Origin of the sequence: Achromobacter xylosoxidans, from assembly GCF_002192695.1 — a bacterium.
GTDB classification, from domain to species: domain Bacteria; phylum Pseudomonadota; class Gammaproteobacteria; order Burkholderiales; family Burkholderiaceae_B; genus Achromobacter; species Achromobacter xylosoxidans_C.
This window is the reverse complement of record NZ_MTLG01000001.1, coordinates 1-57,671: the sequence shown is the minus strand read 5'-3', so window position 1 is coordinate 57,671 and position 57,671 is coordinate 1. Positions and strand designations below refer to the sequence as shown.

At 63.2% G+C, this 57,671-nt stretch carries 51 protein-coding genes (1 of these 51 running past the window's edge); 17 read left to right on the top strand and 34 right to left on the bottom strand.

Annotated elements, in window-relative coordinates; translation table 11 throughout:
- The 4 genes from atpB to BRO63_RS00240 all read right to left on the bottom strand — a co-directional run.
- Window positions 1–268 carry the start of a F0F1 ATP synthase subunit A gene (atpB, locus tag BRO63_RS00255; protein WP_013391128.1) on the bottom strand. It extends 614 nt beyond the left edge of the window, so the window shows 268 of its 882 coding nt (coding positions 1–268); it begins with the start codon at window positions 266–268; the stop codon falls past the left edge of the window.
- An 82-nt stretch (window positions 269–350) separates the two neighbouring features.
- On the bottom strand, window positions 351–767 hold the full coding sequence (locus BRO63_RS00250; RefSeq protein ID WP_088138040.1) for an ATP synthase subunit I: 417 nt from the start codon (window positions 765–767) through the stop codon (window positions 351–353).
- Window positions 768–1,200: 433 nt separating this feature from the next.
- Window positions 1,201–2,751 carry a DUF1254 domain-containing protein gene (locus tag BRO63_RS00245; protein ID WP_088137990.1) on the bottom strand — a complete coding sequence of 517 codons (1,551 nt, stop codon included), beginning with the start codon at window positions 2,749–2,751 and terminating at the stop codon, window positions 1,201–1,203.
- Window positions 2,752–3,007: 256 nt separating this feature from the next.
- Window positions 3,008–3,784: an enoyl-CoA hydratase gene (locus tag BRO63_RS00240; protein ID WP_088137989.1), complete on the bottom strand. Its 777-nt coding sequence runs from the start codon at window positions 3,782–3,784 to the stop codon at window positions 3,008–3,010.
- Window positions 3,785–3,815: 31 nt separating this feature from the next.
- Here BRO63_RS00240 and BRO63_RS00235 point away from each other — a divergent pair, with 31 nt between their 5' ends.
- Window positions 3,816–5,594, top strand: a complete 1,779-nt coding sequence (locus BRO63_RS00235; protein WP_373557755.1) for a M61 family metallopeptidase — start codon at window positions 3,816–3,818, stop codon at window positions 5,592–5,594.
- Window positions 5,595–6,070: 476 nt separating this feature from the next.
- Here BRO63_RS00235 and BRO63_RS00230 read toward each other — a convergent pair whose 3' ends face one another.
- Window positions 6,071–6,952 (bottom strand): LysR substrate-binding domain-containing protein, encoded by an 882-nt coding sequence (locus tag BRO63_RS00230; RefSeq protein WP_088137988.1) that lies wholly within the window; start codon window positions 6,950–6,952, stop codon window positions 6,071–6,073.
- A 237-nt stretch (window positions 6,953–7,189) separates the two neighbouring features.
- Between BRO63_RS00230 and BRO63_RS00225 the strand changes: the two genes are divergently transcribed.
- Window positions 7,190–7,951, top strand: coding sequence for a maleate cis-trans isomerase family protein (locus BRO63_RS00225; RefSeq protein ID WP_088137987.1), 762 nt, complete (start codon window positions 7,190–7,192; stop codon window positions 7,949–7,951).
- 73 nt (window positions 7,952–8,024) lie between these two features.
- On the opposite strand, the gene BRO63_RS00220 is transcribed toward BRO63_RS00225, so the two are convergent.
- The gene (locus BRO63_RS00220) at window positions 8,025–8,648 is read right to left on the bottom strand and encodes a TetR/AcrR family transcriptional regulator (RefSeq protein ID WP_256943210.1); all 624 of its coding nucleotides are present in this window, start codon (window positions 8,646–8,648) and stop codon (window positions 8,025–8,027) included.
- Between the two features lie 37 nt (window positions 8,649–8,685).
- Between BRO63_RS00220 and BRO63_RS00215 the strand changes: the two genes are divergently transcribed.
- Window positions 8,686–9,762, top strand: coding sequence for a DMT family transporter (locus tag BRO63_RS00215; protein WP_256943209.1), 1,077 nt, complete (start codon window positions 8,686–8,688; stop codon window positions 9,760–9,762).
- Between the two features lie 20 nt (window positions 9,763–9,782).
- Here BRO63_RS00215 and BRO63_RS00210 read toward each other — a convergent pair whose 3' ends face one another.
- On the bottom strand, window positions 9,783–10,712 hold the full coding sequence (locus tag BRO63_RS00210; RefSeq protein ID WP_088137986.1) for a LysR family transcriptional regulator: 930 nt from the start codon (window positions 10,710–10,712) through the stop codon (window positions 9,783–9,785).
- 101 nt (window positions 10,713–10,813) lie between these two features.
- Here BRO63_RS00210 and pcaD point away from each other — a divergent pair, with 101 nt between their 5' ends.
- Entirely contained in the window at window positions 10,814–11,611 is a 798-nt protein-coding gene (gene pcaD / locus BRO63_RS00205; protein WP_088137985.1) for a 3-oxoadipate enol-lactonase, read from the top strand.
- A 5-nt stretch (window positions 11,612–11,616) separates the two neighbouring features.
- On the opposite strand, the gene BRO63_RS00200 is transcribed toward pcaD, so the two are convergent.
- A complete protein-coding gene (locus BRO63_RS00200) occupies window positions 11,617–12,519 on the bottom strand; it encodes an NAD(P)/FAD-dependent oxidoreductase (protein WP_088137984.1) in 903 nt (300 codons plus the stop codon).
- Window positions 12,520–12,643: 124 nt separating this feature from the next.
- On the opposite strand from BRO63_RS00200, the gene folB reads away from it, so the two are divergent.
- The gene (gene folB / locus BRO63_RS00195; RefSeq protein WP_008164827.1) at window positions 12,644–13,003 is read left to right on the top strand and encodes a dihydroneopterin aldolase; all 360 of its coding nucleotides are present in this window, start codon (window positions 12,644–12,646) and stop codon (window positions 13,001–13,003) included.
- A gap of 2 nt (window positions 13,004–13,005) precedes the next feature.
- Window positions 13,006–13,974 (top strand): tRNA 2-thiocytidine(32) synthetase TtcA, encoded by a 969-nt coding sequence (gene ttcA / locus BRO63_RS00190; protein ID WP_088137983.1) that lies wholly within the window; start codon window positions 13,006–13,008, stop codon window positions 13,972–13,974.
- A 62-nt stretch (window positions 13,975–14,036) separates the two neighbouring features.
- Here ttcA and BRO63_RS00185 read toward each other — a convergent pair whose 3' ends face one another.
- From BRO63_RS00185 to apaG, 5 genes are all read right to left on the bottom strand, one after another.
- On the bottom strand, window positions 14,037–14,993 hold the full coding sequence (locus tag BRO63_RS00185) for a D-2-hydroxyacid dehydrogenase family protein (protein ID WP_088137982.1): 957 nt from the start codon (window positions 14,991–14,993) through the stop codon (window positions 14,037–14,039).
- A gap of 61 nt (window positions 14,994–15,054) precedes the next feature.
- Entirely contained in the window at window positions 15,055–15,852 is a 798-nt protein-coding gene (locus BRO63_RS00180; RefSeq protein ID WP_088137981.1) for a DsbC family protein, read from the bottom strand.
- Between the two features lie 145 nt (window positions 15,853–15,997).
- Window positions 15,998–17,167: a UbiH/UbiF family hydroxylase gene (locus tag BRO63_RS00175; protein WP_088137980.1), complete on the bottom strand. Its 1,170-nt coding sequence runs from the start codon at window positions 17,165–17,167 to the stop codon at window positions 15,998–16,000.
- On the bottom strand, window positions 17,164–18,465 hold the full coding sequence (mltA, locus tag BRO63_RS00170; RefSeq protein ID WP_088137979.1) for a murein transglycosylase A: 1,302 nt from the start codon (window positions 18,463–18,465) through the stop codon (window positions 17,164–17,166). The genes BRO63_RS00175 and mltA overlap by 4 nt, the downstream gene beginning before the upstream one ends.
- A 38-nt stretch (window positions 18,466–18,503) precedes the next feature.
- The gene (apaG, locus tag BRO63_RS00165) at window positions 18,504–18,878 is read right to left on the bottom strand and encodes a Co2+/Mg2+ efflux protein ApaG (RefSeq protein WP_039882644.1); all 375 of its coding nucleotides are present in this window, start codon (window positions 18,876–18,878) and stop codon (window positions 18,504–18,506) included.
- A gap of 129 nt (window positions 18,879–19,007) precedes the next feature.
- Here apaG and rpe point away from each other — a divergent pair, with 129 nt between their 5' ends.
- The 4 genes from rpe to BRO63_RS00145 all read left to right on the top strand — a co-directional run bounded on the left by rpe (window position 19,008) and on the right by BRO63_RS00145 (window position 23,760).
- A complete protein-coding gene (gene rpe / locus BRO63_RS00160) occupies window positions 19,008–19,736 on the top strand; it encodes a ribulose-phosphate 3-epimerase (RefSeq protein ID WP_088137978.1) in 729 nt (242 codons plus the stop codon).
- 15 nt (window positions 19,737–19,751) lie between these two features.
- A complete protein-coding gene (locus tag BRO63_RS00155; RefSeq protein WP_088137977.1) occupies window positions 19,752–20,459 on the top strand; it encodes a phosphoglycolate phosphatase in 708 nt (235 codons plus the stop codon).
- Window positions 20,460–20,718: 259 nt separating this feature from the next.
- The gene (gene trpE, locus BRO63_RS00150) at window positions 20,719–22,239 is read left to right on the top strand and encodes an anthranilate synthase component I (RefSeq protein ID WP_088137976.1); all 1,521 of its coding nucleotides are present in this window, start codon (window positions 20,719–20,721) and stop codon (window positions 22,237–22,239) included.
- Between the two features lie 240 nt (window positions 22,240–22,479).
- Window positions 22,480–23,760: a tyrosine-type recombinase/integrase gene (locus tag BRO63_RS00145; RefSeq protein ID WP_003060765.1), complete on the top strand. Its 1,281-nt coding sequence runs from the start codon at window positions 22,480–22,482 to the stop codon at window positions 23,758–23,760.
- A gap of 83 nt (window positions 23,761–23,843) precedes the next feature.
- On the opposite strand, the gene BRO63_RS00140 is transcribed toward BRO63_RS00145, so the two are convergent.
- Window positions 23,844–24,491 (bottom strand): substrate-binding domain-containing protein, encoded by a 648-nt coding sequence (locus tag BRO63_RS00140; RefSeq protein WP_020307796.1) that lies wholly within the window; start codon window positions 24,489–24,491, stop codon window positions 23,844–23,846.
- A gap of 106 nt (window positions 24,492–24,597) precedes the next feature.
- On the opposite strand from BRO63_RS00140, the gene BRO63_RS00135 reads away from it, so the two are divergent.
- A complete protein-coding gene (locus BRO63_RS00135; protein WP_003050003.1) occupies window positions 24,598–24,891 on the top strand; it encodes a helix-turn-helix domain-containing protein in 294 nt (97 codons plus the stop codon).
- Window positions 24,892–24,909: 18 nt separating this feature from the next.
- On the opposite strand, the gene BRO63_RS00130 is transcribed toward BRO63_RS00135, so the two are convergent.
- The 19 genes from BRO63_RS00130 to BRO63_RS00040 all read right to left on the bottom strand — a co-directional run bounded on the left by BRO63_RS00130 (window position 24,910) and on the right by BRO63_RS00040 (window position 51,038).
- Entirely contained in the window at window positions 24,910–25,800 is an 891-nt protein-coding gene (locus BRO63_RS00130; RefSeq protein WP_003050005.1) for a LysR family transcriptional regulator, read from the bottom strand.
- Between the two features lie 187 nt (window positions 25,801–25,987).
- Complete coding sequence (locus tag BRO63_RS00125) at window positions 25,988–27,505, bottom strand: thymidine phosphorylase family protein (protein ID WP_020307800.1); 1,518 nt, start codon at window positions 27,503–27,505, stop codon at window positions 25,988–25,990.
- On the bottom strand, window positions 27,502–28,860 hold the full coding sequence (locus tag BRO63_RS00120) for an MBL fold metallo-hydrolase RNA specificity domain-containing protein (protein WP_003296538.1): 1,359 nt from the start codon (window positions 28,858–28,860) through the stop codon (window positions 27,502–27,504). The genes BRO63_RS00125 and BRO63_RS00120 overlap by 4 nt, the downstream gene beginning before the upstream one ends.
- Before the next feature lie 35 nt (window positions 28,861–28,895).
- Entirely contained in the window at window positions 28,896–31,274 is a 2,379-nt protein-coding gene (locus BRO63_RS00115) for a D-xylulose 5-phosphate/D-fructose 6-phosphate phosphoketolase (protein WP_003296537.1), read from the bottom strand.
- 38 nt (window positions 31,275–31,312) lie between these two features.
- Window positions 31,313–32,209, bottom strand: a complete 897-nt coding sequence (locus BRO63_RS00110) for a ribose-phosphate pyrophosphokinase (protein WP_003050021.1) — start codon at window positions 32,207–32,209, stop codon at window positions 31,313–31,315.
- Window positions 32,210–32,412: 203 nt separating this feature from the next.
- Window positions 32,413–33,429 (bottom strand): lipid A deacylase LpxR family protein, encoded by a 1,017-nt coding sequence (locus BRO63_RS00105; RefSeq protein ID WP_003296535.1) that lies wholly within the window; start codon window positions 33,427–33,429, stop codon window positions 32,413–32,415.
- Window positions 33,430–33,482: 53 nt separating this feature from the next.
- The gene (locus BRO63_RS00100) at window positions 33,483–33,977 is read right to left on the bottom strand and encodes a universal stress protein (protein WP_015879524.1); all 495 of its coding nucleotides are present in this window, start codon (window positions 33,975–33,977) and stop codon (window positions 33,483–33,485) included.
- Between the two features lie 86 nt (window positions 33,978–34,063).
- A complete protein-coding gene (locus BRO63_RS00095; protein ID WP_256943208.1) occupies window positions 34,064–35,815 on the bottom strand; it encodes a PHA/PHB synthase family protein in 1,752 nt (583 codons plus the stop codon).
- A 180-nt stretch (window positions 35,816–35,995) separates the two neighbouring features.
- On the bottom strand, window positions 35,996–37,201 hold the full coding sequence (gene gltS, locus BRO63_RS00090; RefSeq protein WP_088137974.1) for a sodium/glutamate symporter: 1,206 nt from the start codon (window positions 37,199–37,201) through the stop codon (window positions 35,996–35,998).
- Window positions 37,198–38,439, bottom strand: a complete 1,242-nt coding sequence (locus BRO63_RS00085) for an acetate/propionate family kinase (RefSeq protein ID WP_046482862.1) — start codon at window positions 38,437–38,439, stop codon at window positions 37,198–37,200. The genes gltS and BRO63_RS00085 overlap by 4 nt, the downstream gene beginning before the upstream one ends.
- A gap of 76 nt (window positions 38,440–38,515) precedes the next feature.
- Window positions 38,516–39,268, bottom strand: coding sequence for an SDR family NAD(P)-dependent oxidoreductase (locus BRO63_RS00080; RefSeq protein ID WP_088137973.1), 753 nt, complete (start codon window positions 39,266–39,268; stop codon window positions 38,516–38,518).
- Between the two features lie 43 nt (window positions 39,269–39,311).
- Window positions 39,312–40,736 (bottom strand): bifunctional enoyl-CoA hydratase/phosphate acetyltransferase, encoded by a 1,425-nt coding sequence (locus BRO63_RS00075; protein WP_088137972.1) that lies wholly within the window; start codon window positions 40,734–40,736, stop codon window positions 39,312–39,314.
- Window positions 40,733–43,222: a DUF3141 domain-containing protein gene (locus BRO63_RS00070; protein ID WP_088138036.1), complete on the bottom strand. Its 2,490-nt coding sequence runs from the start codon at window positions 43,220–43,222 to the stop codon at window positions 40,733–40,735. Before BRO63_RS00070 ends, BRO63_RS00075 begins: the two co-directional genes overlap by 4 nt.
- An 85-nt stretch (window positions 43,223–43,307) precedes the next feature.
- Window positions 43,308–44,054 carry an acetoacetyl-CoA reductase gene (gene phbB / locus BRO63_RS00065; protein WP_088137971.1) on the bottom strand — a complete coding sequence of 249 codons (747 nt, stop codon included), beginning with the start codon at window positions 44,052–44,054 and terminating at the stop codon, window positions 43,308–43,310.
- Entirely contained in the window at window positions 44,044–44,505 is a 462-nt protein-coding gene (locus BRO63_RS00060) for a phasin family protein (protein ID WP_088137970.1), read from the bottom strand. Before BRO63_RS00060 ends, phbB begins: the two co-directional genes overlap by 11 nt.
- A 47-nt stretch (window positions 44,506–44,552) precedes the next feature.
- Complete coding sequence (locus BRO63_RS00055) at window positions 44,553–45,683, bottom strand: ABC transporter permease (RefSeq protein ID WP_088137969.1); 1,131 nt, start codon at window positions 45,681–45,683, stop codon at window positions 44,553–44,555.
- 1 nt (window position 45,684) lies between these two features.
- Window positions 45,685–48,453, bottom strand: a complete 2,769-nt coding sequence (rbbA, locus tag BRO63_RS00050; RefSeq protein ID WP_088137968.1) for a ribosome-associated ATPase/putative transporter RbbA — start codon at window positions 48,451–48,453, stop codon at window positions 45,685–45,687.
- Between the two features lie 3 nt (window positions 48,454–48,456).
- Window positions 48,457–49,536, bottom strand: coding sequence for an HlyD family secretion protein (locus BRO63_RS00045; RefSeq protein WP_088137967.1), 1,080 nt, complete (start codon window positions 49,534–49,536; stop codon window positions 48,457–48,459).
- 14 nt (window positions 49,537–49,550) lie between these two features.
- Window positions 49,551–51,038, bottom strand: a complete 1,488-nt coding sequence (locus tag BRO63_RS00040; protein WP_088137966.1) for an efflux transporter outer membrane subunit — start codon at window positions 51,036–51,038, stop codon at window positions 49,551–49,553.
- 451 nt (window positions 51,039–51,489) lie between these two features.
- Between BRO63_RS00040 and BRO63_RS00035 the strand changes: the two genes are divergently transcribed.
- From BRO63_RS00035 to BRO63_RS00010, 6 genes are read left to right on the top strand one after another with little or no spacing between them, the layout of a single operon-like run.
- Window positions 51,490–52,128 (top strand): TetR/AcrR family transcriptional regulator, encoded by a 639-nt coding sequence (locus tag BRO63_RS00035; RefSeq protein WP_018715739.1) that lies wholly within the window; start codon window positions 51,490–51,492, stop codon window positions 52,126–52,128.
- An 8-nt stretch (window positions 52,129–52,136) separates the two neighbouring features.
- Entirely contained in the window at window positions 52,137–53,171 is a 1,035-nt protein-coding gene (locus tag BRO63_RS00030; RefSeq protein WP_018715740.1) for an Lnb N-terminal periplasmic domain-containing protein, read from the top strand.
- Window positions 53,168–55,108 (top strand): esterase/lipase family protein, encoded by a 1,941-nt coding sequence (locus BRO63_RS00025; protein WP_088137965.1) that lies wholly within the window; start codon window positions 53,168–53,170, stop codon window positions 55,106–55,108. Before BRO63_RS00030 ends, BRO63_RS00025 begins: the two co-directional genes overlap by 4 nt.
- Window positions 55,109–55,163: 55 nt before the next feature.
- A complete protein-coding gene (locus BRO63_RS00020; RefSeq protein WP_199917100.1) occupies window positions 55,164–55,370 on the top strand; it encodes an IS66 family transposase in 207 nt (68 codons plus the stop codon).
- Between the two features lie 26 nt (window positions 55,371–55,396).
- Window positions 55,397–55,636: a hypothetical protein gene (locus BRO63_RS00015; protein WP_202626418.1), complete on the top strand. Its 240-nt coding sequence runs from the start codon at window positions 55,397–55,399 to the stop codon at window positions 55,634–55,636.
- Window positions 55,637–55,683: 47 nt separating this feature from the next.
- A complete protein-coding gene (locus tag BRO63_RS00010; RefSeq protein ID WP_051084430.1) occupies window positions 55,684–56,166 on the top strand; it encodes an AAA family ATPase in 483 nt (160 codons plus the stop codon).
- 50 nt (window positions 56,167–56,216) lie between these two features.
- Here BRO63_RS00010 and mobH read toward each other — a convergent pair.
- A partial coding sequence (gene mobH / locus BRO63_RS00005) for a MobH family relaxase (protein WP_088137964.1) occupies window positions 56,217–57,671 on the bottom strand: 1,455 nt, incomplete at its 5' end.

Below are 57,671 nucleotides of genomic sequence, written 5' to 3'. Positions count from 1 at the left end.
CGATGCCCTTGGCCTGATCGTCGACCATGTCGACGATCATTTCCACGAAGGCCTGGAAGCGGCCCGGCACGCCGTTGGTGGCGCGGCGCGCAGCGCGCCACAGGAAGAAAATGACGATCAGACCCATCAGGCCGGACCAGAACAACGAGTCGTAATTGATGATGTCGAACTGAGCAATAGCGCTCTGTTTCTCACCGGTATTGTTCAGATGCACCAGGTGGTGCTGAATATACGCGGACTGAGGCGACACGTCGCTGGCAGCAGCCATTTGAATCCTACCCTATTTGCTGTGCCCGGCCCTTGCGAGCCGGACGATTCCACGATTTCGTTTGCCGCAAACCTGCTCGGCGCTATGACAACTTGCGGAACATCAAGAGCAGGAGATAGCCCTTCAATGTGAGTATCAGACCGAACAGCGCGGCAGGCCATACGAGGCTGTCCTGCGCCACACGCGAAAGCAGCCACAACAGCAGCGCCGTTGCGAACAACTTGATCAACTCACCAGAGAGAAAGGTAAAGGGACTGGCTTTACCGGCCCGTACGCTGACAGCAAGGCGCAATGCGAACAACGCATTGGGAATGAAATACGCTCCCGCCCCCGCCAACGCCGACCAACCTGCCGTCGCCCCTCCGACAACCCCCGCAATTACTGCTGCTGCGAGCCCCATGGCACCTTGCGCAGCCAATGCCAACAGGAGCCCGCGGCTAGCTTGAGCATTCAGCGCCGCGCGATCCGCGTCACTGAGAACCAGAACTTTATCCGTCATGTCGTGGTCAAACACTGCTTGCTGCTGACCATGACCTTCAACCGGACCCTGCCGCACTTCCTGCTGCATGGAGTTCTGTTGCATCAAACTTCCTCGCTTTGCTTCTTTGCCCCTATCAGAACCGGCGCGTCCCGCTGCCCGTAGCTGCCCCCATAGCCAGCGCTAGTTCGTTGATTTCAAAAGCTTCATCAACGATCCGCCCGCTACTTGTCAGCCGCTACGTGTTCTTATCCCGCAAGCGTCAAACCCGCAGAGTATAGCGTGATTCTTTTTACCCTAGCAAATGAACTTTCGGCAGTTTGTAAGGCGCAAACAACGCTTCGATCGGACAAAATTAGGGACGCGAATCGACCTCGCAGCATGATGCGCAAACCCTGCCCAATGAAGCGCGGCCTCCACCATGGAGGCCGCGCTTTATACCATCAAAGCAGGATCAGTCTTCCTTGACCGGCGGCGGCGCCCACAGTCCGTCCAGCGCCGTATCCTGCGGCGAATACAGCCGCATGCTGAGCAGGAACGGCGCATCGGCCGCCGGCGAGGCGATCCAGTTCGAGCGCTTGCGTTCACCCGGGTCGCGGCGCTGGATGTAGATGTCCAGCGAACCGTCGGCGTTGTACTTCAGGCCGTCGGTACTGCGCAGCACGTAGCGGTTGGCCGGATTGTCGGCGAAGCCGTGCTTCTCGTCATACACGTGCAACGACCAGAAGGCGTTGACCGGAGGCAGCTGCCCCTTGTCGAAGTGCAGCACGTAGTCTTCGTTGGAATTCAGCGCGCGCCCCTTGGAGTCGGACACCGTGACCGGGTACAGCACGTCTTCCGGCGTCGGCGCGCCCAGGCCGGCATAGGCGATGGCAGCGCGGCGCGTGTAGTCGGTGCCATAGGTGCCGATGCCGGACAGCACGGTGCTCCAGCCGTTCATGGGCGTACCCAGGCGCGACACGCCATCAGCGATGCGCCGGCCCGCCAACGGCTGGGCCTGCGCCAGCGCCTGCTGCACGGCGGGACTCAGGCGGCCATACGAGAACGGCTGGCGACTGTCCAGGCCGATGCGGCGCATGCGGTCCAGAATGGGCGTGTCGTTGGCGTGCGGCGGGTTGTTGCGCATCACGTCGAAGAACAGCGTGAAGAACGACGCCGCGTCCATGCCGGCGGCTTGCTCGGCCGGCGTGCCGTCGGGCACCGTCACGGGCATGGGCGGCGGCAGGTCGCTGCCGATCGGCGCCGAGCCCACGCCGGGTCCGGTCTGCGGATAGGCACTGCGGGAGTTGCGGCTGGCGGCGGGGCGAACCATGGCCGGCGCGGCCATCGGGCTAGCGGTCATGCCGGCCTGGATCTGATTGACGGCGGCGTAGTCCTGCGGGCCGCCCGCCTGGGTCCAGCCGATCAGCCAGCCGGTGGCGGTGGGGCTGTGGATCACGTCCATGCCAGGCGGCACACTGCCCTGCCAGCCGGGGCCGACGATGGCGAAGGACTGGGCGCCGTTGCCGTTGGTGCGCGTGCCGCGCGAGGCGAACACGTCGCTCCACATGTCCAGGGCCGACAGCACCATATAGCGGTCGCCGGTCGCGGGCAGGTTCACGATCAGCGGCGTCCGCGACACGTCGAACCACAGGCTGGAGTACAGCGCATCGGCGCTGGGCCATGGCACGTCGCCCGCGCGCGGATCCGGGAAGGCGGCCTTGTGGCCGAACTGGTTCACCGGCGCCTTGCCGTCCAGCGGCGTCTGCACGGCCGTGGCCTTGCGGCGGGCCAACTCCATCAGGACCATCGGATACGCATAGACATAGGCGTCGATGGCGACGTCGCGCAGCTCTTGTTCGCTCATCTGCGACGCCGGCGCGGAGGCGGCGGGATACGGCGTTTCGGACACCAGGCGCAAAGTGGGACGCGGCGATTGCGCCTGAGTCGCGGTGAAGAAGCAGGCGCTGAGCGCGCCGGCAAGAACCGCGGCGGACCAGCGGCGGGTAGCGATGGATGTACGCATGCAAGGCTCCTTATTGGTTTTGTCTGCAAGCGAGCCGCCGCGCCGGGCTTGCCAGTTCGGGCAAGCCTCTCTGGCGCGGCACCTCACGGTGACGCCTTTTCAGGATAGGACCGAACTCTGCAACAAGGTGCTGCCGAACCGTTTCAAGGCGCAACGCCTCATGGCGTCCGGGCGCACGCGAAAAAAAGCGCGCCCTGGGAGGGCGCGCGGGGCAAATCTCAACGGGCCCGGGCTTGCCGCCCGGCCGTAACAAGGATTAACGGTGTTTGAAGTCCGGTTTGCGCTTCTCGGTGAACGCGGCCATGCCTTCCTTCTGGTCTTCGGTCGCGAACAGCGAATGGAATACGCGGCGCTCGAACAGCAGACCTTCGTTGAGCGAGCCTTCGAAGGCGCGGTTGACGCATTCCTTGGCCATCATGACCGACGGCAGGGACATGGAGGCGATCACGGTGGCCGCGTCCATGGCTTCTTCCATGAGCTTGTCGGCCGGCACCACGCGCGACACCAGGCCGGCGCGTTCCGCTTCCTCGGCGCCCATCATGCGGGCGGTCAGCGCCAGGTCCATGGCCTTGGCCTTGCCCACCGCGCGCGGCAGGCGCTGGGTGCCGCCGGCGCCCGGGATCACGCCCAGCTTGATTTCGGGCTGGCCGAACTTGGCGGTGTCGGCGGCGATGATGATGTCGCACATCATGGCCAGTTCGCAGCCGCCGCCCAGGGCGTAGCCGGCCACGGCGGCGATCACGGGCTTCTTGATGCGCTTGAGCGTTTCCCAGTTGCGCGTGATGTACTCGCCGCCATACACGTCCATGTAGGACCAGTCTTTCATGGCGCCGATGTCGGCGCCGGCGGCAAAGGCCTTTTCGCTGCCGGTGATGACCACGGCGCCGATATCGGCATCCGCTTCGAACGCAAGCAGGGCCGCGCCGAGCTCATCCATCAGTTGATCGTTCAAGGCGTTCAGGGCCTTGGGACGGTTCAACGTCAGCAGGCCGACGCGGCCCCGGGTTTCGACCAGCACAAACGACTCGCTCATTGATGTCTCCGAATAAGTATGAAAGTAAGATATGGCCATGGAAAAAGACAACGCTCTGCCGCTACTTTACCGCCTCGCGCCCCACGATCCGGCCGGACACCGCTACCGGATAACCCTAAGCATCGCAGCGCCCTCCCCCGACGGCCAGCGCCTGTCGCTGCCGGCCTGGATTCCGGGCAGCTATCTGATCCGCGATTTCTCGCGCCAGATCGAATCGCTGGCGGCCTATTCAGGCACGCGGCGCGTGCCTGTCGAGAAGATCGACAACCATACCTGGCAGGCCGCGCCCTGCGAGGGTCCGCTGCGGGTGGAGTATGAGGTCTATGCCTGGGACCTGTCGGTGCGCGGCGCGCATCTGGACGAGACCCACGGTTTTTTCAACGGCACCAGCGTGTTCCTCCGGGTGCATGGCCAGGACCACCTGCCCTGCCTGGTGGACCTGGCGCCGCCCCGCGCCATGCCGGACTGGAAGGTCTACACCAGCCTGCCGGAAGCGCGCGGCCACAAGGGCGCCGCGCGCCGCCACGGTTTCGGGCTGTATTTGGCGCCGGACTATGACGCGCTGATCGATCATCCGGTGGAAATGGGCACGCCGCAGGTGTCGAGCTTTGTGGCGCATGGCGCCGAACACGAGCTGGTGTTCACCGGCGTTGCGCCCAACCTGGACTTGGCGCGGATCACGGAAGACGTGCGCAAGATCTGCGAAACACAGATTGCGTTCTTCGAGCCGCGCAGCAAGCGCGCGCCTTTCCTGGACAGCTCCGACCGCTATGTGTTCATGACCATGGTCACGGGCGACGGCTATGGCGGGCTGGAGCATCGCGCCAGCACGGCGCTGATGACGGCGCGCAAGGATCTGCCGGTGATGGGCCAGCAAGGCCAGGGCGAAGGCTATCGCGGCTTTCTGGGCCTGGTGAGCCACGAGTATTTCCATACCTGGAACGTCAAGCGGATCAAGCCTGACGCCTTTGTTCCCTACGATCTTTCGCAGCCCGACCTGACGCGCCTGCTATGGGTGTTCGAAGGCTTCACGTCCTATTACGACGATCTGCTGCTGTTGCGTTCGGGCGCGATCACGCAGCCCGACTATCTGCGCCTGCTGGCCAAGACCATCACCAGCGTGGCGCGCACGCCGGGTCGGACGAAGCAGTCCGTGGCGGAGAGTTCTTTCGATGCCTGGACGCGCTATTACAAGCAGGATGAGAATTCGCCGAACGCGCTGGTCAGCTATTACACCAAGGGTGCGCTGGTGGCGCTGGGACTGGATCTGCTGATCCGCCGGGAAACGGGTGGCGCGCACTCGCTGGACGATGTGATGCGTCTGCTGTGGAGCCGCTATGGGCGCGACTTCTATCAAGGCAAGCCGCAAGGGTTGCCGGAGGACGGACTGCCGGCGCTGATTCGTGAAGCCACCGGTGTGGATACGCGGCGCTTCATCGCGCGCCATGCCTACGGGACGGCGGATGTGCCGCTGGCGGAGCTGCTGGAGCCGCAGGGCATCACGCTGCAATGGAAGACGGCGGCCAATATTCCTTCGCTGGATGCGCGTACGCGCAAGCAAGAGGAATCGCTGGTGCTGGCGACGGTGCTGGAGGGCGGCGCGGGGCATAAGGGCGGGTTGTCGGCGGGGGATGTGCTGGTTGCGGTGGACGGCTTGCGGGTGGATGCGCCGGCGGGGCTGGAACTGCTATTGGCGCAGTACCGGGCGGGGGATCGCGTGACTGTGCATGTGTTTCGGCGGGATGAGTTGAGGGCGTTCCGGGTGCGGCTGGGTGCGCCGGAGGCTTTGGATTGCGTGTTGACGGGCTGAGTTGTTTTGCTTTGCTTGGTTTTCTTGGGACCGTCTTTTTGTGAGACGGTCCCCTTGTTTTTGGGGCCGGTCTTTGTGTTCTTAAGACGCCTGGCGCGGCGGCCCGGCCGGTGGCGCGGGGCAACGATTGCGGTCCGGAGCGTTCGCTCCGGACTGCCCCTGCGTCATCCTCGTCCGCCTTCGGCTCCCTACGGATTCCCTTGGGCTTATCGACGCCCCGCGCCACCGGCCGGGCCGCCGCGCCAGGCTGTGCTGTTTGAATCTTCTCGGGCGCTGGGGCGAGTTGTTTGCTTGGGGTTCTCGCCTCGGTCTGGGCAAATGACGAAGATCTTGCGGGGTTCGCCCCAGGGCGGCCGCGCGGGCGGCCTTCTGGGGCTTATTCGGTGTCTTGCGATTGGTGATGGCGCTGCGCGTTGGTTGAGGCTGCTTCTGAATTTGGCGGGTCTCTCGGCGCGTCGAATGAACGCTTGCGGTTGTCACTCTTCCTTCATTTGCGCCGCTGTCTGCAAGAACGTATCCAGCGCGCGTCGCCTGCCTTGCCGGCGGCTAACGGCGTAGACCATGGCGCGCGCGATGTTGGCGGGCAACGTGCAGACGGCAATGCGGTCGGTTGCGTGGCGGCAGGTGGAACGCGGCACCAGGGCCACGCCCAGGCCTGCGGCAACCAGCGCCAGCTGGGCCGGGACTTCGGCGACGGTTTGCGCCGCGGACAGGGGCAGGCCGGCGCGGGCGCAGGTTTCGGCCAGGGTGCGGGCGAAGGCGGAGGTATCCTGGCGCAGCATGACGAACGCTTCGCCCGCGAGGTCGCTCAGTTCCAGCCGCTTGCGGGCCGACAAGGGGTGGCCCTTGGGAAGCACGGCCACGACGGGATCGGGCCATAGCGGCATGGACTGCAGTTCCTCGTCATCGACGGCGGTGCGGGAGATGCTGACGTCGATGCGGTGTCCGCGCAGCGCATCCAGTTGCGCGGCCGGGTTCATCTCGTTGAGCAGGACAGAGACCTGAGGATGGGACGCCTTGTAGCGGGCGATCAAGGCCGGCACCGGACCCATGAAGTGCGAACCGGACAGCCCTACCTCGATGCGGCCCGCCAGGCCCTGGTCCACGGCGCGGACGCGCACGGTGGCGTCCTTGAGGCTGGCGAGCAAGGCGCGGACGTCGTTCAGGAAGGCTTCGCCTGCCTCGGTCAGGGTGACGCGGCGGTTGTTGCGGTCGAACAGCTTGACCTCGAGTTCGCGCTCCAGCTGGGCGATCTGCAGGCTGAGCGGCGGCTGCGAGATATGCAGGCGCGCCGCGGCCCGGGTGAAGTTCAATTCTTCGGCCAGCACGGCGAAATAACGGAGTTGGCGGATTTCCATGGCGGCCAGTTATTTGGGAAAGATATCAAACCAGATAAAAACTATATTGGAAAATATCGTTCCCGGCGACCAGAATAAGTCCTGCCATAGAGCACACGACAACATCCGGGGACTCGCCAAGAGACCAGCGCCTGCCGCCGCAGGCAGCGCCACCGGCTGATATCCGCATTTCGCATTGCCGGCTTCGCGCGCTCCGCTGCGCGGCCGGCCCTCTTACGCCTTTCGAGGAGCATCGCCATGACCGCATCCCCCCGCGCCCTGCGCATCGGCCAGATCGTCCCCAGTTCCAACACCACCATGGAAACGGAGATCCCGGCCATGCTGCGCTTGCGCGAGACCATCGCGCCGGAGCGCTTCACTTTCCATTCCAGCCGCATGCGCATGAAGCAGGTGACGGCGGCGGAACTGGCGTCGATGGACCGGGAGTCGGACCGTTGCGCGCAGGAACTGTCCGATGCGCGCGTGGACGTGCTGGGCTATGCCTGCCTGGTGGCGATCATGAGCCAAGGACTGGGCTATCACCGCGTCTCGCAGGAACGCCTGCACCAGGCCACGGTGGACAACGGCGCGCCGGCGCCGGTGATCTCCAGCGCGGGCGCGCTGGTGGAAGGCCTGCACGCCATCGGCGCGCGCAAGGTCGCGATCCTGACGCCCTACATGAAGCCGCTGACCAAGCTGGTGGTGGACTACATCGAGAACGAAGGCATCGAGGTACAGGACAGCCTGTCGCTGGAGATCCCCGACAACCTGAAGGTCGGGGCTCAGGATCCGATGGCGCCGGCCAGCCATGTGGATCGCCTGAACACGCGCGGCGTGGACGCGGTGGTGCTGTCCGCCTGCGTGCAGATGCCGTCCCTGGCGTCGATCCAGCCGGTACAGGATCGCCTGGGGCTGCCGGTGGTGACGGCCGCCGCGGCCACCGTCTACCGCATGCTGAAGGTGCTGGACCTGGAAGCGCGCGTGCCCAACGCGGGCGAGCTGCTGACGGGCAAGTACTAGTCACGGCGGCCGCTAGCCCATGGGCTCACCCGCTGACATCACACCGGGTGAGCCAGGTTGCGGCGCTTGTCACTTACGACGCTTGATCCCGGCGGACGACAATGTCCGCCAAGTTGCGGCTCAATGCGCGCAATTGCTTGGGGTCATGATAGACCCGCTCCATCACCGCGAGCCCTCTGGTGAATGCGATGACGATTTGCGCCGCCTTGTCAGGATGCGTGGTCAACGATTCACGGATCCCCGGGCGTGACAGCGCGGCGGCGACCGCTGCCTGAAGCTGCTCCAGCAGCGACCTCACCTTCTCGCGCACCTCTGCTCCAAGCAACCCGACCTCGATCGCGGTCTTCGTCGTGAAGCAGCCCTTGGGCGGATCGTCTGCCGTCATGCTCGCAATGGAGACATCGAAAAAGCGCTGCAGCGCCTTTTTTGCAGAAGGCGCATCCAAGGCCGCGCGCGACTCGGCCAGGACGCGCTCCACATGCCGGTCAAGGGCCAGAAGAAACAACTGTTCCTTGTCTCCGTAGGCATGGTAGAGCGAACCCCGCTGGACGTTCGCGGCGCCAGCCAGATCCGCCATGGACGCGCCCTGCCAGCCCTTGGCCCAAAAAACCTCCAGCACCTTTTCAAGCACGGCGTCTTCATCGAACTGCCTGACCATGACCATATAACCAAAGTCCTCTGAAAACATCGTTGACATTGATGTCAACAATGACTAGCCTGTCAACATTGACACATTGATCAATTATAACGGCGGCAAACCCGGCAGTTTCGTCTCATCACGCCGTAGACGAAGCACCGCATCCGCCTTTTCTGCGGTGACGATGATCGAGCCCGCCGCCAAGAGTTTGTCCCTTCAGGGGGTGACGACAATGGAAGCACAGAGCTTGGTTGAGCGCCGCCCCCCCGACGGCGCCAGCGCTTCTGCCAGGGCGGGATGGGCGGCAGTGCTCGCCGCCGCCTCCCTGTGGGGAACGACCGGCCTGGTGTTCCAGGCCTTGGGCACGGGCGGTGGAGCCGACGCGGTGTCGATCGGTTTCTTGCGGCTCGCCCTCTCGGTTCCTTTCCTTATGCTGATGGCGCGCGCCCATGCGGGAGCCTGGCTGCCCTCCCTTGCGCCGAAGGGGCTATTTGCCCTAGTCGCACTCGGCATCAGCATGGCCTTCTATCAATTGACATACGTGCTTGCGATTGAACGGGTGGGCGTGGCTATCTCGGTGCTCATCAGCATTTGCGGAGCACCGATATTTGTGGCGTTGATCTCGGTGCTGTGGTTCCGAGAACCGTTTCATGTCAGAACGCTGGTGGCGCTGGCGGCCGCTCTCGTCGGCACGGCACTGCTGGTAGGCCTGCCGTCGGACCTGAATCCCGATGCCTACCGGTTTTGGACTGGCGTCGCGATCGCGGTCGCGTGCGCCCTTTTCCAAGCGTTTTACGTCCTTGCGGCGCGAGCGGCCGGGCAAGTGTGCAGCCCGATGCATGCCGGCGGAATTGGCTTTGCAATAGGAGCATTGGCACTGATCCCATTCTGGCCCGCGGAGGGGTTGCACCTTGCCTACCCAGTGAACGGCTGGCTGTTGCTGCTGTATGTCTCGGCCGTGCCCACGGCGCTCGCGCAAACGCTGTTCCTGCAAGGCATAAAAGGCACCGGAGCGATAGGCGGCGCAATCGCGAGCTTGATGGAACCCCTAGTGGCAACCATATTGGCCGTCGTTGTCTTGCATGAGCCTTTGACCGGATACAGCGTGCTGGGCGCGTTGATCCTGTTGAGCGGGATCGTCATCATCCAATGGACGCCGAGGAAGCCGCGATGAACATGCAGACCGGGCGCCAGTCAGCCGCTCCTGGTCTTTGAGGCGGCCAGGGCGCGGCGCAAGGCCGGTGCCGCATCCTGCAAGTATCGCCACAAGCGGTTGGAGACCGGGCCCTGCGCTCGATCCGTGCGCCGCGCGGCGACCAATTCTTCGACACTGCCCGGCAGATGGCGGTTGGCGATGGAAAGCAGGCTGCCGTCATGCAACTCGTCTTCGATGAGAAAGCGCGGCATGTGGCCCCAGCCCATGCCTTGCAGGATGATTTCCTTCTTCATCAGCTGGTCCGCCACCGTGCACTGGCGCGCGCCTGCTACCGTGAAGTAGTCCTGCGCTGGCGAGTGCCTGGCGGTATCCCGCATGACGCATTGGGTGTAGTCGCGCAGTTGCATGGGCTTGAGCGCGCGCGGCACGGGTTCGCGCAGAAAGCCTGGCGCCACCACGGGCACGAACGGCACCTTCGCCAGATCCACCCATTCGAGGCGGTCGTCGTTCTTGTCGACGCGATGCAGGATCAGGTCGGCATCGCCGTCGTAGAGGCGTTCCAGCGGCCCGGACACGGCCTCGAAATGCAGGTCCAGGCGCGTGGCCGGGCAATCCGAGAAAAAGCGGCTCAGGAGGCCCAGCACGTAGGGGCGCGGACAGAAATCGCCGATCACGATGCGCAGCTCGGTTTCCTCGCCCATGGCCAGTTGCTCGGCGTGCGCGCGCAAGGCGGTCAGCTCGCGCAGCAGCGATTGCGCGCGGGCGTGGAAGGACTGTCCCGCGGCCGTCAGGCTCACGCGGTAGCCGCCACGGTCCAGCAAGGCCAGGCCCAGTTGCCGCTCCAGCTTGGCCACGGCGGCGAATACGGCCGGATGCGAACGGTGCAGCGTCGCCGCGGCCGCCTGGAAGCCGCCGGCGCGCGCCACCGCATCGAAGCACTGGAGATCGTGTAGCGTGAATTCGCTCATGTCTGTTTTTCCGACAATGATTGTGCGAACTTTGTAATTTTTTCTTGAACGGCGCGCAACTACGATTTGCCTCACACCCGACCATCAAGAGGCAAACCATCATGCAAGACATTTCCTGGTTCACCGCCGGCGACGGCGCCCGCATCGCCTACCGTTTTGACGGCGCAGCCAACCTGCCCACGCTGGTGCTGGCAAACTCCATCGGCACCACGCTGCATATGTGGGATGCGCAGATTCCCGCGCTGATCCGCCACTTCCGCGTGCTGCGCTACGACTACCGCGGCCATGGCGCTTCCAGCGTGCCGCAAGGCCCGTATTCGCTGGACCGCCTGGGCCGGGACGTGCTGGAGCTGATGGACGGGCTGGGCATCGAGCGTGCGCATTTCCTGGGCTTGTCGCTGGGCGGCATCGTCGGCCAGTGGCTGGGCGTGCATGCGCCGCAGCGCGTCGGCCGGCTGATCCTGAGCAACACCTCGGCCTATCTGGGACCCACACCGCAATGGGACGAGCGCATCGCCGCCACGCTGCGGGCAGACGATATGTCGGAAACCGCTGAGACCTTCCTGAAGAACTGGTTTCCCGCGTCCTGGCTGCAGGATGGCAACTCCGCCATCGAGCCGTTCCGCGCCGTGCTGCTAAACACCGACAAGCATGGCCTGGCGAGCGCGTTCGCCGCCGTGCGGGACTTCGACCTGCGCCGGACCATCGTCCTGATTCCCAATCCGACTCTGGTCATCGCCGGTCAGCACGACACGGTCACGGCGGCCAGCCATGGCGAGCAGATCGCCGCCGCCATTCCGGGCTCCAAACTGTTGACGCTGCCCGCCGTGCATCTGACGAACGTCGAACTGCCGGACGCGTTCGAGGAGGCTGTCCTGTCGTTCCTGCTGGAAGCCTGAGCGCCCTACTCCGCGCCGCGCTCCCAGCGGCGCTGGATGGCCTTGGCCGCCACCACGCCGTCGGCCATGGAGGTGACCACGCAAGGATGCATGCGGTGCGCCACCTCGCCCACGGCGTAGATGTCGGGCACGCTGGTCTCGGCGGTGGCGAAGTCCGTGCGGATGTAGCCGCGTTCGTCGCGGGCCAGATGCAGGCTGTCGGCAAAGCCGGCCTGGGGCTCCCAGCCGTAGAAGACCAGGATCAGGTCGTACTGCTTGCCGTCCACGCTGCGGGTGGCGGGGTCCACCTTGTACGGTCCGATGTGCACGCCTTCGCGGCCGGCGCGCGTCACCCATTGCTGCTGGGCGCGGACGCTGCGGGCATGGAGATGCACGCTGCGGGCGCCGCGGTTGCGCACGTAGACGTAGTTTTCGAAGGCGTTGTCGCCGCCGCCCAGCACCGCCACCGACAGGCCCGAATAGTCCTGCGCCACGATGGGCGAGCCCGGGCCGATCAGCACGCCAGGCCAGGAGGCGCCGGGCGGATGGTCGGGCAGCCCCTTGGCGCGCACGCCGGAGGCGATTACCAGGGTGCGCCCGCGCACCAGGGATTCGGCGCCGTCGGCGCCCGCCAGCGTGGCCTCGATGCCGCCCTTGCAGGGACGCACCCCGGTTACGCGGGTTTCCAGCCGCAGCGGCACGCCGGCGGCGCGCACGCTGGCGTCGATGTTGGCGGCCACCTGCTGGCCGGTCACGCCGGGCAGCACGGCGATCCAGTCGTCGGCGAAGGGATTGTCATTGCCCAGCCCGCCCAGCCGGGGGCCAGCCTCGACCAATAGCGGGGACAGGCCCAGGCGCGCCAACCACAGGGCGCAGGAGGCGCCGGCCGGGCCGCCGCCTACAATGACCGAATCGTGCATCTGTTGCATTTCACCCCTTATTGACTGCGCCGGCGCCTCGCGGACGCCCGGACATGGCCGGATTGTAGCCAGCGCGCCGCCCCCGTTCCGCTGTCGCCTTACAATTCCGGGCTACCCCACCCAGGTTTTCATCATGCCTACACGCCGCATCATTCTTTCCGGGCTCGCGCTCGACGCCCGCATCGGCATCCTCGAGCACGAGCGCCGCGCCACCCAGCCCCTGCATGTCGACGCCGACTTCGACGTGGACATCCAGCGCTCGGTCGACGACCACGACATCCACAGCGTGCTCGACTACCGCCGCCTGCGCGAGGCCATCGTGGAAGAATGCACCCAGGCTCACGTGAACCTGATCGAAACCCTGTCGGAACAGGTCGCGGCGCGCCTGTTGGCCGACTTCCAGGAAATCCGCGCGCTGCGCCTGCGCATCAGCAAGCCCATGGCCTTTTCCGACTGCGCGGCGGTAGGCGTGGAAATCCAGATCACGCGTTGACCATGAACGATATCGCTACCCCCGAGGTGCGCTTTCGCACCGAGGCCGAAGAAAAGGCCCGCCACGAAGGCAACAAGCTGACCAAGCGCCTGGCCCGCGAGACCACGCGCGCCCTGTCCGACTACAACATGATTGGAGAAGGCGACCGCGTCATGGTCTGCCTGTCGGGCGGCAAGGACTCCTACGCGCTCCTGGACATCCTGCTGCAGTTGCAGAAGCGCGCGCCCTTCAAGTTCGAGCTGATCGCGGTCAACCTGGACCAGAAGCAGCCGGGATTTCCCGACCACATCCTGCCGCAGTACCTGACAGAGCTGGGCGTACCCTTCCACATCGAGACGCAGGACACGTATTCCATCGTCACGCGCGTGCTGGAAGAGGGCAAGACCATGTGCTCGCTCTGTTCGCGCTTGCGCCGCGGCATCCTGTACCGCGTCGCCTCCGAACTGGGCGCGACCAAGATCGCGCTGGGCCATCACCGCGACGACATCCTGGGCACGTTCTTCCTGAACCTGTTCTACGGCGGCAAGGCCAAGGGCATGCCGCCCAAGCTGGTGTCCGACGACGGCCGCCACACGGTGATCCGCCCGCTGGCCTATGTGCCGGAAACCGACCTGATCGCCTATGCGGAGCTCAAGCAGTTCCCCATCATTCCCTGCAATCTCTGCGGCTCGCAGGAGAACCTGAAGCGCAAGGAAGTGGGCCGCATGATCAAGGAATGGGACAAGCAGCATCCGGGCCGCTCGTGGAACGTGTTCAACGCGCTGTCGCGCGTGGTGCCTTCGCATCTGATGGACCGCGACCTGTTCGACTTCGTGGGCTTGAAGCCCACCGGCGTGGCGGACCCCAACGGCGACACGGCATTCGACGCCGAAGACCCGCAGGAGGATGCAGGCGAAGCCTGTGGCGATACGCCGCAAGCGCTTGAGCCCGGCGCCATCGTCGAGAAGAAAGTGACGTTCACGCGCAGCTGAAAACTGCGCGGAAACAAAAAAGGCTGCCCTGGGCAGCCTTTTTTCTTTTACAGCCGCTACGCCTACGCGTTCAGCACGCGGATGGGCTTGCCGGCCTTCCACGCCTTCACCGCTTCCAGCGCGTTCTGGTAGAAGGCCTCGAAGTTCTCGCGGCTGACGTAGCCCAGGTGCGGCGTCAGGATCACGTTGTCCAGGTCGCGCACGGAATCCGTGGGCGACAGCGGTTCCTCGGGATAGACGTCCAGGCCCGCGCCCGCGATGCGGAACTTGATCAGCGCATCCATCAGGGCTTCCTGGTCCACCAGGCCGGCGCGCGAGGTGTTGACCAGGTACGCGGTCGGCTTCATCGCGGCCAGGGTTGCCGCGTCGACCACATGGCGGCTGCGTTCGGACAGGATCAGGTGCAGGCTGACGACGTCGGACGTAGCGAAGAGTTCGTGCTTGTCCACCCGCTTCACGCCCGCCGCCTCGGCGCGCTCGTCGGTCAGGTTGGGGCTCCAGGCCACCACGTCCATGCCGAATGCCAGGCCCACCTTGGCCACCGCCGCCCCCAGTTTGCCCAGGCCCAGCACGCCCAGGCGCTTGCCCGCCAAAGGTTCGGGCATGGCCGTCTGCCACATGCCGCGGCGCATCGCCGCGTCTTCGGCTGGCAGGTGCTTGAACAGGCCCAGGATATGCGCCCAGGCCAGTTCGGCCGTGGCGGTGTTGGCGTCGGCGCTGCCGGGCGCGCCGCAAACGATGATGCCCTGCTCGGCGCAGGCCTGCATGTCGATGGCGTTGTTGCGCATGCCGGTGGTGACCAGCAGGCGCAGGTTCGGCAGGGCGCGGATCCGCTGCGCGGGGAACGGCGTGCGCTCGCGCATGGCGACGATCACGTCGTAGGGTTCGAGCGTGGGCTCGACCTGCTCTTCGGGGATGAAGTTGTTGAAGATCTGCACCTCGGCGTCACCGCCCAGCGAGGTCCAATCCGCATAGCGCTTGGCTACGTCGTGGTAATCGTCGAGTATTGCGATTTTCAAAAGCGGTCTCCGGGGGCTTGGCGCCTGTGGCGCCAGCCTCCCGGCCGGCGCCGCGCGCCGGTCAGTTCAAGCGGGCTTTGAATTGCTCCAGCGGCAAGGCGCCGCTGACGCGCGAGCCGTCTTCAAAGAACGTGGTCGGCGTGCCGCGGACCATCAGCTTCTGGCCCAAGGCCAGCAGCTTGTCCTCGGGCACGTCGCAATTCGCGGTGGCCGGCTTCTTGCCGCGCAGCATCCAGTCGTCCCAGGTCGCGCCCGGGTCCTTCGAGCACCACACGTCGCGCACCTTGTCCTTGGAATCGGGCGACAGGATGGGATAGAGGAAGGTGTAGACGGTGATGTTGTCGACGCTTTCCAGCGTCTTGCGCAATTGCTTGCAGTAGCCGCAGTTGGGATCTTCGAAGATCGCGACCTTGCGCGAGCCGTCGCCCTTGACCTGCTTGATGGCCAGGTCCAGCGGCAGCTGGTCGAAGGACACGGCGCTCAGGCGCTCCTGCGTTTCGCGGGTGACATCGCGGCGCGTCATGGCGTCGATCAACGGACCTTCCATGACCCAGGTCACCTTTTCATCCGTGTAGATCAGGTCCATGCCCAGCTGCACTTCGAACAGGCCATAGGGCGTGCGGCGCACGGCCGTGACGTCCATGCCGTCGAAACGCTGGCGGAAACGGTCCTTGACCGCGTCCGCCACGGGATCGGCCGGCGCCACCTGGGTGGTGGAGTAGCTCTTGTCGCCCTTGGCGGGCTGCCCCACGGACTGGGTGGAGACAGACTTGTCGCCCTGGGCCGCCGCGCCGGCGGACATGCCCAGGCCCGCGGCCAGGAAACAAGCCGCCAAGGTGGCGGATATGCGGAAATTCATCGGTACTCCTGTACTTGTCTATCGTGTTCTTGTGCGGAAAGGGTAACCGATCCGCGCCTGGGCGAATCCGGCCTGCGTGGGCAGGCGCCCCCCTTACGGTCAGACAATCCGCCCGCGGGCGAGGTTCCGCAAGGCGGATCCGGCCCTAGTTGGCCGAGGCCCCGGTAATCAGGCGGCGCTTGATCAAAGGCGCCCGTTCCACCCAGTGCATGCCGGCATTGCGCAGCCAGACCAGCGGCGTGGCCCGCGAGGCGAACAGCTTGTGCAGGCCGTCGGTGGCCAGGCGCATGGCCAGCACCGGCTCGGCGCGCGCGCGCTGGTAGCGGTGCAGCACGCGCAGGTCACCCGCCGCGCGGAAGGCTTCGCGGCCGGCGACGACGCGGGCCAGGGCTTCGACGTCGCCCAGGCCCAGGTTCAGTCCCTGGCCCGCCAGCGGATGCAGGCGGTGCGCCGCGTCGCCCGCCAGCGCGATGCCGGGCGCGACCATCTGGGCGCGCTCCAGCGTCAAGGGAAAGCCATGCAGCTTGCTGCGGACCTTCAGCGCGCCCAGCCGGCCTTCGGCGGCATCGGCCAGCAGGGCCTCGAGCCGCGCGGCCTGCTCCTCGGGCGGCAAGGCCAGCAGCGCCTGGGCCAGTTCGGTGCGCATGGACCAGACCATGGAAACCTGCGGACCGGCGGAGGTATCGGGCAGCGGCAGCAGGGCCAGCACGCCGTCGTCGCGGAACCACTGGAAGGCGGCGCCCTGATGCGGACGCTCCGCGTCCAGGTGCACCACCAGGCCCGTGTCCTCGTAGGACACGGATTCATGCTTCAGGCCGGCGGCCTCGCGCAGCGGCGACGCCGCGCCATCGGCGCCCACAAACAGCTCGGCCTCGATGCGCGCGCCGCTTTCGGTGTCGATGGCGCCATCGCGGTAACCCGTGCAGCGGTCCTCCAGCCAGGGAATGCCGAACATGCGGACCGCCTGGATCAGCACGCGCTCGATTTCGCCGGACTCGACGATCCAAGCCAGCTGCGGCAGCGCCGCCTGCCAGGCGCTCAGGTTCACCTGGCCGTCGGCGTCGCCGTGGATTTCCATGGCGTTGACCGGCGTCAGCCGGGACGCGGGCATGGCGTCCCACACGCCGAGTTCGGCCAGAAAACGCTGGCTGGCAGGCGAAATGGCGTAGACGCGCGGGTGGTAGCGGTCGGGATCGGCCGGCGGCACGCTGGCGCGCGGTGCCAGCACGGCCACGCGCTGGCCGCGGCGGGCCAGCGCCAGGGCGGTGGACAGGCCGACGATGCCGGCCCCGCAAACGACGATTTGATGGCTCATCTTGCGCTCGGCTCCCCGGCCTGTTTCGGCCACAGCACCCACATCTGGCCGCGCTGCTTCATGCGGCCGGCCTGCTGGCCGGCGTCGTCGCCGTAGCCCCAGTAGAAGTCGGCGCGCGCCGCGCCGCGAATAGCCGTGCCCGTGTCCTGGGCCAGCACCAGGCGTTGCAGCGGCCGGTCGGAGGCCGGATAGGTGGTGGCCAGGAACACCGGCGTGCCCAGCGGCACAAAGCCCGCGTCGACCGCGATCGAGCGCATGGGAGCCAGCGGCACGGCGTAGGCGCCCTTGGGCCCTTGTTCCGGATCGACCACCGCCTCTTCGCGGAAGAACACCACCGCCGGATTGGCGTTGAGCATTTCCGGCACGCGCTTGGGATTGCGCTGGGCCCAGGCGCGGATGTTCTGCATCGAGGCCTGGTCGGCCGACAGCTCGCCCCGGTCGATCAGCCAGCGGCCGATGGAGGCATAGGGTTGGCCGTTATGGTCGGCATAGGCCACGCGGATGGTCTTGCCGGAATCGGGGCCGTCGGTCAGCTGCACGCGGCCCGAGCCCTGCACCTGCAGGAAGAAGTTGTCGACGGGGTCGTCCACCCACACCAGCACGGGCGGGCGGCGGCCGGAGGACTCGATGGCGGCGCGCGAGTCATAGGGCACCACCCGCTTGCCGTCCAGCTTGCCGCGCACGCGCTTGCCTGCCAGTTCCGGATAGATCGAGCCCAGGTCGATGGTCAACAGGTCCGCGGGCACGGTGTACAGCGGCCATTGGTGGCTGCCGCCCTGGCGGCGCGAACCGCGCACCAGGGGTTCGTAATAGCCCGTCACGGTATTGGCGGCCGGCTTGCCGTCGGCCGCATTCAGGCGCCAGGGCTGCAGATAGGTCTGGAGGAAGCGACGCACGCCCTCGCCGTCGCCGGCGGCGGGCGCGCGGGCCGGATCCACGGCGGCGGCGCAGACCGGCTGCCAGGCCCGCGGCGTGGCGCGCGCGGGCGCGGCCAGGTTGCCGCTGGTCGGCCGCATCAGGCCGCGGCAATTGCGCAGGAACAGGGGCCAGAAGCGCGACAGGTCATCGTTGGTCCAGCCCGGCATTTCCGCCCAGTTGGCCGCCTTGAACTTGCCCGCCAGCGCGCGCGGCGGGGTGTCGGGCAGGGACGCCAGCGACGGCACCACCAGGGGACCGTCAGCCGCCGGCGTGGACGGGCCGGGGATGCCGGTCGAGCCGGAGTCGGGAGGGATATCGGAGGGAGTGGAACATGCCGCCAGCAAGACGGACAGCACGGACAGGCTGAGAATGCGCTTCATGAGCAAATGAAAAAACGTGCGACGGATGGCCGGGCCATTCAATGCAGGGTACGCGGCATGGCCAGGACGAATTCGGAGATCGGCACTTCGAACGGAATGCCGTTCTCGCCGACGCAGTGGTAGGTGCCGCGCATCGTGCCCACCGGCGTCGGCAGGGGACAGCCGCTGGTGTACTCGAAGGTTTCGCCGGGCGCGAGCAAGGGCTGCTGGCCCACGATGCCCAGCCCGCGCACTTCCTGCACGCGCTGGTTGCCATCGGTGATGATCCAGTGGCGGCTGATCACCTGGGCGGGATGCTCGCCGGTATTGGTGATGCGGACGGTATAGGCGAACACGAACTGCTGTTCGCCAGGATCGGACTGTTCGGGCACGAAGCGCGGAGAGACAGAGACGCTCAGGTCGTAAGGTTTCACAGTCCTTCCCTGTGTGATGCTGGCGGGCCGCCGTGGTACGGCGCCGGGCGCTTGAAAAGACGCGGTTCTCGGGCCAGCTGGACCGGGCCATTCCCGGTACAGGCCCTCAAACTGCAATAATGGCACATTATGCCCTCCCCGATCCCGAACATCATGTCTACCCAACAGGCTTCCACCCGCATCACCCCCAGCATCCTGTCGGCCGACTTCGCCCGCCTGGGCGAGGAAGTCCGCAACGTCGCCGCCGCCGGCGCCGACTGGATCCACGTGGACGTGATGGACAACCACTATGTCCCCAATCTGACCATCGGCCCGATGGTGTGCGCGGCCATCCGCCCCCACGTCCAGGTGCCGATCGACGTGCATTTGATGGTGGAACCGGTGGACGACCTGGTGCCGATGTTCGCCAAGGCCGGCGCCGACTACATCAGCTTCCACCCGGACGCCAGCCGCCACGTGGACCGCACGCTGTCGCTGATCCGCGAAAACGGCTGTAAGGCCGGCCTGGTGTTCAACCCCGCCACCCCGCTGTCCTACCTGGACTACGTGATGGACAAGATCGACCTGATCCTGATCATGTCGGTGAATCCGGGCTTCGGCGGCCAGAGCTTCATCCCCGGCGCGCTGACCAAGCTGCGCGAGGCGCGCGCCCGCATCGACGCCTGGACGCAGGCCGGCGGCCAGGAAATCGTGCTGCAGGTCGACGGCGGCGTGAAGATCGACAACATCGCTGAAATCCGCCGCGCCGGCGCCGACACTTTCGTGGCCGGCTCCGCCATCTTCGGCAAGCCGGACTATGCCGGCATCATCAAGTCCATGCGCGAACAGATCGCCATCGGCGAAACCACCGCCATCTAAGCCCCGGGAACCGACATGACCGCTTTTCGCGCCGCGCTGCTGGACCTGGACGGCACCCTGCTGGACTCCATCCCCGACCTGGCCTTCGCGGCCAACGCCATGCGCGTCGAGCTGGGCATGTCGCCGCTGCGCGAAGACGTGGTGGCCACCTTCGTCGGCAAGGGCGTGGACAACCTGGTGCGCCGCAGCCTGGCCGGCAGCCTGGACGCGGCCGACCCTACCGCCGCCGAGTTCGATGTCGCCCGCGCGGCGTTCTATCGCCATTACCACCTGTCCAATGGCGAAAAAGCGCAGATCTATCCCGGCGTCATCGAAGGCTTGAAGCTCATGCGCGAGCAGGGCCTGAAGCTGGCGGTGGTGACCAACAAGCCCACCGAATTCACCCTGCCGCTGCTGCAGCGCACGGGCCTGGCGGGCTTTTTCGACGCCGTGGTCTGCGGCGACACCTGCGAGCGCCGCAAGCCGGATCCGGACCAGGTATTGCATGCCTGCGAGCTGCTCGGCATCGCTCCGCACGAAGCCGTGACCATCGGCGATTCGGTCAATGACGCCCAGGCGGGCCGCAGCGCCGGCACTCAGGTGCTGGTCGTGCCTTACGGTTACAACGAAGGCCGGGACGTGCGCGAGCTGGATGTCGATGGTATAGTTGACACGCTAGTCGCCGCCGCCCAGTGGGTCGCGCTCTGGAATCAAAACCGGAACGCGGCAAAAACAGGCTCCTGAACACCTGGCGGCTCACCGCGAATTCAATACTGAACAAAGCTCAATGAACGTTTCCATCCAGAACCAAATGCTCGGCGCCTCGTGGCGCTGGTGGCGTTTGTCTTCCGGGTGGCGATGATCCCTCCCGGCCCTGGACGCGTATGCCGCCTAGTGCCGTAGCTGTGTAAACACAGAGCCAAGCCCGGAACCAGTAACCTGGACCGGGCTTTTTTGTTGCGCGCCTGGTCCGATAGCAGATAAATCGCTCACGAGACCCGACATGACCGAAATCGAATTCAAGGCCCTCGCCGCACAAGGCTACAACCGCATCCCGCTGGTCGCCGAAACCTACGCCGACCTGGACACCCCGCTGGGCATCTACCTGAAGCTGGCGCACGCCGGCCCCCAGGGCGGACGCATGACCTGCCTGATGGAATCGGTGGTGGGCGGCGAACGCTTCGGCCGCTATTCCTTCATCGGCCTGCCGGCCCGCACGGTGATCCGCGCCAGCGGCACCCGCACCGAGGTGCTGCACGACGGCAAGGTCGCCGAGACCCACGACGGCGATCCGCTGGCCTTCATCGAGCAATACCAGAGTCGCTTCAAGGTCGCCCTGCGCCCCGGCATGCCGCGCTTCTGCGGCGGCCTGGCCGGCTACTTCGGCTACGACACGGTGCGCCACATCGAGCCCTGCCTGGGCCCGGCGGTCAAGCCGTTCCCCGCCGGCATGGAGGGCGGCACGCCCGACCTGATGCTGATGCACGTGGACGAGCTGGTCATCGTCGACAACCTGGCCGGCCGCATCTACCTGATGGTCTACGCCGACCCGGGCCAGCCCGAATCCTACAGCCGCGCCCAGCAGCGCCTGCACGACCTGCGCGCCCGCCTGCGACGGCCCGTGGAAATCCCCTACAGCCACGCCAGCATGCAAACCGAAGAACGGCGCGACTTCAAGAAGGAAGACTATCTGGCGGCCGTGCACCGCGCCAAGGAACACATCGCCGCCGGCGACCTGATGCAGGTGCAGATCGGCCAGGTCATCGCCAAGCCCTTCCGCGATTCCCCGCTCTCCCTCTACCGCGCCCTGCGGTCGCTCAATCCCTCCCCCTACATGTACTTCTGGAACTTCGGCGACTTCCAGGTGGTCGGCGCGTCGCCGGAGATCCTGGTGCGCCAGGAACGCGTGGTGGAAAACGGCGAGCCCAAGTCGCAGATCACGATCCGCCCGCTGGCCGGCACCCGCAAGCGCGGCGGCACGCCCGAGGAAGACGCCGCCCTGGCCGCCGAACTGAAGGCCGACCCCAAGGAAGTGGCCGAGCACGTGATGCTGATCGACCTGGCGCGCAACGACGTGGGCCGCGTGGCCCAGGTGGGCTCGGTCAAGGTCAGCGACACCATGGTGATCGAACGCTATTCGCACGTGATGCACCTGGTGTCCAACGTCACCGGCACGCTGAACCCGGGCATGAGCAGCATGGACGTGCTGCGCGCCTCCTTCCCCGCCGGCACGCTGACCGGCGCGCCCAAGGTCGAGGCCATGAAGATCATCGACGAACTGGAGCCCGTGCGCCGCGGCATCTACGGCGGCGCGGCCGGCTACCTGAGCTACGGCGGCGAAATGGACGTGGCCATCGCCATCCGCACCGGCGTCATCAAGGACGGCACGCTGTACGTGCAGGCCGCCGCCGGCATCGTGGCCGACTCCAACCCCGAAGCCGAATGGGCCGAAACCGAAGCCAAGGCCCGCGCGGTGCTGCGCGCGGCGGAGCAGGTGCAGCACGGCCTGGACGAGCCCATCTGAGGCCCCGCCCCCCACCGGACATATCCGGGCCGCCGGGCGGCCCTAGAGGAGAATTAAATGCTGTTGATGATCGATAACTACGATTGAGGTCTACTGGCGTCTATCAACCTCCATGGAACAACTCTAAGTCTATGTTTTTAAAGGGTTGATCGTCCATCGAGCGATTCTGAAAGCTGGACAAATCCAGTGCTCATGTGTGTAATGGAGTGTGTAACGGGCCAAACTGGAGGCGTTATACACATGGCACTCACAGCACTCAATCTTCTCTCGGCGCGCAAAGTGGAAACGGCGCAGCCCAGGCCCAAGGTGTACCAACTCCGGGACGGAGGCAGCCTCTTTTTGCGCGTTCAGCCCAACGGCTCCAAGCTCTGGTGGTACCGCTACCGGCTGGGCGGCGCTGAACAGGTGTACTCAATCGGGGTGTACCCAAAGGTCACGCTGGAGGCAGCCCGTGCGGAACGGGACCGGGCAAAGGCGTTGGTCAAGAAGGGCCTCGACCCCATCGTGGAGAAAAAGGCGGCGATCGCCCTCCAGGCCGACACATACGAACGCACGTTCGAGACCGTTGCTCGGGAGTGGATCGTCAGCAATGCTCACTGGAGCGAGTACTACACCAACCAGGTCACCAGCTACCTTGAGAAGGATGTTTTCCCCCGGATTGGCAAGTTGCCGATCAGCAGCATCAGGGCTCCACATCTGCGCCCCATCATCAAGGATGTGGCGGCTCGTGGCGCGAAGACTGTGGCGATCCTCATCCGCCAGTGGTGTGGGCAAATCTTCAGTTATGCGGCTGCCCAAGGTCTCTGCGAATACGATCCTGCCGCCTTGCTCAAGGGACTGGTCAAGCGCCCTCAGGTCCGCCACAACCCTCCGTTGACATGGGCAGAGATCCCGGACTTTCTCAATCGTGTGGACAACGAAGGGGGTTACCAGACGACAGTCCTCGCCCTCAAGCTGATGGCTTTGACCTACGTGCGCACCGTAGAACTGCGCAAGGCCTCCTGGGAAGAGTTCGACCTGGACAACGCCATGTGGTCGATTCCGTCCGAGCGCATGAAGATGCGACGCCCCCATCTGGTTCCCCTGTCACGGCAGGCGGTGGCCGCTCTTAGGGAACTACATGCTCTAACTGGCGGCGGCAAAGTATTGTTCCCGAGCTACAGAAAGCCGGGACAAGTGATGTCGGCAACGACGCTCAATCAAGCACTCAAGCGCATGGGTTATGGCGGACGGTTTTCGTCCCATGGCTTCCGCTCGACCGCAACGACGATCCTTGGACTGTTGGGATATCCGGAGAAGCGGGTCGATCTTCAACTCGCTCATTCCAAAAAGAGCAAGGACTCATCGCGCGCGCCCTACGATCACACGAAGTTTGTGGAGTCCCGCAAGGTAATCATGCAGGACTGGGCTGACATCCTTGACTCATTGCAGGCAGGGAAACCCGTTGAAGGGGTCACGAAGGCGTTTGGCCCCATGTCGAAGCGTAGAACGGCGCTGCTCCGTGTCATAGAGCGCGAGTGATGTCTGCTGCTTGGCGAGTGGAATGCCTAATGCACGTGTAGCACCTTGAACTGAAGACGCAGAACGAGGACATTGGCACTCGACTAGGTTGGAGCATTCTTGGCGACCTGCAGTGCTCTGCGCTCGAACCGCTCTGAAACAACGTCGGCTTGTCCGCAGGGCCGCTGCAGGTGGGTCACGATCTCGTAGGGTCCGTCAGACAGCGGCCGTGTGTGAATGCCCCATCCCTGCGCATGCTCAATGCGCGATTGCGCGGATACCCCGACGCCGTAGCCGGCAGCGACCCATAGCGCGATCATCTCGAAGGAAGAGACACGCTGAATGTTCTGTTGACTCACCGCGGGAAGAGAAGGCAGCCGCTGATCCAGCAAAGGGCAATTCTCTGCAGGCCAGCGAAAGACGGAGTAGTCCAACAGTTCGGCGATCGTGAGCTTCGCCTGGTCAAGTAAGGGAAAGCGCAACGGCATGGCGACGGCCATGTTCTCGGTCCATAGAGGTTGGCTTTTCAGCGACGGATCGCTCGATCCTTCAAGCGTCATGCCCGCGTCGTAGCGGCCTTCCCGAAGTCCCGCAATCAAATCATCGGCTGTGACCTCATGAAACGAAATGGTGACTTCCGGCTCTTCCGCACGCTGCAACGCAAGCAATGCCGAAAGATGCGATGACGGTACGCCAGGCGCTATGGCAAGCCTGAAATTGGAAAAGGAAAACTGGCTGGTGGCGTCGTGCATGAGAGCCCCCACAAAGCGATCGGATCAAAAAGGCGAGCCACCATGATAGCCAAAAGAGATATCTTTAACGTGGTTAAATTCGGTCGATTGATCGACGCTTCTGGTGATGCAGAAGCGCAGCGTTCAACCGGGCCGCCCCCCTGGCACAACCACCTATGAAGCCGAGCCGGCACTGGCCTTCGGCCAAGCGGTGCGTGCTGCCCGCTTGGCGCAGGGAGTCGCTCAGGATGAATTCGCGTCCATGGCTGGTATAGCTCGCTCGCATATGGGCAAGATCGAGCGTGGGGAGCACATGCCCACGCTCGCATTGATACTGAAAATCTCCGCTGCCCTCAGCATAAGTGCGGCAGAGCTGATGAGTGCAACGGAACGCAATCTTCGTGCCGATGCCCAATCTTAAGTGGTGCGGTCCGTTGCGTCAGTCGCTCGAAGGGTCCCGGAGGCGGTCGATAAATCGCACCAGCGAAGCCGATGAGTTGCTGCTTTCGAGTCGAAGCAGGTAGGTGGTGATCACGGCTGTATCCAGCGCCAATGGACGGATCACCACGTCCGGTCGCTGGCTGACCGGAATCTTGGTCGCCGTCATGAAGCCCACGCCGTAGCCGGCACCGACCAAGGTGAGCATCATGTCCAGCGAGGAAACCTCCTCAACGACATTCAGTTTGTGTTCCTGGGTCTGCAGGAGGCGCGCCAACTCGCGGCAGTAGCCTTCGCACACCTGGGGATCGCACAGGACAAGAGGATGCCCCCGGAGTTCATGGAGTGGAACCTCCTTGTGGACGAGCAGTGCGTGCCGGGCTGGCAAGGCGACCACCAGCGGGTCCTGCCAGATAGGTTCGGCGACGATGCCATCACCGACGTCGGCGGTATGAGCGAATCCGATGCAGAAGTCGCCCGAGCGCAGGCCGCGCAACTGCTCGGCCAAAGGCACTTCGGACATCCGTATCTCGATCTCGGGTTCTTCGGCACGGCAACGGGCTAGAAACGCCGACAGCCGGGGATCGAGCGCGCCGTCGGATACGGCGATGCGCAGGCTGCCTCGCAAGCCCGCCGCGACAGCCTTGACGTTCTCGCGGGCCTGCTCCAGGACGGTGAATAGCCGGCGAGTGTCCTGCAGGAACACGGCACCCGCAGCGGTCAGTCGGGTGCCCCGGCGGTCCCGGTCGAAGAGCACAGCGCCTAACTCGTCCTCAAGCTCCTTGATGGCGCGGGACAGAGGAGGTTGCTCAATGTGAAGACGCTCAGCCGCCCGTGTGAAATGAAGTTCTTCGGCCAAAACGATAAAGCAACGCAGGTGCCGCAGTTCCATGAGCAATGTTCCTATTCAGGCGCTGACGACCTCCTTCTGTTTGCTCCACGCGATGCAGGTTGAAAACTTCTTTTAAGCGATGTTTTTTCATATGTTCTTGAGCATGAGATGTAGGCGTTCAACTTTTCCAAACGAGAGGCCGGGCTGTGTTTGACCGAGCATTCAAGAGCCCTGTTTATCCACGGCGCTAAGGTTCAATCTTTACAATGTCCCCAATGCCTTGTACGTATGCGAGTGCATAGGCCATCTCTCCAGAGGTTTGCGCATGCAAAAACATCAATGGTTGTCCGCGTGTTATCTCGTCACCTAAGCGCACCTGCAATTGAATCCCTGCGGCTGGACTCTCAGGCGCACCGGCCAATTTGGCTAAACGAGAAAGCTTACGGTTGTCGATGTGTACTGCTCGGCCTGAAGTGGTTGCCAAAAGCGGTTCGACATAGAGAGCTTGGGGCGGCTCACGAAATCCCCCCTGAGCCGCGCAGATTCTCTGAAATTTTTCCCACGCGCGGCCACTGCTGATCGTCTCATGAGCCAACCGAAGTCCCTCCCCTTCTTTGGCGACGCCGCCAAGCTCAAGCACCGCGCCCGCCACCAACGCCACGCGGTCACATAGGTCTTGCGGCGCATCCGCCTCGTTGCGCAATACGGCCAACACGTCGCGCGCCTCCAACGCCGGGCCGATACCTCTGCCGACAGGCTGATTCCCGTCTGTAAACAGGCAACGCAATACAAGGCCAAATGACGCGGCGACTTCCGAAAGGTGATGCGCAAGATGCTCGGCAGTTTCCCGGCTGCGGACTTTTGCGGTTGGCCCAACCGGAATATCGATCACGATGTGGGTCGCCCCTGCTGCAATCTTCTTGGATAACACCGAGGCAATCAGTTGTCCTTGCGTGTCGATATCCAGTTCACGCTCAATACGCACGAAGATGTCGTCCGCGGGGCTGAGGTGCATCGCGCCGCCCCACGCCACGCATCCACCCTCTTTCTCCACGACCTTTCTGAGCGTATCCAGGTCCAGGTCTACAGGAGCCAGCGTTTCCATGGTGTCCGCGGTGCCAGCGGGAGAGGTGATGGCGCGTGATGAGGTCTTGGGCATCACCAATCCATTGGCTGCGGCGATGGCAACCACCAACGGCGTGGTGCGATTTCCCGGTAATCCGCCCACGCAATGCTTGTCCACAACAATCGGAGCCTGCCATTGCAGGTGATCCCCGACATCGACCATCGCACGGGTGAGATGGATGGTCTCTTGCATATCCAGAGGCAGTACCGCCGTTGCGGTCAGGAAGGCCGAAAGTGCGACATCGGTATAGCGACCATCGACCACATCACGGACGATCGCCTGCAACTCCGTCGTTTGCAGTCGGTGGCCGTGAATTCGCGCACGCACGGCCGACAACGATTCGAGCAGCGGAGGATGCCGAACCTGCACAAGATCGCCCTCATGAATGTCCAGGGCATCCCAGGCGGCCTCGGACAGAGCGATCTGTCCGGTTTTGAGCAGATCGCTGTCGATTTGGTACAGTAGCGCTTGCACAGTGCGGTCGCCGGCAATGATCAGTACCTGTGACCGCGGTGCCAGCCCTTCGGCACGGCAGACATGGCAATCGGTACGCATCAAGACGACGGGTTGATGCTGGGCATGCAGTCGCATGCGCAATGCTTGCAAGGCGGGTGTCTGGGGAGTGATGCGGGCACTCACAGGGCGAACTCCTGGTTTTGCATGGGCACCGATGCGTGCCATTTGAGTTCGCGCTGAATACGTTCGCGCAGCGCCTCGGAGGCATTGGATTCACCATGAACAATGAACACCCCTTCCGGCGCCCGGGTAAAGCCGCCCAGCCATCGCATCAGTTCATCGCTGTCGGCATGAGCCGACAACATCGGAAGCTCGGCGACCTCCGCATTGATCGGCATCCAGCGTCCATGAATCTTGACTTCGCGAGCGCCCTCAAGCAGTTTGCGTCCGCGCGTACCTGCGGCCTGAAATCCAGAGAACAGCAGCGTGTTCTGATGAATGCCGCCAAACGCTTCTATGTGATGCAACACGCGGCCACCTGTGGCCATGCCGCTGGCGGAAATAATCACCTTGGGGTAGCGATTCGCCGATAGTGCCTTGGACTCTTCAACGTCGCGCACGTATTTGACTTCCGAAAATGCGGCCTCGAAATCGTGTTGCGTGAGCTTGTGGTCGTCGGAGTGGCGGTGCAGCAGCACAGTTGCGTTGGTGGCCATCGGACTGTCCAGATAGACGGGCACGTTGCGGAGCCGACCGCGCTGTCGCAGCAGCCACAAGTCGTAGATCAACGACTGCGCTCGTCCCACGGCAAAAGCGGGAATTACCACCGTGCCTCCGCGGCGAGTCGTGCGCTCGATGATGTCGCCCAGCGCTTCGACGGCATCGGAACGGTCATGACGACGATTGCCATAGGTGGACTCGATGATGATGTAGTCCGCTTCCGTGACTGGTTCAGGATCAGGCATGACCATGTCGTCAAAGCGTCCCAAGTCGCCGGAGAACACCAAACGCTTGCCGCCAATGTCGATCTGAGCCGTCGCCGCCCCAAGAATGTGACCGGCGCTGCGCAGCAGTAGACGGGCATTGCCCGGCAATTCAGTCTCTTGATGCAGCGGCACCGGTTTGAACTGCAGGAGCGTACGTTCTGCATCCCGAACCCGATACAGCGGAAGGGCTGGCTTGTGTTTGGAAAATCCTTTTCGATTGGCGAAATCGGCGTCCTTCTCCTGCAACCAGGCGCTGTCGAGTAGGATGAGTTCGGCGACATCTCGCGTGGCTGAGGTCGAGAAAATCTTCCCGCGGAACCCGTCCAGCACCAATCGGGGCAGATACCCACAATGATCCAGGTGCGCATGCGTTAATACGACCGCATCGATGTCCTTGGGCTCAACTGCCAGGCGCTGCCAGTTAAGTTCGCGCAGGTTTTTCAATCCCTGGAACAGTCCGCAGTCGATCAAGATGCGGGTATTGCCATGGGTGATAAGGTGTTTGGAGCCGGTGACGGTGCCGGCACCGCCCAGGCTGGTCAATGAGAGCATGTATTTGTCTCCCCTCTTGTTTGTGGGTTGTGAAATCAGGAACCGGCGCGGTCGCCGCGGACCGCGTCAGAACCACTTGAAATTCGCTCGTCGGTCGCGGCCGCAGCAACCTGCGAACTGTTCCGGCCGGTCACTTGCGCAGCGGCATAGATGGCGTCCACCCAGGTGCAGCGGTTGGCGATCAACATTCCAGCCACATCGAGCGTGCCGCCGCGGTTGATGTAGCCCAAAGCCCGCGTCTTCGAGGTGCCGCTGTCAATGCGGCGCAGCACACCCAGCATCGGCTCTGGGCGGGTATGGCTTATTAACACGCGAGGCAAGTGAGGCGGGAAGAGTGCTTGCAGGGCTTCGTCACCGACCACGAAGGTGGCCTCAAGGTCATCTCGCGGAATGCGCAGGCGGCCGGGTTCGATCACTACAGTGACGCACGACGCAAGTCCATGGCGCTCCAGGCGGGCGTGGGCTTTGAACGCTTCCTCCAACTGGTAGGCGCCAATCACCACGAACTGCAGTTGTGCTGTAGCCGGATCGCCGGCTACATGGGCTGCTCCGTGCTCAACCAGCGATTGAGCGGCGGCGGCGTTGAAGTGATTCGGCGTGTCGCGCTTGGAGACCACCACACAGGCCACTTGGCCCCGGCTGGCGTAGACCGCTCGCAGCGCGGCGGACGCCGTGTTGGCATCCACCGGGAACAACACGCGTGCGGTGTCCGACATCTCCCCCAGCAATGCTTCGCCAATGGTCGGGTCCTGGTGTGACTGCTCGTTCTTGCTGTTCTCCCAGGTGTGGGATGTGACGATCAGCGGGACGGAGATCCAGCCTGGCGGCTGGCCCAGCTCCTTCTGCCGACGCGCGAAGATGATCTCCTGGCGCATCAATCCAAGCATCTTGACCGCGAATGCCTCGTAGCTGACGATCAGGTTCAGCCCCCCTTTGTTGGCGAGGGCGGCGGCCGCAACGGCTTCTTCATTGAGTGCGGTGACCACCGAGCCATCCGTCGATTCCGGGACGCCGGGTTCGGGCACGTTGACGCGGTGCTTGAGCAGCGCTAGCGTGGTCCCCATCTTGTTGCTGGCCAGTTCATCGGGATTGCCGATCCGGATGCGCAACTGTGGATTTGCCTGCACTAGCTCCACGAACCAACGGTCCAGTGCGGACATGGCGCTGCCCGATACCTCAGTTGGCGCCCAGGCCGGCATCGGCAGATGAGGGCTCGCTGGATGGCGTAGGGCCATGGGGTGCTCGCTTTCGCGCGAGCGCTGGCTCTGGCCGTGATTCGCAAGGACGGTGAGCGCGTTTTCCAGTTCGCTCTCGGGCACGAACAGCGCCGCAGCCCCTGCGTTGAAGGCCTCGCGTGCCTGCGCATCCTCGCGCGGATTGCCGTTCAGCGGCAGGTTGTGGGCGGCATTGGTCGCCGCGCCCGGGAAGCCAAAACCTTTCTCCGTCTCGGCGATCACGTAGGGCAGCTTGACCGGATAGCGCCGATCCGAGCGTGCGGCGAAGGCGCTCAGCGTGTCTTCGGCTTCAACAATGGCCCATGCGATCGCCATCGGATCACGTCCATCAACGATGACGGGATCGAAGCCGTTGTGGCGCAGATCTTCGGCCAGCCAGGTAGCGCCACCTTCCTGCACGATCTGGGTGCGCTGCTCGATGCGCCGTCCGTTGAGAATCATGACCGGGATGGCGAAGCCGCAGTCCTCGGCGCGCCACCAGCGCGGCGCCCAGTCCGAGCCACGTTGTTCCTCGAAAGCGCCATCACTGAGGAATGCCACCAGGCTTTCTCCCGGCAACGGCGTGTGCACATACTGCAGCCCGGCGAACCCCAGATAGCCGCCTTCGGAGATCGCGCCGGCCGTGTTCGGCCCGGCATGGCTACCCAGCGGTACCGCGGGCCGACCCTGCTTATCGATGGCATAGGAGTAGAAGTCCGCGATCAGGAGCGACAGGCCCGCCTCGCTGCGGTCGTAGCGTCCACGCTGGGCGGCGGATACATCGCCGGTCAGTGCGTTCACCGCCTCGATCGCGGCCACGCAGTGCCCCTGCCCCATGAGCCAGCCGCGTGTCGTCCCGGTCAGCGCGTTGGCCAACAGATAACCCACGAAGGCTGGCACCATGTTGAGCGAGCCGCCGGTGTGGCCTTCGGGCGTTTGTTTGAAATCATCGGAGCCCAGTGGGCAGCCGCTTCGGTCGATGCGCCGGGCATAGGTCATATGCGCCACTACGCTCATGGCCGTGCAGGCCACCCGGTCGGCTGCAGCCAGCAGCGCATGGGCCGAGGCTTCGTCTGCTATACGCCTTTGCGCGACCAGACGTTGCACTAGGGCCTGCATACGTTCGATGGTTTCAGACCTGTGCGCGATGGGCCCGTAACCAGCACGCCAATCGGTTGCGAGGTTAGCTTGAGAGGACATTTCAGGTCTCCTTGAAAATAGTTGGATCGATAAAAAGATCAGCCTCGCGGATCGGTTTTCCCGCTAGAGAGAGCGTCGGCAATCAGCGAAGCGAGACCAATCCGGTTGCTCGGATGCGGTACTGCGTCGGTGGACGTAATTCGGGCAAACAACGGTGTCAATTGGGCCCAGGCATCCTCGGCGAACAGGGCATGCACCACTACGCACTCCGGCTTGCGCATTCCTTGCTCGGCGAGCTTGCGCGCCGCGACGGCGAGCGTGCGGCCTGATGATGCGATGTCGTCCACAAGCACCGGCGTTCTGCCGCGCCAGATCGACAGGTCGGGAACATCGATGTCCACGCTGCGATCGCCATGGCGTGTCTTGCGAAGCACAGCGTGCGGTACGCCGATGCGGGACGCGATGGCGCCGGCCCACTGCTCGCTTTCCTCGTCGGGGCCCACGATCAAAGGTTCTTCGACATGATTCGCGATCCAGTCGGCCAGCAGTGGTGCGGCATGCAAGGTGATGGTGGGGATCGTGTAGACCGCTGATAGTGTCGGATAGCGGTGCAGATGCGGATCCACCGTGAGCAGCTTGTCGAAGGTCGATGAGACCAGACGTGCGAAGGACCGCGACGTCACGCTTTCTCCGTCATGGAATCGCTTGTCCTGGCGCATGTAGGCCAGATACGGTGCGATCAGGTTCACCTCTTGCGCGCCAAGTTCGCGCGCCGCGTCAGCGGCAAAAGCCAGAAGCAGGAACTGCGGATCAGGATGGGCCAGCGTGCAAATCACATCCACGATCCGATCGGCAGGTTCGCCATGCAACCGGACATAGCTCTCGCCATCGGGGAATCGGCGCGTTTCGATGCGGCCGGCTTCGCTGCCGCATGCCTGCGCGATGCCGCGGGCCAGATCTTCATTGCCGGGTAGGGCCAGGGTGAGTCGTTGCATCCATTTATCTCCTTATTTGTTGTCCTTGGTCTCTTATCGAGCGCGGGTGCCTTATCGTTCAGCTCGCTGTGTTCACCTTGCCAACTGGCTAATGACGACGGCATTGGCAGTACTGCGTCGACGTGGTAGCTCCACAAGCAACCAGGCTCTTGTCATGAACAGCAACAGAGTGGCTTGCATGGCGTTCAAGGAATCGATCTGCATCAGAATCGCCGTCCTACGGTGATCGTTCCGTAGACCGGGATTTCCTTTTGTCCACGAAATTCGCGGGTGCGGTGGTAGCGGGCTATCGCGATGCGCCAGTTGCCCTGAGTCATCGCGATGCCATAGCCCACATCGGCCACGAATGGCCGTTTATCAACACTATGACTGGACTTGAACGTATTGCCGTCCAACGTGATGTCGTGCAAAACCCAGCGACCGTCGAGTGCCACGAACAGGTGCCCGTTCCAGTTGCTGCCAGCGGTCTTACGCACGGGCGAGGTGTTTTCTCCAGCCGGGCGCAGCGGTGCGGTGCCTAAGTCGTCCGGCAGGCGTAGGCCATAGCGCAGTTCTCCGCCGACATTCGCGTAGGTGGCGAAATTGCCCAAGCTGCCGCCCCAGTGGCGGGTCAGATCCCAACCCCAACCGCTGACGTTTTCTTGCCTGATGACTCGTGTTCGGCGTTCGTGGAGCAACTGCAGCACGGGTTCGTCGCGCAGTTGATGTCTCCAGCCATTGAATCTGTCCACTCCGACGGTGTCATGCCACCAGTTCTGGACTTGCCTGGCCTGGGAGGAGGGCCCCACCACCCCCACGCGGAGTTGCGAAGTGCGCAGCGTATCGCCCCGCCTCGCGTTATAGCCAAGGCTCAACATCAAGGCGCCCGCGAAAGGACGATCATCCTTGATGAGATCGCTGCGCGTTTTGTCGTTCGGGGTGTACATCATCTGCCCGAAGCCGATGGTCATGTTCTGTTCGTCGAAGCCTTGGGGTTGGAGCATCGTGAGAAAGCGATTCAGCCCACGGACGAGACGCGGTAGACAAGGGTCATCGCTATAGTCCACGAGGTTGGGGGAAACCCAACTGGCGAGAAACCCGTTGGAGTACCCTTGATCCTGTCCCATGCCGCCGAACATGTCGTTGTCGATCCGCAGATTGAGCGTTCCGGTCGAGCGCAGCGGATTGTCACGGTGGCAGGACTGTGCCTGCGCGCAGGCACTCAGCGACAGCAGCAGCAAGGTAGCTGCGACTCTGAGCCTCCATTCAGCGAGGTCAGTGGGCTGAACCTTCGTCACGCTGGCGTGCCACCCTGCCCAGGGGTTGCAGTAGCAATGACAGAATGGGGCTGGCGTACCAGCATCACGGGAACCGGTGCGATCCGAGCGAGCTGCTCGGCATCGCTTCCCAGCAGCAGCCTGTCCACGCCCCGACGTCCGTGGGTGCCCAGCACCACCAGCTCGCATCCGGTAGCCAGTGCCTGCTGCGCGATAAGTACCGAGACGCGCTCGCCCTTGCTCTCCAGAAGGACGGTCTCTACCGTCAAGCCTTCCTGTCTCAGCCAGAGCGCCGCCTCGTCCAGCAGCTTCTGCCCGGCCGCCAGGAAGCCTGGCCTTACTTCTTCAAGGTAAATTCTCGGCCTCTCGAAGCCGTTGCTGTGCTTCATTTCCTCGATAATGTGCAGCAAGATGATGGTTGCACCGCTTAGGCGTGCCAGCACCGCGGCGTGGTGGAGGGCCAAATTGGCGGTAGAACTTCCGTCGAGCGGAACCAGCAGTCTTGAGTACATGAATGTCTCCAGTTATCAAAGTAGGTGGGGTGTCGAATAGATATTGCGCATAGCGTGTCGCAATAGCGGACGCGGTATGCGCGTATTCAGCTGCGTACATATTTCCCCGGGGCGTCGCAAATAGTGGGATATCCACGGGATTCGGCCCCCATGAGCGGAGGCGCAACACCTTCACCAGAGCGCTCTCGAAGCCATGCTGACCATGCCGGCCACCACGAATCTAGATGCGTCTGTGCAGTGGCTTGCCACTCGTCCGGCGCCATGTACCCCTCATTCACGGCGCGCGTATGGATTTGATACTGGCGCTTGCCTCGGCCAGGCTCGCTCACGATGCCGCCGTTGTGCCCTCCGGTGGTCAATACAAAAGTCAGTTCGGCTGAAGACAGGAGATGCAGCTTGTAGACGGAGCGCCACGGCGCAATATGATCGGAGGCAGTGCCGACGCAAAACATCGGTACGGTGATGTTTCCCACTGAAACCGGACGACCCAGGACGGGATAGCGCCCTGCGCTGAGATCATTATTCAGGTAAAAGCGTCGGAGATATTGCGAATGCATCTTCGCCGGCAGGCGAGTCCCATCGGCATTCCAAGCCATCAGGTCGGTCATTGGCCGACGATCGCCCAACACGTACTCGTCGATCATGCGAGACCATACAAGATCGTAGGCGCGCAGTAGCTGGAAAGCGCCACTCATCTGGCTTGAACTCAAGTAGCCTGTTTGAGCCATACTGGCCTCCAATAGCGCCACCTGGCTCTGGTTGATGAGAAGGCCAAGCTCGCCTGGCTCGCTGAAGTCCGTCTGCGCAGCCAGCAGGCTTACGGACGCCAGCCGCGTATCGCCATCGCGCGCCATGGCCGAGGCCCCAATAGACAGCAATGTCCCGCCCAGGCAATAGCCAGCCGCGTGGATTTCCTGCTCGGGGACGATGGATGTCACGGCGTCCAGCGCCGCACGCAAGCCGAGCTCAAGATACTCATCCATGCCCAAGTCTCGATCACCAGCATCCGGATTTTTCCAGGAGATGCAAAAAACCGTATGGCCTTGTGCAACGAGATACCGTATCAGCGAGTTATGGGGAGATAGATCGAGTACGTAGTACTTCATGATCCAGGCAGGAATGATCAGTATCGGCTCAGGATGGACTTTCTCGGTAGTGGGCGTGTATTGAATCAACTCGATTAATTGATTCCTCAGTACGACTTTTCCTTCCGTCACCGCCACGTCGCGCCCAACGACGAAGTTCTCGGTTCCCGCAGGAGGCTCACCGGATAGTTGTCGGCGCAGGTCATCGAGAAAGTTGGACATGCCACGCGCCAGGTTGGCGCCTTGTTCTTCTATCGTTTTTTTCAGGACAACGGGGTTAAAAAGCGCAGAATTGGTCGGCGATACCATTTCCAGCCATTGCTTTGCGCCAAACGCCAATAGGCGTTCGTGTTGTGGATCAACACCCCATACACCTTGCGTGGCTTGCTCCCACCATTTGGATTGAATAAGAAAGGAACTGCGGAAAAGGTTGTAGGGCCATTGATCCCATGCCGGATCGTTGAAACGACGGTCATTGGTAGGTGACGGTTCAGGAGATGCAACTTCCTGGTCCGGACTGACCAAGCTCTTTTTCAGCAGAGACATCCATTGCTCAGACAAGGAGCCTGCAAAAGACAAAAGCTCCGATTGCTTTCCGGGGCTGTTCGCTAAATGGCTTGCCCAGTCCGTCCAAGCCAACAGCGACGATTCAGGTGAAATTGAGGACCAAGCCTGGGCCCAAGCCATATGCGCTTGCATATCCAGTGCTGGAACGATTGTCGATGAAGTATTACCTTTCCTGTTTTCTTTCAAAACGCATTACCTCAACTGCCATTCAAATAGATGAAGCTCCCTCGTTTGAACACGGGGGTAGTTGTGCTCGCTTGTGTTCATGCACAGCGGCACTCATGTCATCAGCGCTTTTGCGATGACAGTGTGTCGGCGTGCTAGATATGTCTCCGCCTACCGGCGCATTCCGTTAGTTCTTTCGCCTTAACCGGCCATCAGACTGATCACCAGTGCGTTCGCAATGTCGATGACGAACCCGCACACCAGGGGCACCACAATGAACGCCTCGCGCGCAGCACCATGCTCCCGAGTGACCTCCGTCATGTTGGCGATGGCGGTGGCGGTAGATCCCAGCGCAATTCCGCCGAAACCGGCGCATATCACTGCGGATTGGTAATCCCTGCCCATTGCCCGAAAAACGATCAGAAGAACGAATGCGATGACCAGGACGATCTGCACCAACATCGCCACGGTGATGAAGGCAAGCACGGGCTGCAGCTCCCAGAGCCTGAGGCCCATCAGCGCCATGGTCAGAAACAGGCCCAATGACATGTCGGAGATCAGGGCGATGCCTGGCTGCATGCTCGGCCAGTTCCATAAACGCCCGCGCCCACTCGGCCTCATCCAGTCGCCCACCATGCGCAGGAGAATGCCGGCTAGCAGACAACCCACAAAGGCGGGTAGCGTGACAGGGGTAAGTGCGACCAAGGCATTGATTCCTGAGCCCAACATCAAGGCGAAGTTCAGCCAGAGCAATGCCAACAGCAAGCCGTAGTAGTCCAGACGGGCATGCTGTTCATCGCTGCGCAGCGTGCCAATCTCCAGGGCGCTGTCCCCGGAGGCGCGAAGTTGATATCTGCGTATGAGCAGGCTTGCGATTGGGCCACCGATGGTGCAGGCCGCGATCAGGCCGATCATGTTCGCCGCCATCCCCAGTTCCTGCGCCTGAGCAATGCCGAGGGCTTCAACGAAGTAATCGGACCAGGCCAAGGTGGTGCCCACCCCGCCGGTCAGGGAAATGGACCCGACCATGAGTCCGGCACGCGGATCCAGGTCGAATGCGCGGGCCAACTCCATTCCAACGAGGTTCTGCAGCACCATGAACCCGATGGCCAGTCCCGACAGGATCAGCAAAGGGCGTCCACCATGGCGCAGCGTGCGAGCGTCGGTACTCAGGCCAATAGCGGCAAAGAAGTACAGCAGAATGACGTCGCGCGCTTCCAGATCGAAACTGACCGTGACCCCCATCCCGTAGTACAGGACGAAGACAACCAAGGCGCAAGCCAAGCCGCCCACCAAGGATTCCGGGATGCTGTATCGACGCAAGATGCCCGAACGCGCTACCAAGCCCTTGCCCACAAACAACAGCAGAATGGCGAGCGTGAATCCATGGAAGGCATCGATCTTCATCGCACCTTCTCCCTGTCCAGGCAGGACAGCGCATGGCTGGCGGCGATCCACTCTTCATTGGTGGGTTCGATCGCCACGATGACCTGGCTGTGGTCGCTGGAAATCGTCGCCGCGTGGCTGGCATTGGCGTCGGTATCCAGGGCAATGTTCAGAAAACCCAGTGCCGCACCGATGCGCTCGCGAATGAACGCATTGTGTTCACCGACACCTGCCGTGAACACCAGCATGTCCAGACCGCCCAGAACAGCAACCAAGGCACCGATCTCGCGCACGATGCGACGCACGTAGAGGTCCAGCGCCAAGCGCGCTCGCTCACCCGTTTCACCTTCATCGTTCTCGTGCCGGACAATGACGCGCGGCTCGGCCGAGATTCCCGAAACGCCGAGCAGACCGGACTCGTGATAGAGGACACGCCCCACTTGTTCCAGTGAAAGCTTCTCGATCTCCATCAGGTAGAGCACGGCGCCTGGATCGAGCGCACCGGTGCGGGTGCCCATCATCAGCCCGTCAAGCGCGGAGAAACCCATGGTGGTGGCCACGCTTTTGAGTCCTTGCATAGCACACAGGCTGGCGCCACTGCCCAGGTGGGCAACGATGGTGCGCCTGCGCGCCGCGTCGCCATGGCGTTCGGGCAAAGCCTCAGCCATGTACTCATACGACAGGCCGTGAAATCCGTACCGGCGCAGACCGCGCTCCCATGCGGCGTAGGGCAACGGCAGGAGCTGCTCGAGCTTGGGGATGGTGTGATGGAAGCCGGTGTCGAAGCAGGCCACCTGAGGCAGCTCCGGCTGTTCGCGCAGCAGAATATCGATGGCTTCCAGCGCGAACGGCTGGTGCAGTGGCGCCAGCGGGATGTATCCCTGCAGATCGGTGAGCACCTGGGCGTCCACCCGCACTGGCTCGAAATACCTGCTGCCACCGTGGACGATCCGATGAGCGACCGCACCTATCCGGCGGCCGTCGAGCCGCTGACTGACGCGATCGCGGATGATGCGCAGCGCGGCACGATAGGGATGTGCCGTGTCCAGTTTGATCGGGAACGGCGCAACCCCGGTCTCTTCGAAATCCGGATCGGCGCCGCCGATTCCCAGCACTTTGCCATTCCACAACGCCTGGCGAGGCAGTGGCGTGGCCGAAGGGTCGAATACCGCAAACTTGATGCTGGATGAACCGCAGTTCAGTACAAGGATCAGTCCGTGCCCGGGGCGTCCGGAGCGGGCCGTGGTCGCATCCATCATGTCGTCCTCTTTTTGCCCGGCCACGGTGACGTCGCCACGGTGTTCGGATATGCCTGCACGCTCATCGTCGTCAGATTCAGCGTGCCGTATAGCCGCCGTCGGCGATGAGCTGGGTGCCCGCAAAGAAGCTGCTTCCTTCCGATAGCAAAAACGCCACGGCATGGGCGATTTCGTCCGGGGTGCCCAGACGGCCGATCGGATGCAGGCCAACAGCCTCCTGAAGGGCCGATTCGTCGAGGAAATCCAGGATGGGCGTCCGCACGTAACCGGGATGGATCGAGTTGATCCGGACTCCCTTGGCCGCATAGGCCAGCGCTGCCGAGCGGGTCAGCCCGGTAACAGCGTGCTTGGCTGCGACGTACGCTGGGTTTCCTGCATCGCCGACCACCCCCAGGATCGAAGAGACGTTGACGATGGCGCCGCCACCCGAACGCAGGATGGCGGGAATCTGATGGCGCAGGCCATAGAACACGCCGTTCAGGTTGATATCGATTACCCGGCTCCAGGCGGCAGGATCCAGTTCCCCCACTGGGCTCTGGTCGCCACTGATACCGGCGTTGTTGACCGCAAAATGAAGGCCGCCGAACATATCGACTGCGCAGGCCACAGCAGCCTGAACCTGGTCGATGCGTGCCACGTCGGCCACATTGGCCACGGCTTGGCCGCCATCGGTGTTGATGAGCTTGGCGACGCGCTCGGCATTGTCGGCACTGACATCCGAGACGACGACACTCAAGCCGTTACTCGCAAGAAGTCGCGCGATGGCCTCGCCAATGCCGGATCCTGCACCGGTGACCAGGGCTACGCGGCCAGAAAATGAGTACTTCATAGTGTTTCCTCCAATGGGGTGGATACGTTGCTGATAAGTCGATTCACGGGGGTGACAGCCGATAGTGGTGCGCCAGCATCAGTGCAATCGCGCATGAGGCGATGCGTGTATCGCGCGAGTCGGCGCGGCTGGTCAGAATGACCGGCACTTTCGCTCCGAGGACGATTCCGGCGCTGGCTGCGCCGCCCAGGAATATCAACTGCTTGGCAAGCATGTTGCCGCTCTCCAGGTCAGGCACGACAAGGATGTCGGCCTGCCCGGCGACCTCGGAGACGATCCCCTTGGTGCGCGCAGCGGCGATGGAGATCGCGTTGTCGAAGGCCAACGGCCCGTCGAGCAGGCCGCCAGTGATCTGGCCGCGATCGGCCATCTTGCACAGCGCCGCCGCGTCGAGCGTGGCCGTCATCGTCGGGCTGACCGTCTCGACTGCGGCCAGGATTGCGACCTTGGGTTCGCGCACGCCGATCACCTGCGCCAGCTCGATGGCGTTGCGGATGATGTCTGCCTTCTGTTCCAGAGTCGGGGCGATATTGATCGCTGCATCGGTGACGATGAACGGGCGCGGATAGGCCGGTGTCTGCAACAGGAAGCAATGGCTGACCCGGCGCTTGGTGCGCAACCCCGCTGCTGCCGAAACCAGCGCGGACATCAGTTCGTCGGTGTGCAGGCTCCCTTTCATCAGGGCTTCGACTTCACCTGCGGCTGCCAAGGCGACGGCTTGCTGCGCAGCGGCGTGGCTGTGCGGGACGTCCACAATGGCGACGTCGGCCAGATCCAGCCCGGCCTCTGTGGCGACTGCTTCCAGCCGCGCCCGTGATCCGACCAGCACCGGTTCGATCAACCCCGCGTGGCGTGCTTCGAGCGCAGCGGACAGACTGGGGGCATCGCAGGGATGGGCGACGGCCACCCGAATCGGTTGCAAGTGCGCGACGTGCGCCAGCAGGCGTTGCAGGTCTGTGTGGCCCTGCGCATCCGGGTGGATTTCCGGCAACGCCGTGCGCGTTCTTTCAATGCGCTCAGTGGGCGCTACGACCTCTACCTGGCCCTGGAAAACCGCCACCCCCTCCTGGCTGGTGCAGGTGCAGTCCAGCGTGACGTGATGGGTGGCCGTGTCTTTGCTGCTCACCTGCATCTGCACGGTCAGCCTGTCGCCGGGCCGAACGGCTCCGAGCAAGCGCAGGTTCTGGCTGACATATTGGGTTCCAGGCCCCGGCAGGCGTGTTCCCAGCACAGCCGAGATCAGGACGTTTGCACAAATGGCCTCGGTGGTGTCCCGCGAGGGCGAAGACACCGAAGATTCCGGATCCACATCATCGCCCGATTGCAGCGCGAACATCTGGATGTCTTGCGGCGAAAACGCGCGTTCGAGGCTGGCGCTGTCGCCAATGGCGATCTCGTCGAAGGTGCGGTTGCGCAAAACCTGCAATGCGTCGGCGGCGCCATCGACCGGTGCGGAGGACGTCGTCATTTGTCTTTCCCTCGCCGTGTTTGACTTGTGCGCGGCGCGGCTGGCGTCTTCGACGCCGTTTTCTTCTGAGGCGCCTTAGGCTTTGGAGAGGATGTCTTGGAGGTCGTGTTTATGGCCGGAGCGGAGGTGTCACTGGCGGAGCTCGGCATGGCTGGCGCCGCATTCGCATCCTCGACCGCAGCGGATGTGCCACTGGCAGAGCGTGGCATGGCGGTTGTCGACTTCGCGTCCACGACCGTAGCGGAGGTATCAGTGGCGGGACTTATCACGGCGGGCGCCGAAGCCGCCTGCGCTTGGCGCTCGGCCTGCTCGAACAAGGTAGAAACCTGTTCCAGCCTGGTTTGTTCTTGTGCGGACAGCACACCGCCGCTGCCAATCACTTGCACGATCATTCCCGCCACCTGGCGGATCTCATCAGGCGCTATGTCGTTCAGCAATTCGGGGATGGCGGACACCGTGGCGTCCTTGTCGAGCCTCATGAGCAAAGCCTGACGACGCACGAGGTGGCGAAAGGCCTGCATGTCGAAGTCGCTGCCCAGGTGGGGACGCACCAGTTGCTCTGCGTGCCGGAAGTGCCGCCCGTCGGCCTCGCCACGCGCCGCGAGCACGAAGAACAGTGCCCGTATGACGGCTTCGGCGAGCCCGCCGCTGTGAATATCCGCTTCGAGCCGTGTCAACTCTTGCGCCAGATACTGGCGATGCTCGGGCGTCTCGCTGGGACGGGGTCGCGGCGGTGCATCGTCGTGCAGGCTCTGTCCAGTCATGGCCTGCACCAGCGGCAGGCTGTACAGCGTGTCAAACGCCTGTGCGTAGATCTGGTCGCGGCAATCACGGAATTGATCCAGCATCTGTTCGACGGCGGTGGAAAACTGCGCCTGCAGTTGCAGGAAAGGGTTGGCCTCGGAGACGGGCTGACGATGGTCGCGCACGTGTTGCGCAGCCTCATGTACTGCGGCGGCGAGCGGATGCCTGTCAGACCACAATTCATAGCCCATGCGCAGCGGATGCAGCGGCTCCAGCCACTTCGCACCCTGGTCCGTGACCAGGGCACGCATCCATGGCTGCACGAAGCTGCGGTAGCAAGCCAGGTTGACCTCGGAGATCCGCGCAACGGCGGCGAACCGGCGATCGTTCTCAGGGTCGGGACGGACGATCTCACGGACTTCATCGATGTTGCTGCGCTGGATCCGAGTCAGGTAGGCGTTCCCGGTCGGCTCGCCTTCCTGCGACCCGTCTGGATTTTCATCGACCAGCATGCGGTGGATACCGGCCGGCAGCACGTCGATGACGTCGATGTTGGCGGCGAACTCTTGGTGCTCTTTACGCCCGACGCTGCCGGAGACGAAGATTCCCAGATGTCCGATGCTGTCATGGGTAGCGTAGACGATGGTCTGGTCATGTCCCAGCACGTCCAGGTCGTTGCGGTACAGGTCGGTGATCCAGCCCAGGGCCTGGGGCGGCGGGGTGATGTTGTCCCCATAGGAGCAGAACACCACGATCGGCGAGCGAATATTGCGCAGGTCGATGCGCACGCCATCGGATGTCATCAGTTGGGCGGTGCTCAGCTTGTTGCCGATGAACAGGTTATCGACGATGTACTGCATCTCCACGTCATTCAGGAAGACGTGGCCGCCCCAGTACTTTTCGAACTGCAAGTAGCGCGGGCCTTCCGTGTCGACATTGGCGTACAGGTTGTACTGTTTGCTCCAAAGCGTATTGGCCGGGTCCAGGTTTTCAAAGTTCTGTACCAGCCAGGCACCGTCGAACCGGCCGGCGCCCAGATCGCTGGTCAATGCCGTCAACCAGCTACCGCCAGTGAGGCCGCCCGCGTAGCGCATCGGGTTATCACCGGCCCAGTAGGACAGCGGCGCGCCGGCTACGATGATCGGCCCGAACAGCTCGGGCCAGACAGCGGCTGCCATCAGAATCTGCCAGCCCGCCTGGCAATTGCCGATGACAGCGGGCTTGCCGCGGCTGCCGGGGTGCAGCTCGCCGACCCTGCGCACGAAGGCCGCTTCGGCGCGCATGACGTCCTCGACGGTCTGGCCGGGAACGGGATCGGGCAGAAAGCCAACGAAGTAGCAGGGATGACCAGCCTTGAGGGCCGCGCCGACCTCACTATCGGGTTTGAAGCCGCCAATGCCTGGGCCGTGGCCCGCGCGGGGATCGACCACCACGAACGGCCGCTTCTTGGGATCGGCCGGCGCGTCGGCTGGCGGCAGGATGCGTACGAGGCCATAGTTGACCGGCTGCGGAAGGTCCAGCCCGGACATGATGACCTCGGAGGCGAAGTCGAGTACGTTCGGCGTCTGCTCCTGCAAATGCTCCAGGTACTGGTTGCCGCGTTGGCGGCGAACGTCGGCATACAGAATGGATCGCTGCCAGGCATCCACTGCATACTCGGTTGCCATCGCCGATAGTCGCAACGGGTCCCACAGCAACTGCCCCCAATCGGCCGCTGGTGATGTCGTGGTGTCTCGATTCATGGCGATGGGCACTCCTTCTGTGATGAAACTGAAAAATTGAATGGCAAGGGGCCGCAGGCACATCGTCTTGCTGGCCCTTCCTCACTCAGTACATATGCTGGCCACCGTTCATCGATACATTGCTGCCGGTCATGAACCCCGCAGATTCACTGACGATGAATGCAACCAGTGCAGCGATTTCCTCAGGCCGTCCCAGACGACCCACGGGAATACCGGCAATCACTTGCTTGACCACTTCTTCCGACATGCTCGTCACCATCTTCGTATCCAGATACCCCGGCGAGACGGTGTTGACCGTCACGCCCTTGCGCGCCACCTCCTGCGCAAGGGCTTTAGTGAAGCCATGCATGCCGGCCTTTGCGGCGGAGTAGTTGGTCTGGCCGAACTGCCCCTTGGAGCCGTTGATGGAGGCGATGTTGACGATCCTGCCCCAGCCGCGTTCGAGCATGCCGTCGATGAATGGCCGGGTGACGTTGAAAACGGAGTCGAGATTGACGCGCAGGACCGCATCCCAATCGGCGTAGCTCAGCTTGCGGAACGTAGCATCGCGCGTGATGCCCGCGTTGTTGACCAGAATGTCGATGTGGTAACCGTCTGCTTGAATGAGGCCGGCCAACTCCTGGCAGGAGGCATGGTCGGCCACATCCGCGCCGTAGGCGATGAAGTTGTAGCCTTCGTCCGTCTGGGCTTCCAACCACGCGCCGATGCTGGCATTGCCTGGCGAGTGGACGACGAGCACGGTATGGCCAACATCGTGTAAGGCTCGTGCGATGGCCTCGCCCAAGCCACCGTTGCCGCCCGTGACCAGGGCGGTACGTTGTTCAGCCGGCATTGCGGCCACCGGTCTTGCCCGGTGCCTCCTTATCCTGCGCCGAGGCCCACACGGCTCCCCACTGTTTGAAGATATCCTGGAACGGGAGTACCGCATCGCCCTGGCCTACGGCCTGCGTAACCGATTTCTGCCAGTCTTGAATAGCTATTTGCAGGCCTTGGGTGAAGGTTGTCTGGTTTTTGATCGCGACTTGTGTCAGCGCCTGCGCGCCGCCCACGTGGTACTGGAACTGACGCCAGAAGGCTTGTGCGGGCAGCGTGGCCAGTTCCTGCCAGTTCTTGGCCTTGAGCAGGTTTTCGATTTCTGCGCCGGACTCGGCAATGCCGTCTTTGCCTGCGCGCGTGGCGTTCTCCAACCATTGCTGGCCGTTTTCCTGCACCAGGCGCTGGAGGCGCAACTGCAGTTCCAGGTTCGCCTTGAACAGGTTGAGAGGGATGGTTTCATTGCTCATGGTCAAACTCCTTACTGGGTTGAGTGCCCACTCGGGCGATCAAACGATCAGGCCATCTGGCCGATCGTTTTGCGAAAGCGTGCCAACGACAGGAAAAACAGCACCGTGCCGATCAGGGCCAGCGCCAGGAACGGCTGCCATACCGTCTCCAGGCCCGCGTCCCGGTAAAGGATGGCCTGGCTCAGTTCCACGAAATGGGTGGTGGGTGCGATCAGCATGATGTTCTGCACGATCTCGGGCATGCTTTCGCGGGGCGTGTCGCCGCCGGATAGCATCTGGAGCGGCATGATGGTCAGCATCATCAGCATGCCGAACTGCGGCATGTTGCGCGCCAGCGTGGCGATGAATATGCCCATGGAGGTGGTGGCGAACAGGCTGAGGGCCGCGCCGGCGAAGAACAACACAATGGAGCCCTCGATGGGCACGCCCAGGATGCCGCGCACCATGAGGTTGAGGGACAGGAAGGAGGCGATCAGCACGACCAGGGCCATCGACCAGACCTTGGAGAGCATGATCTGCGCGGGTGTAACCGGCATCACCAGCAGGTGCTCGATGGTGCCGTGCTCGCGCTCCCGGATCAGCGCTGCGCCGGTCAGGATGATGGACAACAGCGTGATGTGGTTGATGATCTGCACCACCGAGCCGAACCAGGCCTTGTCCAGTGCCGGGTTGAAGCGTGCGCGCAATGCCAGATCCACGGGTGGCGCGTCGGTGCCGCGGTAACGCTTGACGAACTCATTGACTTCGCCGGTGAAGATCTGCTGGATATAGCCACTGCCGGTGAAGGCCTGGCTCATGCGGGTGGCGTCGACATTGAGCTGCACGGCAGGCGATCGCCCCGCCAGCACGTCGCGCTGGAAGTTGGGCGGAATGACCAGAGCGAAGGTGTACAGCCCCGCGTCCATGCCCGGGTCCACGTCCCCATAGTCGATCATGGCCGGTGGCGTGAACTGCGGGGGGTAGAAGGCCGAGGCAACCCGCTGGGACAGCGCCGAATTATCCTCGTCGACGATGGCGATGGGCGCGTTGTGCAGCGTCTCCGGCATGGACGTGGCCTTGGTGTAGACCGACGCGGTGAACACATAGACGATGAGCACAAGCATCATCGGATCGCGCCAAAGACTCCACAGCTCCTTGACACCAAGGTCGTAGATGTTGGCCAGGTTTCTTCTGCGCATCTCAACGCTCCTGCTTCTTGAGTAGCAAAACAGCCACGCCGAGAATGACCGGAACCGAAATGAGCATCGACCACAGCGGCCCCGTCAGGTCGGCCAGGCCGAGTGATTTGTTGAACACGCCACGGCTGATGGAGATCATGTGCGTGGCGGGGTAGATCTCGCCGATGAACTTGCTGGAGCCTTCAAGCGAGGACACGGGATCCCTCAGGCCGGCGAACTGGGTGGCCGGAATGATGGTGCCGATCATGGCAAAGAACATGGCGGCGATCTGGCTGCGCGTGACGGCCGAGGCCAGCAGCCCCATGCCTGTCGCGGCGAAGGAGAAGATCAGCGCGGCCAGCGACAGGGTGAAGAAGCTGCCCGTGACCGGCACACCGAAGACGGTGACCGCGAGCAGGCTCATCAGCAGGAAGTTCACCATGGCCAGACCGACATAGGGCAGTTGCTTGCCAAGCAGGAACTCGATGCGCGTGACCGGCGTCACGTACAGATTGGTAATCGAGCCTGTCTCCTTCTCGCGCACCACCGCCAGCGCGGTCAGCATCGCCGGCAGCATGAGCAGCAACAGGGGAATCACCCCCGGCACCATGGCCGGCAGGCTCTTGACATCGGGGTTGTAGCGAAAGCGTGTCTCGACGCTCGCATTTCCTGCGGCGCTGGCACCGCTGCGTTCGCTGGCCTGTACGAGCAGCCAGTGCTGGTGCATGCCCTGAACGTAGCCCTGGACGGTTTCCGCGCGTTGCGGCATGGCGCCGTCGATCCAGGCACCTATCTGCACGTTCTGGCCTCGCAACACATCGCGAGAGAAGCCAGGGGGGATCTCAATGGCCAGCGACAGTTCGCCGTTGCGCATGCGTCGATCAAGGTCCTCGTAGTCGATGATCGGCGCGTGCTCGGTGAAGTAGCGCGATCCGGCCAAGTTCAGCGTGTAGTTCTGGCTAAGCGTGGTCTGGTCGCGATCGAGCACCGCATAGCTCAGGTCCTCGACGTCCATGGTGATGCCGAAGCCGATCACGAACATCAGCAGCAGCGAACCGCCCAGCGCCAGCGTGGCGCGTACCGGGTCCCGCTGCAATTCCAGCGTCTCGCGCCACAGATAGCTGAACATTCGCTGCAGACTGAAACCGCCAGAGCCGTGCCCGCCGTGTTCAGCGGGCGCCGCCGATGGTTGCTCCTCGTGATCGGCGGCCCCGGGCTGGCTGGCCGGCGCCGCCGTGCCGCCCTCGGCTTCGACGAGGTAGCCGATGAAGGCCTCTTCAAGGGTTTTGGCGCCGCGCTTCTCGACCAGTCTGGCGGGCACGTCGCTGTCGAGCACCTTGCCCGCATGCATCATCGACATGCGGTCGCAGCGCTCTGCCTCGTTCATGAAGTGGGTGGAAATGAAGACCGTCACCCGGTCACGCCGCGACAGCTCGATGAGCAGTCGCCAGAACGCATCGCGCGCCACCGGGTCGACGCCCGAAGTCGGTTCGTCCAGAATCAGCAGTTCTGGCTTGTGCACCATGGCGACCGCCAGCGACAGGCGTTGGCGTATGCCCAGAGGCAGACTGGCCGGCAGGCTGTCGATGACGTCCACCAGCCCGAAGCGCTCCACCATCTCATCGACGCGAGCAGGAATGTCCTCCGGGGACACACTGAAGAGCTTGGCGTGCAACTCCAGGTTCTGGCGTACCGTGATTTCGCTGTAGAGCGAGAACGCTTGGGACATGTAGCCGACGCGGCGGCGGGTGCCCAGATCATGCGGGTTCACTTCATGGCCGAACAGCCAGGCCCGACCCTCGCTCGCCGGCAACAGGCCGGTAAGCATCTTCATCGTCGTGGACTTGCCGCACCCGTTGGAGCCGAGGAAGCCGAAGATTTCACCGCGCCGGATGCGGAAGGACACGCTATCGACGGCAACGAAGTCGCCAAAGCGCATGGTCAGCCCCTCGGCCTCGATGGCGATATCGTCCGCGCCGCCATCCGACAAGGGGGGAATGACTACCGCTTGGTGTCCGCGCTTTTTCTCTTCCGGGAGCAGGCGGATGAATGCCTCTTCCAGGTTCGGGCTGCCTGTTCTTGCCAGCAATTCCTTCGGCGTGCCGGTGGCGAGGACCTTGCCGTCGTCGATGGCGGCCAGCCAGTCGAAGCGCTGGGCCTCATCCATGTAGGCCGTGGCCACAATCACGCTCATGCCGGGGCGATCGGCGCGAATACGGTCAATCAGATCCCAGAACTGCGCGCGCGCCAGCGGGTCCACGCCAGTCGTCGGCTCATCGAGAATCAGAAAATCCGGGTCATGAATCAGCGCGCAGCACAGGCCGAGTTTTTGCTTCATGCCCCCGGACAGCTTGCCTGCCGGGCGCTCCAGGAATTTGAACAGGCCAGTGGCCTGGGTGAGCTCATCGATCCGCTGGCGGCGCTCTGCGGCGCCATGACCGAACAGGCGCGCGAAGAACTGCAGATTCTCCTCGACCGAGAGCGTCGGATACAGGTTTTTGCCCAGTCCCTGCGGCATGTAGGCGATGCGCGGGCACACTTTATTGCGATGGGCCTTGCTGGCCATGTCGCCACCCAGCACCTCGACCGTGCCCTCCTGGATGATGCGCACACCCGCCAGCAATGAGAGCAGACTGGATTTGCCCACGCCGTCGGGGCCGATCAGGCCGACCATCCGTCCGGCGGGAATGTCCAGATCGATGCCATCCAGGGCGATGACGTCGCCGTAACGCAAGCGCACCTGACGGACGCTTGCAACGGTCGTGGGCTGCGCACTCGCACTGTGGCTCATACCTTACTCCGGCACGCGAACGGAGAGGTTTTGAGGCCACTCGGCATTGGCGTCGAGTTTGATCCAGGCCACGCCGGGCAACCCGGTCTTGACCTGATTGAGGTGCTCACGCAGCAACTCCTGCGAAATCTGCGCGCGCACGCGAAACATCAGTTTCTGCCGCTCGCTGGCGGTTTCGACCGTTTTGGGGGTGAACTGCGCCGCGCTGGCGACGAAGGAAACAGTGGCTGGTATCACATACTCCGGCGCGGCATCCAGAATGATGCGGACCTCGGAACCCAGCGCGACGCGGCCGGCCACGGTCTCGGGCAGGAAGAAGGTGATGTAGACGTCCGACAGGTCGATAAGATTCAGGACGCGTCCGCCCGATCCCAGCACCTCGCCGGGTTGCGCCACCCGCACCTGCACCCGACCGTCACGCGGCGAGCGCAGTTCGCTGTCGCGTATGTCGGCTTCGATGCGGTTGATGCTGGCCGTGGCAGCGGACACGCTGGACCTTGCACCTACGAGCTGCGCCTTGGCGGCCTCGACCGCGGCGCGGGCAGCGGCGGTCTGTGCTTTGCTGGCCGCGAGCGTCGCCTGTGCGCCCCGCACGCGCGCCCGGTCATCGTCCAACTCTTGTATCGAGGCGGCGCCTTCTTGGGATAATGTCTGCGAACGTTTCAGCCGCCGTTGCGCGGCATCGAGCTCCGACTCGCGCTGGCCGACGAGTGCCTGCGCCGCAACCACGTCGGCTTCACGCAGCGCCACCTGGGCCTGTGCTGCGGTCACAGAATGCTCGGCCTGTTCACGCATGGCGAAGGCTTCGTCGCGCTGCGCCTCAAGCGTTTCCAGTTGCATCCTGGCCAGTGGCTGGCCCGCTGAGACGAAATCGCCTTCACGGACCAGAATGTCTTCGATACGTCCGGGCAGCTTGGTGGCGATGTCGATCTCCGTGGCTTCGATGCGGCCATTGCCGTTGACGAATCCTTTGCCGGGGCCGGTATCGGCAAACTTCGTCCAGCCCCACCAGGCCAGCGCGACAACAACAGCTGCGGCGGCAGCGACCAGGAGTTTTTTCTTGAGAGAGGGTGAGAAGGTCATGGGTTCGGCGTGCCTTAACGGATTGATGGGGTGGGAGCGGGCGCCGAGGTCGCACCCTGCGCCCCGTCGGTTGCTGCGAGGGTGCCGCCGCCGAGCGCGGCATACAGTGCCACCTGGCTAGACAGCAGCGCACGGCGCGCCTGCACCAGTTGTTGTCCGGCATCCAGCAGATCGCGTTGGGCGTCCAGCACCTCCAGGAAAGCGGCCGAGCCGTTGTCGTAGCGCAACTGGGCCAGCCGCGCGCGTTCGCTTTGCGCTTCCAGATTGGCCCGCTGGATCGTCAATTGCTCAGCCAGCCAGTACTTGGCGCTCAGTGCATCGGCCACCTCGCGAAAGGCCGTTTGAATGGTCTTCTCGTATCCGGCAACGGCGATGTCACGACGCACTTCGCTCAGTTCCAGGTTGGCGCGCCGCCGCCCGCCATCGAAGATGGGCAGCGACAGGGTGGGCATGAAGGTCCAGGCGCGGCTGCCGGAATCGAACAGGCCGTCAAGATCGGAACTGGCCGTGCCGAAGCTGCCGGTCAGCGCAATGCGCGGCAAGAACGCCGCACGGGCCGCGCCGATGTTGGCATCGCCGGCACGCAATTGGTGTTCGGCGGAAATGATGTCCGGGCGACTGACCAGCAGCTCCGAGGGCAGGCCGGCCCGGAGTTCGGCCAGCACCGTTGTTTCATCGAAGGGTGCCTTGGTGGGCAGCGGGCCAGGATCGGCACCTACCAGCAGTGCCAGCGCGTGCAGTTGCGTGGCGCGTGCTTGCTCAAGCTGGGTTAGCAGCGCCTGAGCCTGGTTCAGCAAAGTTTGGACTTGAGTGAGGTCCAGCTTCGAGGTCGAGCCGACTTCAACGCGGCGCCGGAAAATGCGATAGGACTCCTCGCGGGTCGCGACGGTTTGACGGGCGATAGCCACGCGTTCGTCTATCTCGCGCAAGCCAAGATAACCGTCGGCCACCTGGGCGATTAGCGCCAGGTGGACGGCCTGGCGGGCCGCGTCGGAAGCCAGCCAGCTTTGCAGGGCGGCGTCTTCCAGGTTGCGGACCCGGCCCCACAGATCCAGCTCCCAGGTGCTCAAACCCACCTCGGCCCGATATTCGCCGCCCACCTGCGACCGGCCCGACATGTTCAGATCGCCAGGGACGCGGGCGCGTCCACCCTGGGCACCCACGCCCACGGCAGGAAATCGATCCGAGCGCTGAATGCGGAATGCGGCGCTGGCTTCCTCGACACGCAGCGCGGCCAGGCGCAGATCGCGGTTGTTCTCCAGCGCGGTCTCGATGAGGCGTTGCAGCAGGGGGTCGGTGAAGTACGCCTGCCAGGCAAGCTCTCCCGCGTGGGCGCCGTCGGTGCCTGATCCAAGATGCGCGGGCCAGGCTTCGGGCACGGGCAATGGCGGGGTGTCTGGCGCCGGAGCGAGCGACATGCAGCCGGTCAAGACGACGGCGCTCAGGGCCAACGAGGCAGCGCGCAATCTGAACGCAGGAAACAACGGGGAAGTTGGGAGCATGGTCACGTTCCGTACAGGTATCGGGCTGAAGAGGGTCTGGTCGCAGAGGAGGGAATGGCTGCCACCCGCGCAATGCGGGGTTCGTGGCTGGTGTCCGCAAGCCCTACTTTCTTGCTTGCAAGTGCTGTCAAGCCCACTTCATCTCCTTGTTGATATGTGCATCCCCGTGTTCCCCGGCTGGTTGATAGGGCGCTCTTCCTGTGTCGTAACCCGATGTGCCGGGTTCACTCGCGCCCTGTGTTGATCTGCATTGTGAAATCTGAAAACAAACGATTGGACGGTTGTTTTCAATTATACGTTACAATCCAAGAACCGCAATCAGCGGGCTCGTCGGTCATTGACGCAGGTCAATTCGAGCTGCCGGCTTGGGTTCAAGGAAGGCCCTGATTCTTGGTAGAGCCGGTGACAGGCCCATGGGAACACCCCTCAGATCTTTGAACAGAGCCTTTGAATGCCACCCAATAAAGATGACGCGCCAGACAACAAGCGCCGCTACCTGTCCTCTGCCGCCAGGAAAGAGGAAATACTCGACGCGGCCCTGGTCGAATTCGCGGATCGGACATACAACGCAGTGTCGATGGAGCGCCTGGCGGAATGCGCGGGCTTGTCCAAGGCTGGCATCTATGCCCACTTCAAAAGCAAGGAAGAAATTTTTCACGCCTTGCTCGAACGTACGACGAAGCAGATTTGTGATTTCCAGGGCTGGCTCCCGGATGAGGATCTGACGTTGCCAGAGCTGGTAGATGTCTACCTGGATCGCCTGTACGCGACCTTCAGCTCCCCTGCCACGATGTCGATCTACCGGCTGCTTCTGGCCGAAAGCGCCCGAACTCCAGAGCTGGTGCAGCGTTGGCACAACGAAGTTGCGCTCGGGCTGAAAGAGCGGGCGCAGACCATCATCCACCGCAACATACGCCGAGGCGTCATTCGCCCAGGCGTCTTGACCGAACACTTCTTCCCGTTGGCGCTCGCGCCCGCAGTGCTGTGGCTGAGTTCCTCGATGCTGTCCAAGGGGAATCCTTCCATCTCGCTGGTGCAGTTACGGGATGCGCACCGGCAACTGTTGCTTGAGCTTTTGCAGCCTCAATGAGCGGAGTGATGCACAGAGTCCTGCGCGCCCTTGCAGGCTTGGCGATCGGCTTTGTGGTACTGCTGCTGACTGTGTGGGGTGCGCTGGCTCTGTGGCATCAGATGCCGGGACCTTCGGTGGTGCGATGGTTTGTCATTGCCATGTGGTCCACATTGGGTGTGACCGTTGTCTTGTCGCGGGCGGGCTTGCTTGGGCGGCGCAATCGCAACATCGCCGGATTCGCATTTGTGATCGCAGCCGCCTCCCTGCTCATGTGGTGGGGGACGCTGCAGCCGTCACACCAGCGTGTATGGGCTGACGATGTCGCTCAGTTGCTGGAGGCCAGGATCGACGGCAACCATGTTCACCTGAATAATGTGCGCAACTTCCAGTGGCGCAGCGAAACCGACTACACCCCGCAGTGGGAGAGCCGCACATACGACCTGGATCGTCTGCGCAGCGCCGACTTGGTGCTTTCCTACTGGATGGGGCCGCACATCGCCCACACCCTGGTGTCGTTCGGCTTCGATGGCGGTGAACGCGTGGTGTTCTCGCTGGAAATTCGCAAGGAACGCCATGAGTCCTTCTCGGCGGTAGGAGGATTCTTCCGTCAGTTCGAGCAGATCCTGGTAGCCGCCGATGAGCGAGACATTGTGCGTACGCGCAGCAACGCGCGAGGCGAAGATGTTTATCTCTATCGCTTGCAGATGAATCAGGCGAGTGCCCGCGCGTTGTTTCTGGAGTATCTGAACGCGGCCAATGAACTGCGGCAGAAACCGCGCTTTTACAACACGTTAACCAGTAACTGCACGACCATCGTATTCGAGCTGGCCCGGGTCATTGCGCCCGCATTGCCAATGGACTATCGCCTGCTGCTGTCTGGATATTTTGCGCGGTACGTCTACGACCTGCATGGATTGACGCCTGGCTATCGTTACGATGAATTGCAGGCACTGGGGCATATCAACGAACGTGCCCTTGCTTCCGATGTGTCAGAGGATGACTTCTCGATGTCGATTCGACAAGGCGTGCCAGGCATCCCTGCCAACGAGGTGAATCCATGAGGTTCCCGCAGGCCTGCCTTCTCATTGCATGCGCCGCTCTTGCTCCGCTGCTGCTGGGGGGCTGCTCGATCCTGCGCGAGTTCGGCCCAGTGGTTGAAGTTCATACGCTACCTGCCAGGGAGGCCATCGAACTCAAGCGCGGCGACATCCTGACACGTGGCAAGCTCAGCGATGCGACTGTCCAGACCATCAGGGTGGCGGCATTGGATGAGCAGGCATGCGCAAAGCCGATCTCCTCGGAGTGCGCGGAGGCCTTGGCTACCGTGACGGGGGTCGCCACGGATAGACGCCTGGCTGCACTGTCCGAACTATGGCTGGCGCAGGCTCAGGCCATGAAGCCCGGCTCAGCGCAGCAAGCCGCCTGGCTTGAGACGATTCGCTATGCCTATGCTTATCTGTTCCTTGGTGACCATACTCCGGGAGAGCGGGCCTTCGAGGATCGCCAGACCCAAGTGCGGGATTGGTATAACTATGCCGTCGAGCATGCGGCCACCGGCATGTTCGAAGTTCGGCAACAAATGCCGACGCAGTTGCCCGACCAGACCAGTTGGAACATTGCAGGCTGGGAACTGAAGCTGGATATCCGCGGCGCGCGCTTACCGGGCAGTACGGCGGTGCCAGCCGAACTCCTGCCAGCCTCGTCCCTGTCTTTCCGTGGATTGCGTAGCCTCTACCGGCGCGACGGCTTTGGCGCCGAGCTTGTGGCGGTCATTCCGGACGAGTCCCTGAGCGCCGCCCCAACTCGGGGTGGTCGCCCAGCGGCAAAACATGATCAGCAACCGCTGCCCTGGAGCGAGATGCCCGCGCCGTCCATGACGGTTCTGCTGCATCCCGACGGAGACAACTTGGACAGCGTGCTGCATGCTCGTACAGCCCGTCTGACGGTGCATGACCCCTATGTGGAATCGGCCATTATGCTGCGCGGCCAACGTGTGCCGCTGGCGGCCAATTTCACGGCCGGCTATGGCGTATGGCTGGCCCGTGCCAATTTCAACCGCCAGTCGCTGCGCAGCCTGCTCGGGCGCGAGGGTGGCATCGACCGCCCGCACGTCTACTTGATGCAGCCCTACGATCCGAACAGGCGGATCATCGTCATGCTGCACGGACTGGCCAGCAGCCCTGAAGCCTGGGTGGAACTCGCCAACGAAATCCTGGGCGATGAGGCCCTGCGCCAGCATTACCAGATCTGGCAGGTCTACTACCCGACCAACATGCCAGTCGCGTTGAACCACGCCATGATTCGCAGGGCGCTCGGGGATACGCTGACGCATTTCGACCCATCCGGCCAAGCGCCGGCGTCGTCCGACCTCGTGCTGGTGGGGCATAGCATGGGCGGGGTCATCGCGCGGTTGATGGTGTCGTCAACCGATCAATCGCTGGTGCAATTGGCTGCGGATCACAGTCGGTTGACGCCGCAGCAGATCAGGCGCATTGATCCCATGTTGCGCTTCGAGCCCTTCCCGAATGTCAGCAGTGCCATCTTCATCGCGGCGCCTCATCGGGGCACATCGGTCGCGGGTGGACGCCTGGGGCGCTGGATGGCGGGATTTATCCGCTTTCCCATTACGGTGCTCGAAGAACTCGCCCATACACTGGCACCCAATGCGGCCGCCAGCAGCCGTGAAAGCCTGGCAACCATTCCCAATAGCGTGAACAATCTCGACGAAAACGATCCGTTCGTGCGTACGGCGGCGGGCTTTCCCATCTCATCCCAGGTGCGCTATCACTCGATCGTGGCCCAAGCCAATTCCGAAGTGGCCCTCGATGATTCCGATGACGGTCTTGTGCCTTATCGCAGCGCACATCTTCCCGGCGCACAGTCCGAGAAAGTCATTATTTCGGGGCACAGCGTGCAACAGAGCGCGGCCGCGATACTGGAGATCCAGCGTATTCTGAGAGAGGACATGGCTCTGCGGGAAGCGCATTTACAGCCATAGACAACTGCCATCTGCTGTGCGCGGCCGAGCTGATTTCGGATTTCGTATGGGCGTAATGCATTCATCTGAATGCGCAAAGAGCATCAGACTTACTGTTGCCCGCTCGACGCTGGCACAGTGGGTCGGTGCGTGCGGCGCGCAACTGCAGCCGATGGTAAAGGCGCTGGATGACGAACTGCGTCGCCACGTGGTGCTGCACGCCCACGAGACGCCGATGCTCAAGCCCAAGCATCTTGGCGACGGCAAGGCGTACCCAACGTGATCCGCCGTCTGGCGGCGACCCAGCCCATGCTCGACAAGATCGTCGGCCACCAACGCCACATCGCTCAGGCCTACGGCATATCGATGGAGCATGCGCGCTGGCTGTTGACCACCGTGGCGTTCCACTGCCTTGCCGTGGCCGACACGGTGTACTCGGTCGCCGAACGGGAACCCGTCGTGGATGCAGACCGTGCGACGGAGGAAGCCGAGATGGAGGCCGAACTCAACAGGGCATGCACGCACTCATTGTTGGCATGCTGGCCTTGATGGATGCTGATGGCCTTTCAGGAGATAGTTGATCGTCGTTCTCGTTTGTGGGGGTTGAATGGAAATCCAGGGATGCCGTAATTGAGGAGCCTGGACGGCGTATCGTTCAGGAACAAACACGCACGGGCGGCCAGGCCCTGCCGTGGCTCGACATGACGGCCTTCCTGCGCGGGGCCATCGACCTTGCGCTAGACAACCATGCCAATGCGCCACGCAGCAATACGCAATGGGTGTTCTTCGACCGTGGCCTGATCGACGCGGCGGCAGCACCCCAGGCACTGGACGGCACTACTATTCTGGACACGATTGCCCAGTCGCATCGCTACCACTCGCGCATCTTTCTGGCCACGCCGTGGCCTGAAATCTATGTGCAGGACGAAGAACGCCGTCACAGCATGGATGAAGCGCGGGCTGAATTCGAGCGGCTTCAGCGCACCTATCCAGCGCTGGGCTATGCGGTATCGCGGTTGCCCAAGATCAGAGTGGCGCAACGCGCTGACTTTGTGCTGGACACCTTGGCTAGCCGCTAACCTACCAAGGCGAACTCTACCGTATCTCACCGCCACGTAGGACTCCATGCTCAAATCTCTTGCGTAACTCTGAGATAAGGATTGTTGGGTGGTACTGCATCGAACAACCAATTCGCATCGATCAGCAAATACCCATGCAGCTTCCGGGACTTGCGCGGCCCGGTGACTTCACAGATCCAGATGTTCAAGCCGCTGTCGTGCTTTCGATGCAACCCCAGTTTCTCAAAGCGCTTCTGCACCCACTGCCAATCCGGCATCTTGTCCTGCCGTGCCAGCGTGCCGACATGAGGGTGCTCCTGGACGTAGCGCTGGAACACACCTGGGCTGACCAAGTAGGCCGTGTCATTCACGGAATGCACGAGCGCTTTTGCGTCGTTGATGATGAGCCGGCGCGAAGCAATTCCCTGTTTCAGCCACATCATGAAATGTTCGCCTGACGGGGGCGCTGCTGTTAGGGGTGGTTTAGCAGTAGATGGTGGTGGCGAAGGAAGCACTGCGGCAGTCGCTGGCATAGGAGTGCTGGGGTCTGCGGGGTAGCTTCTCTGTGCGACCGGCTCCACATCCTGCTCGGCACCAGGCGAGCCGCTCGTGCTCACCATTGCCAGCATGTCCTCCATGACATCGGACACGGGCTGGGCCTTAGGCGGTGAGGCGGTGACGGTACTACTGCCTTCCCAAGATGGAAGTTTCTGACCGTTCGGGGCTGCCTTCGCCATGGCCGCAGGCGGCATTTTCGGCGCCTCGGCGTCGTTTTCGGCGACTGCCGCGTCGATCGCTACCGTGCCTGCAAAAGGCGTCGGTCGCTCGCCAGATTCCCAGATCAGCGCAGGAGCGAGGCGCAACAGGGTGAACGAGTGGGACCAGCCGGTGGAACTGGTTATGGTCGCGCGCCAAATAGCCTTGCCGTCGGGCGCCGGCTGCAACATGCCGTGATCCTGGAGGACGTTGAACACCGCGGTGTTGTTCGCAGGGATGCCATCGACGCCTTGGGACAGCAGGTGCGCACGCAGTTTGTCCGAGACCGTTTTGCTCACCAGCCACAGGGCATCGTCGGTGAGCCAGCCATCGGAGGCTTCCGGCTGGTTCAGTTTCAACTGTTCCTTGAGCAGGTAGCGCAACCCGTCGAGCAGCTTGCGCTGCAGCGCGTGCTTGGGCGCAGCCATGGCGCGGGCCGGATCGCCGCCCAGCTCCTGGGCCACCGAGGCCCGGTCTGCCTGCACGACAAGTTCGCCCAGTACGCCGGCGTGCTCGTACTGCCCGGCCAGGACGTAGAGCAGTGGTGCCCACAGGGACGGATAGCCGCTGAGCCAGTCCAGGGCCTCACGGTCGAGCAGTTGGTGGTAGAGCAAACCTGTCGCGGCGCTGTGCAGGCGGTACTCGCGATCGTCGCGGTAGCGGAATCGGTATGGCTGGCGCAGCGGGCCGTGCCAAGGGTGCCAGATGCTGCCGTCGGCCAGCTCGACGTGCAGATCGACGGCGATCTTGCCGATGTCGTGCAGCAGCGC

Excerpts from the sequence above, each read along its gene's own strand:
- BRO63_RS00020 (WP_199917100.1), top strand. The coding sequence starts at position 55,164 with ATGCATTCATCTGAATGCGCAAAGAGCATCAGACTTACTGTTGCCCGC.
- BRO63_RS00015 (WP_202626418.1), top strand. The coding sequence starts at position 55,397 with ATGCTCGACAAGATCGTCGGCCACCAACGCCACATCGCTCAGGCCTAC.
- BRO63_RS00135 (WP_003050003.1), top strand. The coding sequence starts at position 24,598 with ATGCAGAAGCGCAGCGTTCAACCGGGCCGCCCCCCTGGCACAACCACC.
- BRO63_RS00045 (WP_088137967.1), bottom strand. The coding sequence starts at position 49,536 with ATGACCTTCTCACCCTCTCTCAAGAAAAAACTCCTGGTCGCTGCCGCC.
- BRO63_RS00225 (WP_088137987.1), top strand. The coding sequence starts at position 7,190 with ATGACCGCATCCCCCCGCGCCCTGCGCATCGGCCAGATCGTCCCCAGT.
- BRO63_RS00175 (WP_088137980.1), bottom strand. The coding sequence starts at position 17,167 with ATGAGCCATCAAATCGTCGTTTGCGGGGCCGGCATCGTCGGCCTGTCC.
- BRO63_RS00130 (WP_003050005.1), bottom strand. The coding sequence starts at position 25,800 with ATGGAACTGCGGCACCTGCGTTGCTTTATCGTTTTGGCCGAAGAACTT.
- BRO63_RS00155 (WP_088137977.1), top strand. The coding sequence starts at position 19,752 with ATGACCGCTTTTCGCGCCGCGCTGCTGGACCTGGACGGCACCCTGCTG.
- BRO63_RS00240 (WP_088137989.1), bottom strand. The coding sequence starts at position 3,784 with ATGAGCGAGTCGTTTGTGCTGGTCGAAACCCGGGGCCGCGTCGGCCTG.
- BRO63_RS00250 (WP_088138040.1), bottom strand. The coding sequence starts at position 767 with ATGACGGATAAAGTTCTGGTTCTCAGTGACGCGGATCGCGCGGCGCTG.
- BRO63_RS00230 (WP_088137988.1), bottom strand. The coding sequence starts at position 6,952 with ATGGAAATCCGCCAACTCCGTTATTTCGCCGTGCTGGCCGAAGAATTG.
- rbbA (WP_088137968.1), bottom strand. The coding sequence starts at position 48,453 with ATGAGCCACAGTGCGAGTGCGCAGCCCACGACCGTTGCAAGCGTCCGT.
- BRO63_RS00220 (WP_256943210.1), bottom strand. The coding sequence starts at position 8,648 with ATGTCAACGATGTTTTCAGAGGACTTTGGTTATATGGTCATGGTCAGG.
- BRO63_RS00040 (WP_088137966.1), bottom strand. The coding sequence starts at position 51,038 with ATGCTCCCAACTTCCCCGTTGTTTCCTGCGTTCAGATTGCGCGCTGCC.
- BRO63_RS00035 (WP_018715739.1), top strand. The coding sequence starts at position 51,490 with ATGCCACCCAATAAAGATGACGCGCCAGACAACAAGCGCCGCTACCTG.
- pcaD (WP_088137985.1), top strand. The coding sequence starts at position 10,814 with ATGCAAGACATTTCCTGGTTCACCGCCGGCGACGGCGCCCGCATCGCC.
- BRO63_RS00115 (WP_003296537.1), bottom strand. The coding sequence starts at position 31,274 with ATGTCCTCTCAAGCTAACCTCGCAACCGATTGGCGTGCTGGTTACGGG.
- trpE (WP_088137976.1), top strand. The coding sequence starts at position 20,719 with ATGACCGAAATCGAATTCAAGGCCCTCGCCGCACAAGGCTACAACCGC.
- BRO63_RS00110 (WP_003050021.1), bottom strand. The coding sequence starts at position 32,209 with ATGCAACGACTCACCCTGGCCCTACCCGGCAATGAAGATCTGGCCCGC.
- phbB (WP_088137971.1), bottom strand. The coding sequence starts at position 44,054 with ATGCCGGCTGAACAACGTACCGCCCTGGTCACGGGCGGCAACGGTGGC.
- BRO63_RS00235 (WP_373557755.1), top strand. The coding sequence starts at position 3,816 with ATGGCCATGGAAAAAGACAACGCTCTGCCGCTACTTTACCGCCTCGCG.
- BRO63_RS00070 (WP_088138036.1), bottom strand. The coding sequence starts at position 43,222 with ATGAATCGAGACACCACGACATCACCAGCGGCCGATTGGGGGCAGTTG.
- BRO63_RS00085 (WP_046482862.1), bottom strand. The coding sequence starts at position 38,439 with ATGATGGATGCGACCACGGCCCGCTCCGGACGCCCCGGGCACGGACTG.
- BRO63_RS00120 (WP_003296538.1), bottom strand. The coding sequence starts at position 28,860 with ATGCTCTCATTGACCAGCCTGGGCGGTGCCGGCACCGTCACCGGCTCC.
- BRO63_RS00210 (WP_088137986.1), bottom strand. The coding sequence starts at position 10,712 with ATGAGCGAATTCACGCTACACGATCTCCAGTGCTTCGATGCGGTGGCG.
- BRO63_RS00055 (WP_088137969.1), bottom strand. The coding sequence starts at position 45,683 with ATGCGCAGAAGAAACCTGGCCAACATCTACGACCTTGGTGTCAAGGAG.
- BRO63_RS00245 (WP_088137990.1), bottom strand. The coding sequence starts at position 2,751 with ATGCGTACATCCATCGCTACCCGCCGCTGGTCCGCCGCGGTTCTTGCC.
- folB (WP_008164827.1), top strand. The coding sequence starts at position 12,644 with ATGCCTACACGCCGCATCATTCTTTCCGGGCTCGCGCTCGACGCCCGC.
- BRO63_RS00025 (WP_088137965.1), top strand. The coding sequence starts at position 53,168 with ATGAGGTTCCCGCAGGCCTGCCTTCTCATTGCATGCGCCGCTCTTGCT.
- BRO63_RS00100 (WP_015879524.1), bottom strand. The coding sequence starts at position 33,977 with ATGTACTCAAGACTGCTGGTTCCGCTCGACGGAAGTTCTACCGCCAAT.
- gltS (WP_088137974.1), bottom strand. The coding sequence starts at position 37,201 with ATGAAGATCGATGCCTTCCATGGATTCACGCTCGCCATTCTGCTGTTG.
- BRO63_RS00145 (WP_003060765.1), top strand. The coding sequence starts at position 22,480 with ATGGCACTCACAGCACTCAATCTTCTCTCGGCGCGCAAAGTGGAAACG.
- BRO63_RS00180 (WP_088137981.1), bottom strand. The coding sequence starts at position 15,852 with ATGAATTTCCGCATATCCGCCACCTTGGCGGCTTGTTTCCTGGCCGCG.
- BRO63_RS00030 (WP_018715740.1), top strand. The coding sequence starts at position 52,137 with ATGCACAGAGTCCTGCGCGCCCTTGCAGGCTTGGCGATCGGCTTTGTG.
- BRO63_RS00140 (WP_020307796.1), bottom strand. The coding sequence starts at position 24,491 with ATGCACGACGCCACCAGCCAGTTTTCCTTTTCCAATTTCAGGCTTGCC.
- BRO63_RS00200 (WP_088137984.1), bottom strand. The coding sequence starts at position 12,519 with ATGCAACAGATGCACGATTCGGTCATTGTAGGCGGCGGCCCGGCCGGC.
- mltA (WP_088137979.1), bottom strand. The coding sequence starts at position 18,465 with ATGAAGCGCATTCTCAGCCTGTCCGTGCTGTCCGTCTTGCTGGCGGCA.
- rpe (WP_088137978.1), top strand. The coding sequence starts at position 19,008 with ATGCCCTCCCCGATCCCGAACATCATGTCTACCCAACAGGCTTCCACC.
- BRO63_RS00060 (WP_088137970.1), bottom strand. The coding sequence starts at position 44,505 with ATGAGCAATGAAACCATCCCTCTCAACCTGTTCAAGGCGAACCTGGAA.
- BRO63_RS00075 (WP_088137972.1), bottom strand. The coding sequence starts at position 40,736 with ATGACGACGTCCTCCGCACCGGTCGATGGCGCCGCCGACGCATTGCAG.
- BRO63_RS00080 (WP_088137973.1), bottom strand. The coding sequence starts at position 39,268 with ATGAAGTACTCATTTTCTGGCCGCGTAGCCCTGGTCACCGGTGCAGGA.
- ttcA (WP_088137983.1), top strand. The coding sequence starts at position 13,006 with ATGAACGATATCGCTACCCCCGAGGTGCGCTTTCGCACCGAGGCCGAA.